Origin of the sequence: Collinsella sp. TF06-26, from assembly GCF_002232035.1 — a bacterium.
Lineage (GTDB): Bacteria > Actinomycetota > Coriobacteriia > Coriobacteriales > Coriobacteriaceae > Collinsella.
The window spans coordinates 296,804-354,474 of record NZ_NKXR01000001.1 but is presented as its reverse complement, the minus strand read 5'-3'; the positions used below and the strand labels follow the sequence as shown (position 1 = coordinate 354,474).

General features: G+C 54.6%; 46 protein-coding genes and 4 tRNA genes (2 of these 50 running past the window's edge). 11 read left to right on the top strand and 39 right to left on the bottom strand.

Annotated features, from left to right (window positions below):
• A tRNA-Ile gene (locus tag CHY22_RS01525) sits at positions 1–16 on the top strand; it begins 60 nt to the left of the window's first position.
• 209 nt (positions 17–225) lie between these two features.
• Here CHY22_RS01525 and CHY22_RS01520 read toward each other — a convergent pair.
• The 10 genes from CHY22_RS01520 to CHY22_RS01470 form a co-directional block, all read right to left on the bottom strand.
• Positions 226–298: transfer RNA gene (locus CHY22_RS01520), tRNA-Ala, on the bottom strand.
• 335 nt (positions 299–633) lie between these two features.
• A complete protein-coding gene (locus CHY22_RS01515; RefSeq protein WP_143759194.1) occupies positions 634–1,791 on the bottom strand; it encodes a hypothetical protein in 1,158 nt (385 codons plus the stop codon).
• A gap of 371 nt (positions 1,792–2,162) precedes the next feature.
• Positions 2,163–2,237: transfer RNA gene (locus tag CHY22_RS01510), tRNA-Val, on the bottom strand.
• A 320-nt stretch (positions 2,238–2,557) separates the two neighbouring features.
• On the bottom strand, positions 2,558–3,487 hold the full coding sequence (locus CHY22_RS01505; protein ID WP_089571899.1) for an FRG domain-containing protein: 930 nt from the start codon (positions 3,485–3,487) through the stop codon (positions 2,558–2,560).
• Positions 3,488–3,739: 252 nt separating this feature from the next.
• Positions 3,740–4,162, bottom strand: a complete 423-nt coding sequence (locus CHY22_RS09910; protein ID WP_143759193.1) for a hypothetical protein — start codon at positions 4,160–4,162, stop codon at positions 3,740–3,742.
• A gap of 51 nt (positions 4,163–4,213) precedes the next feature.
• Positions 4,214–4,834: a hypothetical protein gene (locus tag CHY22_RS01500; RefSeq protein ID WP_089571896.1), complete on the bottom strand. Its 621-nt coding sequence runs from the start codon at positions 4,832–4,834 to the stop codon at positions 4,214–4,216.
• Positions 4,835–5,474: 640 nt separating this feature from the next.
• Positions 5,475–5,714 carry a hypothetical protein gene (locus CHY22_RS01495; RefSeq protein ID WP_089571894.1) on the bottom strand — a complete coding sequence of 80 codons (240 nt, stop codon included), beginning with the start codon at positions 5,712–5,714 and terminating at the stop codon, positions 5,475–5,477.
• Between the two features lie 395 nt (positions 5,715–6,109).
• Positions 6,110–6,430, bottom strand: coding sequence for a hypothetical protein (locus tag CHY22_RS01485; protein ID WP_089571891.1), 321 nt, complete (start codon positions 6,428–6,430; stop codon positions 6,110–6,112).
• 627 nt (positions 6,431–7,057) lie between these two features.
• Positions 7,058–7,594 (bottom strand): hypothetical protein, encoded by a 537-nt coding sequence (locus tag CHY22_RS01475; RefSeq protein ID WP_089571889.1) that lies wholly within the window; start codon positions 7,592–7,594, stop codon positions 7,058–7,060.
• A 10-nt stretch (positions 7,595–7,604) separates the two neighbouring features.
• The gene (locus CHY22_RS01470; RefSeq protein ID WP_089571886.1) at positions 7,605–8,912 is read right to left on the bottom strand and encodes a nucleotidyltransferase; all 1,308 of its coding nucleotides are present in this window, start codon (positions 8,910–8,912) and stop codon (positions 7,605–7,607) included.
• A 628-nt stretch (positions 8,913–9,540) separates the two neighbouring features.
• Between CHY22_RS01470 and CHY22_RS10035 the strand changes: the two genes are divergently transcribed.
• Positions 9,541–9,678, top strand: a complete 138-nt coding sequence (locus CHY22_RS10035) for a hypothetical protein (RefSeq protein WP_158551191.1) — start codon at positions 9,541–9,543, stop codon at positions 9,676–9,678.
• 102 nt (positions 9,679–9,780) lie between these two features.
• Here the strand turns inward: CHY22_RS10035 and CHY22_RS01465 are convergent, their stop codons facing one another.
• Positions 9,781–11,481, bottom strand: coding sequence for an AIPR family protein (locus CHY22_RS01465; RefSeq protein ID WP_089571884.1), 1,701 nt, complete (start codon positions 11,479–11,481; stop codon positions 9,781–9,783).
• Between the two features lie 327 nt (positions 11,482–11,808).
• Between CHY22_RS01465 and CHY22_RS01460 the strand changes: the two genes are divergently transcribed.
• The gene (locus CHY22_RS01460) at positions 11,809–12,042 is read left to right on the top strand and encodes a hypothetical protein (protein WP_089571882.1); all 234 of its coding nucleotides are present in this window, start codon (positions 11,809–11,811) and stop codon (positions 12,040–12,042) included.
• Positions 12,043–13,242: 1,200 nt separating this feature from the next.
• On the opposite strand, the gene CHY22_RS01450 is transcribed toward CHY22_RS01460, so the two are convergent.
• Together CHY22_RS01450 and CHY22_RS01445 are read right to left on the bottom strand one after the other, a co-directional pair.
• Positions 13,243–15,459 carry a hypothetical protein gene (locus CHY22_RS01450; protein WP_089571877.1) on the bottom strand — a complete coding sequence of 739 codons (2,217 nt, stop codon included), beginning with the start codon at positions 15,457–15,459 and terminating at the stop codon, positions 13,243–13,245.
• 209 nt (positions 15,460–15,668) lie between these two features.
• Positions 15,669–16,082: a UDP binding domain-containing protein gene (locus CHY22_RS01445; RefSeq protein ID WP_199408769.1), complete on the bottom strand. Its 414-nt coding sequence runs from the start codon at positions 16,080–16,082 to the stop codon at positions 15,669–15,671.
• 221 nt (positions 16,083–16,303) lie between these two features.
• Here CHY22_RS01445 and CHY22_RS10115 point away from each other — a divergent pair, with 221 nt between their 5' ends.
• Positions 16,304–16,492 carry an ATP-binding protein gene (locus CHY22_RS10115; protein WP_199408770.1) on the top strand — a complete coding sequence of 63 codons (189 nt, stop codon included), beginning with the start codon at positions 16,304–16,306 and terminating at the stop codon, positions 16,490–16,492.
• Positions 16,493–16,653: 161 nt separating this feature from the next.
• Here the strand turns inward: CHY22_RS10115 and CHY22_RS01435 are convergent, their stop codons facing one another.
• The 21 genes from CHY22_RS01435 to CHY22_RS01320 form a co-directional block, all read right to left on the bottom strand.
• The gene (locus CHY22_RS01435) at positions 16,654–17,529 is read right to left on the bottom strand and encodes a hypothetical protein (RefSeq protein ID WP_143759192.1); all 876 of its coding nucleotides are present in this window, start codon (positions 17,527–17,529) and stop codon (positions 16,654–16,656) included.
• Between the two features lie 146 nt (positions 17,530–17,675).
• On the bottom strand, positions 17,676–18,647 hold the full coding sequence (locus CHY22_RS01430; protein WP_281491810.1) for a UDP-N-acetylglucosamine 2-epimerase: 972 nt from the start codon (positions 18,645–18,647) through the stop codon (positions 17,676–17,678).
• A gap of 699 nt (positions 18,648–19,346) precedes the next feature.
• Positions 19,347–20,729 carry a Gfo/Idh/MocA family oxidoreductase gene (locus CHY22_RS01420; protein WP_089571873.1) on the bottom strand — a complete coding sequence of 461 codons (1,383 nt, stop codon included), beginning with the start codon at positions 20,727–20,729 and terminating at the stop codon, positions 19,347–19,349.
• Positions 20,730–20,731: 2 nt separating this feature from the next.
• Entirely contained in the window at positions 20,732–21,793 is a 1,062-nt protein-coding gene (locus CHY22_RS01415; RefSeq protein ID WP_089571871.1) for a histidinol-phosphate transaminase, read from the bottom strand.
• A gap of 129 nt (positions 21,794–21,922) precedes the next feature.
• Complete coding sequence (locus tag CHY22_RS01410; RefSeq protein WP_158551192.1) at positions 21,923–22,990, bottom strand: Coenzyme F420 hydrogenase/dehydrogenase, beta subunit C-terminal domain; 1,068 nt, start codon at positions 22,988–22,990, stop codon at positions 21,923–21,925.
• 1 nt (position 22,991) lies between these two features.
• Complete coding sequence (locus tag CHY22_RS01405) at positions 22,992–24,554, bottom strand: oligosaccharide flippase family protein (protein WP_089571867.1); 1,563 nt, start codon at positions 24,552–24,554, stop codon at positions 22,992–22,994.
• Positions 24,554–25,690, bottom strand: coding sequence for a polysaccharide pyruvyl transferase family protein (locus tag CHY22_RS01400; protein ID WP_158551193.1), 1,137 nt, complete (start codon positions 25,688–25,690; stop codon positions 24,554–24,556). Before CHY22_RS01400 ends, CHY22_RS01405 begins: the two co-directional genes overlap by 1 nt.
• A 1-nt stretch (position 25,691) precedes the next feature.
• The gene (locus tag CHY22_RS01395) at positions 25,692–26,855 is read right to left on the bottom strand and encodes an O-antigen ligase family protein (RefSeq protein ID WP_089571863.1); all 1,164 of its coding nucleotides are present in this window, start codon (positions 26,853–26,855) and stop codon (positions 25,692–25,694) included.
• The gene (locus CHY22_RS01390; protein WP_089571862.1) at positions 26,848–27,849 is read right to left on the bottom strand and encodes a glycosyltransferase family 2 protein; all 1,002 of its coding nucleotides are present in this window, start codon (positions 27,847–27,849) and stop codon (positions 26,848–26,850) included. The genes CHY22_RS01395 and CHY22_RS01390 overlap by 8 nt, the downstream gene beginning before the upstream one ends.
• A 2-nt stretch (positions 27,850–27,851) precedes the next feature.
• Positions 27,852–28,562 carry an acyltransferase gene (locus CHY22_RS01385; RefSeq protein ID WP_199408771.1) on the bottom strand — a complete coding sequence of 237 codons (711 nt, stop codon included), beginning with the start codon at positions 28,560–28,562 and terminating at the stop codon, positions 27,852–27,854.
• Between the two features lie 439 nt (positions 28,563–29,001).
• Positions 29,002–29,697, bottom strand: coding sequence for an acyltransferase (locus CHY22_RS01380; RefSeq protein ID WP_089571860.1), 696 nt, complete (start codon positions 29,695–29,697; stop codon positions 29,002–29,004).
• 15 nt (positions 29,698–29,712) lie between these two features.
• A complete protein-coding gene (locus tag CHY22_RS01375) occupies positions 29,713–30,750 on the bottom strand; it encodes a glycosyltransferase family 2 protein (RefSeq protein ID WP_089571858.1) in 1,038 nt (345 codons plus the stop codon).
• Between the two features lie 487 nt (positions 30,751–31,237).
• The gene (locus CHY22_RS01365; protein ID WP_089571855.1) at positions 31,238–32,113 is read right to left on the bottom strand and encodes a LicD family protein; all 876 of its coding nucleotides are present in this window, start codon (positions 32,111–32,113) and stop codon (positions 31,238–31,240) included.
• Between the two features lies 1 nt (position 32,114).
• Positions 32,115–33,152 carry a glycosyltransferase gene (locus CHY22_RS01360; RefSeq protein WP_158551194.1) on the bottom strand — a complete coding sequence of 346 codons (1,038 nt, stop codon included), beginning with the start codon at positions 33,150–33,152 and terminating at the stop codon, positions 32,115–32,117.
• A gap of 68 nt (positions 33,153–33,220) precedes the next feature.
• Positions 33,221–34,330: a UDP-N-acetylglucosamine 2-epimerase (non-hydrolyzing) gene (wecB, locus tag CHY22_RS01355; RefSeq protein ID WP_199408772.1), complete on the bottom strand. Its 1,110-nt coding sequence runs from the start codon at positions 34,328–34,330 to the stop codon at positions 33,221–33,223.
• On the bottom strand, positions 34,323–35,129 hold the full coding sequence (locus CHY22_RS01350) for a WecB/TagA/CpsF family glycosyltransferase (protein ID WP_089571850.1): 807 nt from the start codon (positions 35,127–35,129) through the stop codon (positions 34,323–34,325). The genes wecB and CHY22_RS01350 overlap by 8 nt, the downstream gene beginning before the upstream one ends.
• Positions 35,116–35,865, bottom strand: coding sequence for a sugar transferase (locus tag CHY22_RS01345; protein WP_246824565.1), 750 nt, complete (start codon positions 35,863–35,865; stop codon positions 35,116–35,118). Before CHY22_RS01345 ends, CHY22_RS01350 begins: the two co-directional genes overlap by 14 nt.
• A 67-nt stretch (positions 35,866–35,932) precedes the next feature.
• On the bottom strand, positions 35,933–36,478 hold the full coding sequence (gene loaP / locus CHY22_RS01340) for an antiterminator LoaP (RefSeq protein WP_233502851.1): 546 nt from the start codon (positions 36,476–36,478) through the stop codon (positions 35,933–35,935).
• A gap of 786 nt (positions 36,479–37,264) precedes the next feature.
• Positions 37,265–37,340 (bottom strand) — tRNA-Ala (locus CHY22_RS01330).
• 71 nt (positions 37,341–37,411) lie between these two features.
• Entirely contained in the window at positions 37,412–38,053 is a 642-nt protein-coding gene (locus CHY22_RS01325) for a thiamine diphosphokinase (protein WP_089571845.1), read from the bottom strand.
• Between the two features lie 9 nt (positions 38,054–38,062).
• A complete protein-coding gene (locus CHY22_RS01320; protein ID WP_089571961.1) occupies positions 38,063–38,752 on the bottom strand; it encodes an HAD family phosphatase in 690 nt (229 codons plus the stop codon).
• A 331-nt stretch (positions 38,753–39,083) separates the two neighbouring features.
• Here CHY22_RS01320 and glgB point away from each other — a divergent pair, with 331 nt between their 5' ends.
• From glgB to CHY22_RS01285, 7 genes are all read left to right on the top strand, one after another.
• Positions 39,084–41,333, top strand: a complete 2,250-nt coding sequence (glgB, locus tag CHY22_RS01315) for a 1,4-alpha-glucan branching protein GlgB (RefSeq protein WP_089571843.1) — start codon at positions 39,084–39,086, stop codon at positions 41,331–41,333.
• 94 nt (positions 41,334–41,427) lie between these two features.
• On the top strand, positions 41,428–43,854 hold the full coding sequence (locus tag CHY22_RS01310; RefSeq protein WP_089571841.1) for a glycogen/starch/alpha-glucan phosphorylase: 2,427 nt from the start codon (positions 41,428–41,430) through the stop codon (positions 43,852–43,854).
• A 106-nt stretch (positions 43,855–43,960) separates the two neighbouring features.
• Complete coding sequence (locus CHY22_RS01305) at positions 43,961–45,109, top strand: glucose-1-phosphate adenylyltransferase (RefSeq protein ID WP_089571840.1); 1,149 nt, start codon at positions 43,961–43,963, stop codon at positions 45,107–45,109.
• 4 nt (positions 45,110–45,113) lie between these two features.
• The gene (gene glgD, locus CHY22_RS01300) at positions 45,114–46,241 is read left to right on the top strand and encodes a glucose-1-phosphate adenylyltransferase subunit GlgD (protein WP_089571838.1); all 1,128 of its coding nucleotides are present in this window, start codon (positions 45,114–45,116) and stop codon (positions 46,239–46,241) included.
• 90 nt (positions 46,242–46,331) lie between these two features.
• Positions 46,332–48,629: a glycogen synthase GlgA gene (gene glgA / locus CHY22_RS01295; protein WP_168170408.1), complete on the top strand. Its 2,298-nt coding sequence runs from the start codon at positions 46,332–46,334 to the stop codon at positions 48,627–48,629.
• Between the two features lie 217 nt (positions 48,630–48,846).
• Positions 48,847–52,143, top strand: a complete 3,297-nt coding sequence (locus CHY22_RS01290) for a 4-alpha-glucanotransferase (protein WP_089571836.1) — start codon at positions 48,847–48,849, stop codon at positions 52,141–52,143.
• An 88-nt stretch (positions 52,144–52,231) separates the two neighbouring features.
• Positions 52,232–52,468: an FmdB family zinc ribbon protein gene (locus tag CHY22_RS01285; protein WP_089571835.1), complete on the top strand. Its 237-nt coding sequence runs from the start codon at positions 52,232–52,234 to the stop codon at positions 52,466–52,468.
• An 88-nt stretch (positions 52,469–52,556) separates the two neighbouring features.
• Here CHY22_RS01285 and CHY22_RS09895 read toward each other — a convergent pair whose 3' ends face one another.
• The 5 genes from CHY22_RS09895 to priA form a co-directional block, all read right to left on the bottom strand.
• Positions 52,557–53,486 carry a hypothetical protein gene (locus CHY22_RS09895; protein WP_143759190.1) on the bottom strand — a complete coding sequence of 310 codons (930 nt, stop codon included), beginning with the start codon at positions 53,484–53,486 and terminating at the stop codon, positions 52,557–52,559.
• Positions 53,487–53,669: 183 nt separating this feature from the next.
• The gene (locus tag CHY22_RS01275; RefSeq protein ID WP_089571830.1) at positions 53,670–55,070 is read right to left on the bottom strand and encodes a transcription antitermination factor NusB; all 1,401 of its coding nucleotides are present in this window, start codon (positions 55,068–55,070) and stop codon (positions 53,670–53,672) included.
• Positions 55,067–55,987 (bottom strand): methionyl-tRNA formyltransferase, encoded by a 921-nt coding sequence (fmt, locus tag CHY22_RS01270; protein WP_089571829.1) that lies wholly within the window; start codon positions 55,985–55,987, stop codon positions 55,067–55,069. Before fmt ends, CHY22_RS01275 begins: the two co-directional genes overlap by 4 nt.
• Positions 55,988–56,308: 321 nt before the next feature.
• Positions 56,309–56,845: a peptide deformylase gene (gene def, locus CHY22_RS01265; protein ID WP_089571827.1), complete on the bottom strand. Its 537-nt coding sequence runs from the start codon at positions 56,843–56,845 to the stop codon at positions 56,309–56,311.
• Between the two features lie 18 nt (positions 56,846–56,863).
• Positions 56,864–57,671, bottom strand: partial view of a primosomal protein N' gene (priA, locus tag CHY22_RS01260; RefSeq protein ID WP_089571825.1) — the final stretch only. It continues 1,646 nt past the right edge of the window; only the last 808 of its 2,454 coding nucleotides appear in the window; its start codon lies beyond the right edge, outside the window; its stop codon occupies positions 56,864–56,866.

The window sequence follows — 57,671 nt, the reverse complement described above, 5'->3', positions numbered from 1 at the left end:
CCCGGAGGGCCCACCAGAGAGTTTTAAGGCCGGGCGTTACGCCTGGCCTCTTTGTTATTGGTGCTGCGGACTAGCTTTGCCATCCACAGACGTAAAGTTATTAACATTCATATTCATGATTAACAATGGATATGTAGCCAAGATGCTGCCCAGCCAACAGATGTGTAAATCGATTAATATGAAAATAGGCCCCAACTTGCGTTGGAGCCTAGTTCAATGCTCGGGTGGAGACGAGGGGGATCGAACCCCTGACCTCTTGACTGCCAGTCAAGCGCTCTCCCAGCTGAGCTACGCCCCCGTGCGAAGAAGTACTATACGGGAACTCGGACCACGATGCAAGGACAATTTTGAACAATTTTGCGGCGCGTGGAACGGGTGTGGGGCCGAAAGGACCCACGATGCCCGATCCATCTGGTCGCTTAATAAACAGATCGGTTTACTACGCTGATTCCCGGATTTCCGACCTCACGCTTACTTTCGCATAACGGGCAGGCGATCTACCTGCGGTTTTACGAGCGGCGAATTCGGTGTGCTCAGCCACACTCAATCCAACGTAGTAAACCGGCATGGTTTTAAAATGGCACTTAATTACTAACAGCATATAAAGTATTAAAATTGCTCACATTGAAATTATTACTTACCAATACCAAGCCAATTGCACAGAACGTTGGCCCGCAATCTGGTCTCAGCGCATCTCATCGCCTCGGTTTTTGGTTTGTAGCACAACTCCAATCGCTCACACACACTGTGAATGATGGCATCAAGCTGATCGTGATCATTGAGCATGTCATGGGTTACAAGAAATACGTCGTATCCCATGCTTTGCAATGCTGTCATTCGGGTGGCATCGTGGTCAAGCACAGCGCCCGATCCATGAATAACCTCACCTTGAAGTTCGATAATCACGGCCTTCATTGTTATTGGGTTTACGATGACGATATCGCCGTAACAGATTTTCTGACCTGCGATTTTCCGAGCTGAATTCGACAGCGGTGTTAGGTCGTTGACGAATATGTTTTTAAACTCCGCTCCGCCGGCACGCCTCGGATGACTCAGCAAAATGATTCCAGCAACTTCTAGCGGGGATGCAGCAATACCCATTACCTGCTGTGCGGCTTCGCAGAATTGTTTTCCCCACATCTCGCCCTTAACCTTCGCCGCAAATCTATGTAATTCTTCTATTTCAATAAGAGGCTTTCTCATCCAAAGCGATGTGCCCTTTCCGTTAGTTTTATTTCCGAATCCGTCATCCCGCTGCCCACTTTGATCATGCTCGCTGTCCTTCTGGTGCACCCGAGCATAGACTCGCTTCCATGGGGCCTCGTCTTGGTTTTCGTCTAGTTCAAACAGACTTTCTGTGGTGTACTGCTCTTCTTCTTCTGATTTTGCCCGCTCAAGTGCCATGTCAACCGCGGGCGATGGTTTAAAAACCGAGAACCATCCGCAAAATTCGTACATAGCCAGAACCAGATCGCATGAAGAAACGCTTCGAGTCATGGTGAATAGCGTATTAAGAGGGTCTGTGACGCTAAAGCCCATGCCCGTGTCGATGGAAACCTTCTCCGTATAGGCGTTGTTCCATCGGATGGTCCGTCTTGTCTTGGAATGCAGGTTGCTTCGTGTTGATGCTGCTGTGATGACTGGTGTCTTGAGAACTTCGGTTACAAAAGGGGCTTGGGATAGAGCTCGCCAGCCATCTTCGGAGCTAGGTAAGCGCGGGTAGAGGTCGCGCACCTGCGGTGGGCAGCGCCAATAGCGGAATGCAGTATTTGCGCAGACGATTTCGTCCATTTGCGCCTCCCCTGGTTTACGGCCTCGGGCCGTGCGGATTGCGGGTAAGGTCGATTATCTACTGGCACATCATGCGGGTAAGTACGGGAAGCTGACCAAACACTGACCAAAAGCTTGACGCAATCCGTTGAAAAGCCGCCATAGGCATGAACGCGCTGGTACAAGCTGTGAGCCAGTGGTCTCTGTCTCCACAATTGCACATAGATTACGCAGGGAATTCAATGAATGAACACAGACGCATTTTGCAAAACGCGCAATGACGACACCTAAGGTGAATTGCGTAACATATAACGCCTTAAGTGACTTCGCTTCGATTTTAGTGTCAAAAAGAAAAAGGCCAGAAGCTTAACACCTCTGACCTGCGGTTTTGATGGTGGGCGATACAAGATTCGAACTTGTGACCCCATCCGTGTGAAGGATATGCTCTACCCCTGAGCCAATCGCCCGTCGCCTTTCGGCAAAAGAGATACTAACATAGCCGCGCGAGGTTTTCCAAGAACTTTTTGCCCCCGATTTTAAATTCGTGCGCGTCAGCCGCGCCATGGCAAACGCCGTAACCACTAAAACCGCAGCTCAACGCTGCTTTACAGCTTGAACCACGACGTCTCGGGGTGGCAGCTGCGTCGATCAAGGCGATGCTGTTCAGATCATCGGGTAAAGTACGGGGTGCTTTCGGCACGATAGGGTCGGTTGCGTCTGCTGTACAGTTGTCAAAAGTCATAATTATTGATGCATGCTTCTCTTCACTGCTTTTAAGAGCAATCCTTCAGTGACGGTGTCTTTTAATCTCACTCACTATGCCGGCACATCTCTTCTCAATGCTGTCGGGAAAGAGCGAAGCTTCGGTAATGCCAATTTTACTCAACTCGTTCAGTATTGATACTTTCCTATCAGATGGCACTATGCAACGACCGGCTATTACGGGACTGTCTTTGGGCAGTGGACTTATCAAGTCATCAAATGACAAACATGGATCTTTCTCACGAATGTCATTTGGGAAAAGGATATATTGGCCAGACTGAGCGGCCTGTCTATCAAGATATCTAGTTCCGTAGACAAATAATGTGTCTTCGCAGCACTCCTTAAACCATTTTGCCTGATCAGTTGGTTCAGGGAAACTTGAAAGCACTAGATCACGTTGATAGTCAAAGTATGGTCTTGATATTGCAAGTGAGGCAAAACGGGACAGAAACTTTGAGTTCATAAACAGATGCCACGAGTCTGCGATTGCCTGGCAGATGGGATATTCCCGCTTATCTCCTCCTGGTCGCCTAAAGATGAATACTTCGCCCTCGTCAGCCACATTGCCACAGGCGAAATAGAGGGCAGCAAGCGCGTTTGAAGTGACATCTAATAGTCTGGTGGGAACTCCGTAGTGTTGGAGACAGGCTAAAAGATCAATCGGAAGCAATTCTCGTTTAAAAACATTTGGCAATATGCGGCAAGCAGTTTCAATGAAATCAGCCTCGTGCTCAAGGCTGCCTGGTATAGGGGAAATGGTGTTCGATCCCGGTTTACGCCAATAGCTGTCTCTTCCGATTGACGGAACGAGATCGTACTTAGTAGAACCTTGTCCTCGAAAAACAAATGTAGATTCATATGTTCTGGCGTCACCATCTATTGTTGGTGAAAGCTCGTTGATGTATTTGATATACGAGGCTACATCTTCAACCTCAACTTTAGTTTCATTAGACATATATCAATCCTTTAGTGGAGCAAGAGGCTTTATAAACGGCAGCATTTTGATTGTAATTATCTTATCGCTCTGGCAGATGGGGTTTAAGACTCAACATCGGTAACAGATTGTGAAGCTGTAGAGCAAAACTAAATAGTGCCGTCTCAGCGGAGGCTGGTATGGCACCAATCTCTAAGAAAATGAATTTGAAAAAGGCTTAAGGCTTCTGAAATAGCTGCTTTACCTCTCCCCTGGTCTCGCTTAAACGGGGTCTCAGCAGCGACATGCTGCACCTAACAGCACTGTCCCCAGTAGGAAAAGCGCCACAGAGGCGACGATCCAGTTGTTGTCGCCGGTCTTGGGGAGCGCCGAAGTGGCCGCGGTGTCGGGTTTGGACTTGGACGGCGTGGACACCGTGGTCTTGGTTGCTGTCGTTGTTGTCTTGGTTGTCGTGGCCGCGGGTTTCAGCGAGGGATTTGCCGTGGGCCCCGTGGTGGGCTCTCCAGCAGCGGAGCTTACATTAGCGGGAGACTTGTCCGTGCTATCGCCCAGCACGTCGCGTCCATCGGTCTCCCCCGCCGGAGGCGTGGCCACATCGGGCTCAACCACCACACGCGGTGCCGCCGCACCGGAGGCGTCCACCACGCCGCTAGCACCAAAAGCCCCACCAGCAGGCGTCACAAACCGCGCAGACACAAGTGACCCGCCCGTGCTCGCAAGGCCGCCGTCGGCACCGGTCGCATCGAGCTACGAGGCGTCGACGGAAAGCCGACAGCCGGCCGCACCGTCGCCAAGGCCCGCATCCTGCAGACACACGCCGTAGGCGCGCACGCCCGCTCCGGACCCGGCGCCCGCGGCGACGAAGCGCCCGCCGCCGCGCACGGCCATATCGCCTGCGATCACGCCGGCGACCGCCTCGTCCGTAATATCGGCCCCATCCGCCCGCGCATCGACGGTGCATCCGTCCACCACGAGCGCCTGCGAGACGTGGATCCCGCACTGTGAGCCCGTCGCCGTCAGGGTCCCGGTACCGCGAAGCGTCAGGTTGCCCCACACCTCCATGCCGCACAGCGTGATGTCCGCATCGGGCGCATGCGACTCCGTCACGGAGTTTTGCCCGGCAAGCGTCAGCACCAGGTCGCCTTCGGCGCCGATGGCCTCGCCCGCGTAGCCGATAAGCTCAAGGTGGTCGGCATCGGTCCAGGCCCAGCCGGGGCCCGATACGCCCGGCTCGCAGTACGTCGCGCCCGCGATGATGAGGCTCTCCGCGCCCGCGGCATAAGAAGGCCCGCCCAGCAAAACGCATAGGCAGGCCATGGCAACAATCGCAATGTAATGACGGCTGGTGTAGGACTCGGCAGCAAACATACCCGCTCCGATCTTCGCAGGAGCCAATAGAATGTGCACCAGAAAATGCCCTGGTAGCAGCAGCTATTAGTTTAGCGAGATCAATGCAGGAGCAAAGAGAAATCGCGTAAGCGATGTCCACAATTAGGTGTAAATCGTTTTGTCAGTCGGTGAAAGGAAGGATAAAATTACGAATGCGAGCGCCACGTCCTCCACAAGTTCTAGAATTTCAGAGACAAAGTCGAAGGGACATGTTAAGGTGCAGTCAGTAAACCTGCCCGGCCTCTGCTTATCATGCACACTGCGGGTCTTTTTTCAAGTTCTAGGAGCCGAGATAAGTTGGCGGCGGAACGCTTGTTAATCGGCTTCTCCGGATGCTTGCCGATTCGATCGCTCAGGAAGTAGCTCTTAGGGATCCCCGGGTCGTGCGGTCCGTTGCCAAGGTCGCAGTTGATGACTATGCCCAAAGAGGGACACGAGCACGTCGGTCAGAATGCGTTCGGTGGCCAACTTGGCGAAACCCGTCTACGGGCATGGAAACAAAACAAGCGACGCTGCTAATTAGTAGCGCCGCTTGTATCAAACGTCATTGCTCCGGTGAGCTTGGTGGATACTCATAGGTAAGCGAGTCGAGGCGTCCAAGTCTTATGAAAATGACAGTCTAACTCTTGGCCAAGCCAGAGACATATCCCAACGCGTCGGGAAACGACGAGCTCACGGCATCCAGCAGCACGAAGAGCTTGATGCAAGTCTTGCGTCGGACCGGCTTGTACATCATACCGTGCTGGAGGAAGTTTCGGTTAAGCTCGCCCTCTCGCTCGCGGTTGAAGTCATCTCCCGACCTAAAGAAGTAGTCCACGGCATCGCATATGTTGGCAAAGTCGATTAACGAAATGGCCATTGCGGGGAGCTCACCGTTACTTCCATCCGAAAGCGAACGGTTCAGTTTTTCATCTCGCGAGACCAAGACCTTTGTTTATGATTGTCCCTCTCATCTCGCCTAGGCCCACAGCATACGCGAAACAGCTCTCGGTCAATAAGCGAGCAAAGCATCATGGCACAGGGCTTATAGTGCCTCTCGCGGAAGAGCGCGACGGCCTCGAGAAAGTCAACTTTCTTGGTAACACTGCTCTCAAGGCCAGCAATAAGGGCGTCAACATCGAGGAATGAGAGGTAGACGGCATCGGCTTCCCCCAGCGTCGAGGGGCAGTGCGGCGGGGAGTTGTAGGTGAACTGGTTGTTCGTGATTGCCCAGCCATACGAGCCCCAACGCCTCGAATCCTCAAGGATGGCCTCTCAGTCGAGCGAAGCGCCTATCTCCGCTAACTGCTTCATCAAGGAGGCTAGGTTCGAGCAGATGGACTCTCGTAACTCGTCAAGAACACCGAACCAGGAGCTCAGTTGCAAGCTAAGCTGGTCGGCAAAGCTAAAGAGGCCTTCGAGGTTCTTGGTGAATTGCTCGGTCATGGCGCGCACGGAGTCCTGGATCTGTGCAAGGCCTTTGAGGTGCGTGGCGCACGCGGCACAGATGGCGTCCGAAGTGCTAGGAGGAAGCTTTACGATGGCGCCAGAGCCGGCGGCGGTATCGGCAAGCTTTATTCGCTTGACTCTGAGCAAACACCGCCCTGCTGTTCATTAGACAAAGTTAGCTCCTAACACGCGATATCCGAACGAGCCAAACTCGGAAAAACAAAGGGGCTCCGAAGATGATACTCCGGAGCCCCGAATGCTTGTGCTACGCGATTGTTCAAAGGACTTGAGAAACCTCTAACATGCCACTTCTTGCGCAAGGGCAAGAGCTGAGCCTATTGCAAGCCGTATTGTTTGAGAGACGAGTTCGTAGCACCTTCAGCCGTCGCCGTAATGAATGCGAAAGAAATCGTCCTAACGGTCTTTGCAACGAGAGGTTGCCCCCTGTCCCTGGCCGCCTTCTTAATCTTGCCCCACCTCGAATCGTCCTGAATCCTGTCGAGGAAGTCATGGCCTTTCCAGCTCAGCGAGCCGACGCTGAAAGTCCAAATTTCGTCATCCGCGTATTGAACGCTGTAGTGACCAAGGCAAAACTGCTTCGAAAGCGAGTTTGCTGGTATAAGCTATAGCTTCGGCAGAATATCCATCTATCTTGAGATTGATGGGGGCCGAACAGTCATAGTCGTCTAATTTCATGCCAGGATATTGGGGTTTCGTGGCATAAAGATACGGAAAGTGCAGTTTTCGGGGTTCCAAAAACCCTGCAACATCAGCCTATTCCAGGTCGCTCTTTTTGAATGAAGTAGATAGCATCATGAGCAGAACGTCGTTCACTAACCTGCCTCGGAAATTGCAAAGCGCGGTAAATGCGGTTTTGCTAAGGAGCCCCATCTCATCATCGTCGATTCGGCCCTTTTCCGGCGGGCAGTGAACGATAAGGCCGCATCGAGAGCTCTTGCTGTTGATAATCTCTCTAAAGTCATCTTTGTTTAAATATCCGTAAACCACAATCAGCAGGAGCGCATCCTTTACCTTGGATATATGTTTATCCGAAACGCGTTGTATGTTCTTCCTCTTGATCAGACCAGAGTCGGAAAGATCCTCTTCGAGATCGTGGTAGTCCTCGTCATTCGCAACAATCATTATCTTCTTGCCGTACAGCGCAAAGCCAAAGCGCCACGCCGCTTTACCGAGACGCGTGAAGGCTCCGATAACCATTGCGATGACCGACAGGAATCCGATGAATTCGAGCACGAGAGATATGGTTCCTTCAACAGAAAGAATGCCAGAGATTACGTTGTTGATATCCATCGATTAACACCTACTCAACATTGATGAAGAACGGGTTGCTCCAACGGACGCAATAGCCCCTTCGAATTACAAAACATTGAACATAGTGTTTTCCCGTATACGCCGTCTCCTCGCGACGGGAAGTCTTTTCTATGTTTGGGAGCTCGAAACCACCCCTAGGGCAAACCTTCATAGCTTCATCGCCGGTATTCGTGACCTGCCACTTTACCTTGCCATCTTTTACCGGCCCACAGTTCACTCTGTACATGATAGTGGAGCCCTTCGGTATGGGCGCGCCATCGTTTTCGAGTACTCGTATTTCTCCTGAAGGCAATTTGACCGTTGCCGTAATTGTTGCATTTGGCTTACGAGCCTGCATGGGGAAGCCTAACGGTTGCCTGTGCTGAACAGACAATGCGTACTGTTGATTTTTTGACTTAGCTGATGACGTGGTTCCGCACGAAGGGCCTCCCGATGGGAAGTTGTTTCCAAGTATTTGCTTCCAGACACTGTTGCCGGTTCCCTCATCCGCAAGATGCGAGAGGTGCTCGTTGAGTTTGTACACGAACTGGGCGAAATCGTTATAGCAGTACTTTCCGGCAAGGTTGTTTCCCTCTATGGCTGGATCCTCAATGAAGGGAACCTGGTACGAGTCGAGTTCATCAGCGTATGCAACCGCAAGGTTTGCCATTACCTGCATAACGCAATCCTCGATTGACAACCCTGCTTCAGGGAGGTTGTCGGCGATCATCTTCTCAAGGGTGATGCCCTTAGGGAACTTCACCAAACTTGGGCAGTTCTCCCTTCTCCACCACTTCATTATCTTCACTAGAGGCTTGTAATCCCCGTTGAACTCTTTGTTAACCTCAGTCGACCAAGTGAGATGCTCTTTTGGATTCGTCTGCCTCCATTCGCTATCGTCTTTCGAACCGATGTAGAGAAGGCCGTCTTCATCATTGACCAAAGGGACAACATCGAGATGGAAGTTTGCCATGTCAATGCCGATGGAATGCGTTTGCACTCTGACGTTCTTGTAGCACTCGCGCTCACGTATCGCATCCTCGAGCTCGAGCAAGACGCAAAACGGGGAATCGTTGATGGAGTGGTTTGTCTCAACGATGACGTCAATATCGCAGCTGTCAGAATCTTTCTTCGGTCGTATGAAGGTCTGCTTGGCGTATGAACCCGAGAGGTATGTGTCCTTGCATATAGCCCCATAGGTCTCACTTGCCTTAAGATGGTCCCTGAGATTTCGGTGAAGTCGACTCGCTTCATCAATGGTGCTCTTGCTGGGATTGATGTCCTTCAAGAATGATTCAAAGTCTGCGCTATTTGTCATATAACCGCCTTTCCAAACAGATGTTCTAGTGTCTGACATTATAACAACCGTGCTTTAAAAATGTGGTTTTTAGAGCCATTGCTAGGCACAAGATGTTGCGGTCTCATTCCATCCGTACGATTCAGGAGCTGTCTGGCAAGCAGGAGGACAGAATGGAGCCTCAAAGCCTCCTTGAAGTCATTGAGATTCTTGTCGATTTTCGAAACATTTGCGCGCGACGATCGGCTTTGCTGTGCAAGGCCGCGCGGGCGCGATTTAAGCAATATGCTCCACTCGCTCGAGAGGGTTTTGCCCACAAGCGAGATGCCGGAACTCGTCAATGAGCTCGACTCTGTACTACTGAAGCATCCTACATGTCTACAGCAGAATCACGCTGGAAATCGCAAAAACAATGGTGGCTTTTTTAAGGCCGCTATGAGCCAAAGCTGCCAAAGAGCAACAAACTAACTACAAACCATTGGCCTGCAAAAGCCCCGTGCATTGCAGCCAGCAGCGGTCTGCAATGCACGGGCCTGCCGTTGTGCTATGTACGTGAGATTCATACAGTGGTCTACTGCCCCTGTGCCCTGTACATGCCCTCGGTTGCCTCATGGGTGCCGCCCGGACGGGTCCGCCCCCGAGAAGCCGCATGAAGGCGAAGAGGAAGGCGAGCAGAATGGCCTTCCTGCTGCACCTGATTGGAATGGGCATGGGACTGTGCACGCTCGTCGTCTACGCTTGCATCAAGGTTGGGGCTGAAAGCGAAGCGGCTGACTATGCGGGCTGATCAGTGAGCGTCAAACTGTTCGGAACCGAATGGAAAAAGAGAGGCCCTTTGCAAAAAGGACCTCTCTGCTGAAAGCATTCTAGAGAGCAGCCTTGGATTACCTTAAGGTAACTGTAGCGAAATCTTTTCCTTGACTTTGGTTGCCATGGCGTAGGACTTAGCGGTTTTGGATGTTCCGCCAAGGGCCAGATAAACATCCAAAACCATGTCCGCAACTTCTTGAATAATTTCATCCGACAGCTTGTCAAGGTCGAGTTTCTCTATGTCACCGAACGTCAGGTTATCTTTTTTGGACAAGATGGAAGCAACGCCCATTATCACGTAAAATCGTATGTCGCTTATTTGGGACCCTTCTAAGTCTCTCTTAATTTGCGGAAACCTCAAGCAAACCTGTTTTCCAAGGCTAGCGGCTCTGTAGTAAGCCTCAAGGTTGCCATCCTGCCCAAATATTTTCTTATACTGAGCCTCGTCAGACAAAAGCGTCGACGGTCTTGCTCTTGCCTGATCCGGTCTGCCGAGAAGTATCGACATCATGCATTGCGCAAGAAAGGAGAGGGTTACGATCTCCTCCCTCTTCCTCCCCTGGTTTTTGTAATAGTTCTTCCGCCTTTCGTAATACAACCCATTTCTTTTCATGTAGAGTTCGATTTGAATATGGATTTGGTCAGTAGCGCGAAGCGATGTCTTTTTCACCTGAGTTTGGTTGTTCGTCGCCAGTATCACTCTGTTTCTGGTCTCATCGCTTCCGGGCACAAGGATTTTTACCATCACATTTCTGGAATCTTCGGCGTCTTCCGTACGAGACTCCATAAATTTGTATATTTCATATGACGTTTGAAGTCCATTAACGATGCGAGGCTCTTCCATTTTCACTTCTGCTCCTGCTATTTGATAGGCTTCAGAAGCCAGTATCGTTACTCCGTTGTTGAGCCACCAGAAATCGTCTTCGCTAGGATGCTCCAACGTTTCCCTGATTCCTTTGTTGACTGAAACATTTCCCTCGTAATCTCTGACGTTCGCCTCGAAAAGATAGCTACGGAGCTGCCCCTGGTCGTCAGTGAGGAAGCGGTAGTAATCCGACAAAGACACCAGGCCAAAGACGTCCGTTCTCTGAGGAACCGACGCATAGGACCCCGAAAAACGCATAACAAGCCCGCTCTCTGCGGGAGGCGACCAGATGCGCATCAATTCGTCTGCTCCAACTAAAACGCACGAAGAGCTAAATCGGCTTACGCCGACGATTTCGTCAATGGCGGCCGGAAGCTGCTCTTTCTGAATCTTAACGCCGTCCGATGGTGAATCCGCATTCGCGATGTACACGAACTTCATTCGGATTTCGTTTCCGGCCATCGCTGCTGCTTGAATCGCTTCTCTTATTCTTCTAAAAGTATCGATAACACGTTCGGAATATTTATCATTGAATTCATTTAAATTTATACCGAATGTTAGAAGGTCATTACAGGTGTCCTTCCACTTCAAGAACACGTCTTCTTTGAATGATTTTGAAACCTTGGTCTGAAGAATAACTATTTCAACCCTTGATCCACGATTGATGTAGTCTTTAATCTGGACGTCCTCACTCAAGAAATTATTGTTGGCAAAGATGTAGATCGCATCGCAGCCCCCGTCTCGCGACCCTCCAATGAGCCCTTCCGCTATCTCATCGTCGTCAAGGTCGTATGGAGCCATGTATCGAGAAGAGGCCAACAGTTCAAAGTAGTCCCCTTTAGAACTATACTCAGCCTGCTTAGAGAATTCGTCCGAAATGAATCCATCTATCAGAATCTGGCTGTTAGTTGGCATTCTTCCTCCATCCAAAGATGAATAAACTAATGAAATGATATGACTTTTATGATTTTAGTGTAAACACCAAAACAGCCGCGTCTTAACACCCTGATAAGCTTTGGGCAAAACTATCGCAACGCCTTATTCAACAGGAGGTTGCGATGACGCGGGCAAACATAGAACACAGGAACATGTGGGCAGATCACATCGAACGCTGCCTCTCGTCCAGTATGTGTGTGGGACTGGTGTAGGCTCAACCACGTAAGCAGGCCCTGCCTTTACAGGTGGCTGGCCAAGTTCAGGGATGAGGGGCCCGGGCGCTTCCCATGCAGGAATGCCGCCACGATGGATTGGCTCGAGATCGCCAGTTACGGCCTGGCGGATGCAAAGGGCATCGTGCCAGTGGTGAGCAGCGCTTCGGATAGCGCGGTAGCCTCGGCTGCCAAGTGCGGCGATGTCGTTGTGAACTCGTTCACCACCCCCGACCGTGTGCTCATGTCACGACATTCCACCGACATGCGTGCCAGCATTCAGCGCCTTGCTGTCTGTGGTAGCGGAAAACTGAACACTTCGGCTTGACCATTTAGGGCACAAAGGCAGGCACGCCAACCATCACAATCGACTACCTTGGTTGCTGCCTAGAAATATCAACCAGGGAGGTCGGAAAGGTGTGATCAGCATGTCCACGGTTCATTCTATACGGCAGATGAGGAAGCGGGTCGACTCGATATCCGAGAATGCCTGAAAAACGGGCGTGTCGCGTAACACGGTGTACACCAAGCTGAAGAGCCCGACCTCACGCCACCCATCCTGGTGCGCAGGCGGGGCGACAGGTTGCTCAACGCCTACCGGGGTGTGTTTTGCGCACGGCTAGACGAGGGCTCGAGGCAGTGGCGTAAGCATCGCCACACCGCGCGCAGGATATGGCTCGCCTCTGCCCTCGAGGTGGACCGCATGAGCGCGAGCCAAGTGTCGAGGATCTGCGAGTTGTCCGACGCGATCGTTGAGGACATGCAGACCAGGGGCCTCTCTGATACGGCCTTTCCCTACGTCTGGCACGATGCGATCCGCATTAAATGCAGAGATCCGGGCCACGCCTCCTCGTGCGCGATCGTCACCGCCATCGGCGCCTGCTTAGATGGCGGTGACGATCGCTCGGGCTCGATGCCGTTGACACGGAGTCCTATGCCGGATGGTTGACGTTTCTGCGCTCGTTGCGCGAGCGGGGTGTTGAAGGAGTCGTCTGCGTAACCTCCATATCACTCCTTCTCGCACACAGCGCAGATTACCAGGGTGCGCTCATCAACCCAGCTGGAGAGCACCTTGCGGCTCGGGTATCCCATGGCCCCTATCGTGCGCGCCAGACTTTTCCCGTGCCCCGAGTAGTGATCGACCGCATTCCGCTTCTCCTCATCGGAATACCTCGGCCTGCGATGCTCCCCTTCCAGGAACTCATCGCCGCCGAGCTGGTATTCCTTCCGCCGGTTGTGGGGTGTGACACGGCTGGGTTAGCCGAGCTCTGCTATGGTGTCGGCCGTGCTGCATCCGAAACCGGCGAACGTCTCGTTGGCTTTCGCCTTTTGTTCTGCGCTGTAAATCCGTATGATCCTGCCGGTCCTCTTTTGGTCCAGGATTTCCTCCGCAGTTCCAAGGGGCTAGATGGATAAATCAGGCAGGGCCATTACAGCGCTACGTGTTGAAAACTAGGCCAGCGAAGAGAACTTTGTGAAACGTTTTGTGAAGCGCGGCAGGACGAAGCTACCCCTCGGCAGAGGCGTCTCAACCGCCGGCGGGAACGTCGACACAGCTTTCAAGGTAGCTCTTCATGATGTCTTCCAATGTGGGCACGCGCCCTTCGGCCAATATGCCCAAGGCATCCAGCACATCGAATACGGCGGTTGCGTCATCGGCCCCGAGAAGGTCTTTGTTGCACTGGTTCAACCTCGCATCGAGCACAGTATGCCCGCGCCGCGCGGCCACCCTTGCAAGGGCATCGCCATCGGCAATCAGTGGGTGCCTTTGGATTTCGAAAACCAGCCCATACTCTTCGCCGGGCTTTCTGGAATCGAGATCAAACGCGAGTCCGATCTCTTGGACAACGAGCCATGTTTCGGCATATAGCTTCCCCGCCTCATCCAAGAATAGCCTCGTCATAGCGGGCACGAAATCCCCATACCCAAGAAATTTCCCGCAAAGAAGCGTTTTCGACAGGGAAGAGACCTTCGGATAGTGAGACAGCCACGCCCTGCCCTCTCGAGTTTTAAGCAAGGGGCAAACCTCTTCGGGATTTCCAAGCATTTCCGTAAGTATGTAGAACCTGGCACAGAAGGCGGCGGCGGTCCTGTTAATCCGAATGCCGGGCGCGTAATGGCCCATCGGAGTCTCGAAGCCGGCGGCCCTTTCATATGCGGCCCTGCACTCCGCACGCATACCAAGCAAGGCGTAGCACAGGCTCATCTCGAAATAGGGATATCCGAGGGACGGTTGCTTATTGAGCGCGGCGAGGCGCTCTTCGGCAATCGAGAGCTGCAATTTCGCCACCTCGGGTTTGTCGTACAGTGTCAGCCGGGCAAGCTGCCATCGACACTCGAGCGCCGCCATAACCTGCAGGCTTCTCTCAAGGAGGCCTATAGCCTCATCAGTGTACGACACGGCGCGCTCAACGCTCTCTCCAACCATTAAGGCTAGGGCAGCGCGTTCTCGCAGCACTTGGGAGCGCCGCAGAATCGCCTCGGGAGGAAGGCCATCCTCCATCACATCCAAGTCATGCTCCGCGTCCCCATCCTTGAAATACCGCATTACGCTCTCAGCCAAAGTATTTGGGAAGCGGTCATTCACCGCCAAGCCCGAAAGCATCGCACTCAGGTTCTTATGGGCATAGTAGCGTGCATCGGGGTCGCTTACGCACAAAAACCGATCGCATCGAGCGAAGAAATTGAGCACGGGTGCGGGATCGAGCCCGTCGGACCACGCGATTCTGCCCAGGCTCGCCATAGCGACGACGCGCTGTTGCTCGGAAAGGGAGGCATTGCTGAGGGTGTTTTTGACCTCGACCAAATACAGCTTGTTCCTGTCCTCGATACTTGTCCCTATCTGCCTCATGAAAAGAAGCCGCAGATTGAAGAGCTGCCCAAAATCGTTGGGGCCAATCGGAGCAAGCGCCTTTTCGCATTCCTCAATCAACCCCCACCCTTCTTTAACGCCGCCATCAGGCAAGCCGATTTTCGTTTTATTCAATGCTGCGTTCTCAAACAGCAGCAAGAGGAACGACTTATTCCGAACGCCCAGACGCTTAGCTTCGCGATACGTCTTCTTGAACTCGTCGTCGGCGACTTTGAACTGACCGTTCACGACATAGCTAATCGCGCGGTTGTGCCAAAGCTGGACCGTGATGAAAGGGTCTGTCTTGTCGGTTTTCTCGGCCAAGGCGCTTTCGAGCTCCGCTTGCGACCCAGCACGATCGCAAGCGGCGTCCGCGATAATATGGAGGGCGAAATGCCTGAAAGCCGGCTCTAAGTTTTCGTTCTCAAGCATTCTTTTCGCAACGCCGTTGTTTCCCAAGTAGATGTTGCAGAAAATCCTATCCTTGTCGAGGCAGGTGAGCTGCATTCTGGACAGTCGATCACGGTCAACCGAGTTCATCAGCCTGAAGGCAGCTACATAGTCGCATTCGGGAAGAGAGGGATCCGCCTTGTCCACTATGTCATCGAGCTGCTGCGCACACCAAAAATAGTTGACGAGAAGAGCGAACAGACTCAACGCGAGAAAGGGCGATGCCACACCCGCCAACCATAAAAGGCTAAGCTTTACCGATGCAAACAATGCATCGGACGCCAGTGCTGCAACATAGATACCGGCCTTGTAAAACCGCGCCAAAGCCTGCTTACGCAACCACAGCAAAAACAGCCCGACGACAATCGAAAACGCCAGGATAGAATGGGCCGGGTCAGGCCCCGTGACGATATCAATCGCAGCAAGGATATCTTGGAACGCCATAATCCTCCGCTAGACTCGAGTCCAATACTCGTTTGCTATTGTAGCTTGCATTCTGCATTGATCTTCCTTCATGTAGTTTCAAATCGAACACATGTTTTGTTTTTAGGAACAGAGTTACATCAAAGGAGGCCGTATCAGCCAACGCTGATACGGCCTCCCTCTAGATTCGATTTTTGTATATCACCAGATCCTGGGAGTACACCTCTCCCCTAGTCCCTCTTAAACAGATCCCTCGTGTACACCTTGTCCGCAACGTCCGCGAGCTCGTCGCTCCAGCGGTTGGCCACGATCACGTCGCAGCCGGCCTTGAAGGCCTCCAGGTCGTGGGTCACCTCGGAGCCGAAGAACTCCGGCGCGTCCAGCGTGGGCTCGTAGACCACCACGGGCACGCCCTTGGCCTTCACGCGTTTCATGACGCCCTGGATGGAGCTAGCGCGGAAGTTGTCGGAGTTGGACTTCGTCGTCAGGCGGTTGACGTCCGCGACTGGCTTCGGCTTGCCGGCATGCTTGAGATTATTAGTGAGTCCCAGGCCCTTTCGACACCACCTATATTGCGCATCGGCACCGCCGTCCACCCAGCCGAATATTGCCGTTCGGCACCGCCAATAAACGTCCCCGGCCATCCCCGTTACGCTCGGGCTGCCATGCAGTCCAGAGAACGAGGAGGTTCCAAATGGCGAGAAGGATAGGACCAGGGAGGTCCTGAGGCTGAGGTCGGTGAACGGTCTGCCGCAGAACGCGATCGCCCGCACCGCCCGCGTCTCGAAGCACAGTGTCCAGAACGTACTGGTGGCCACGAGGGGGCGAGTGGCTGCTGGACAAGCCGGACACATAGTTCAGGTCGATGCTGCTGGAGCTGATGGAGCTGAGGTACGGCACCGCCTCGACCGTCTTCTGCACGCAGCTCAAGAAGAAGGACTGGCACCCGAGGCTCGGTGGCGGGGTGCATGCCGACGCCATCATGGACAGGATCGTGCACAACGCGGTCTGGGTCGACATGGGCGAGACCAACATGCGGCAGCGCCGCGGATAGGCCGATAGCAATAAAAAGGCACCGGGGGCAGTGTCGGCCCCGGTGCCCAGGCGCGATATCGGCGGTGCCGTTTCGCGATATTCAGCAGTGCTCAAGCGAGCAAATACTCATATTAGAGTTAAATATAGCCTTGCTCTCAACTAGCTATTCGAGTTGTGCGGCTATACCGATGGATGCGATTCTTGGTAAAGCGCAACAACTTCAAGTTGATAAACAGGCTTGCCACTAATCTCCATTATCGCCACTGAATCACATTTAAGTGGTCCAGAATTTAAGGCTGCCACTGACTTTATAAGCGCCTCTTTGCTGGCGGTGTCCATAATTTTGGTAAATACAGTATTTTTCATTAATTGGGTTCCGTCTGGAAACACTCGTTTGATTTGTGCCAAACAGGTCAGATCAATATCTATAATATCCTGCCGAATAGCTTGATATAGATTTTGGTCGGTTATCGTACCAATTACGGCATAAGCTTCGTTTTCCGAAACTATCTCTTCTGCGGAAAATAACTCTTTGGTGACAGCTCCGATTTTTTTCAATGAAGCTGAATTAGCATTGTTTGATCCCTTGAGCTTAGTCCCGCCTACCTCTTGCATTTTTTGGCTGAGCTCAGTTATTTCAATCGCTTCATCAACGAGACCTTTAATGGAATTGATCTTAAGATTGACCGGAATGCAGACAAAGTCTCCAGGTTGAGACATCAAAATCTCTTTTAAGAACTTATGTTGGGACAGCTGCTCGACCACCATGCTCAACATTGAAGTTGTGGTCTGGACCAACTTTGATTCCTTAGAACTCGAATTTCCAGAATTCTTATTAAGCTCCGCTTCGGCTGTTATCCCAAGTTTAAAAATCTTAAAACCAACTCCAGCGCCCCCTCTTTTTGAGGAAGATTTTCCTGAAGACGATTCTTCTTTAATCTCTTCGTATTCAGAAAAGCCCCTATTTAGAATTGCGTAAATATCCAACAGTCTATTTTGGTTTACATAGTATGGGAAAAATACCGAATCTGTTACAGGTAAAGGTTTCTCGTCCATATTCCAAATCCCTTCCGGACGATAATCAAATTGACCTCTTGTAGAACAGAAAGACTACAAGAGGTCAATTAAACAATTATATATAGCTTGTTAACACTGGAAGAAAACCAGGCAGGTTACATATGCCGCACCAAATGTCGGCTGTTCTATAAGCTTTTCCTCCACACCATCTTGTCCACAACGCCGGTGTAGCTCTGGATGATCTTGACCACCTTGGTGGACACGGTCTCGTCGGCGTAGTCGGGAACGGGCGCCTCGGGGAGCGACCCCTCCGCGTCGAGCTCGACGGCCGTATGGACAGCTTGCAGAAGGCCCCTCTCGGAGATGCCTGCAAGCGTGAAGCACGCCTTGTCCAGCGCCTCCGGGCGCTCGGTGGAGGTACGGATGCACACCGCCGGGAACGGGCGGCCGACGCTCGCGAAGAAGCTGGACTCCTCGGGCAGGGTGCAGGAGTCGGAGACCACCGCGAAGGCGTTCATCTGCAGGCAGTTGTAGTCGTGGAACCCCATGGGCTCGTGCATGCGCACGCGCGGGTCCAGCTGGAAGCCGGTGGCCTCTAGGCGCTTGCGGGAGCGCGGGTGGCAGGAGTACAGGATCGGCATGTCGTATTTCTCGGCCAGCGCGTTGACCGCGGTGAACAGGCTCGTGAAGTTCGCCTCGGTGTCGATGTCCTCCTCGCGGTGTGCCGACAGCAACATGTAGCGCCTGGGCTCCAGTCCGAGCTCGGAGAGGATATCGGACGCCTCGATCTTATCAAGGTTGGCGCGCAACACCTCAGCCATGGGCGAGCCCGTGACGTAGGTGCGCTCGGGTGCGCAGCCGGTGTCCTTGAGGTAGCGGCGTGCGTGCTCGGAGTAGGCAAGGTCGACGTCGGAGATCACGTCGACGATGCGTCGGTTGGTCTCCTCGGGCAGGCACTCGTCCTTGCAGCGGTTGCCCGCCTCCATGTGGAAGATGGGGATGTGGAGCCTCTTGGCCGCGATGGCGGAAAGGCAGCTGTTGGTGTCGCCCAGGATGAGAAGCGCGTCGGGCTTTACCTCAACCATGAGCTTATAGCTCGCGGCGATGATGTTGCCCACGGTCTCGCCCAGGTCGGCGCCCACGGCGTCCAGCGACAAGTCGCGGAAGAAGATGCCGTTGAGCGTGTAGTCGTAGTTCTACCCGGTGTGCGCCAGCAGGCAGTCGAAGTGGCGGCGGCACTTCTTGATGACCTCGGACAGGCGGATGACCTCGGGGCGGGTGCCCACGACGATCAGCAGCTTCAGGCGGCCATCATTTTTGAAATGAATATTCTTTTCAATTATCTCCTTTCAGCTAATCGCGTTTAAATAAGTCCCTTGTATAAACCATTTCTGAAACATCTGCGAGCTCGTCGCTCCTGCGGTTGGCGACGATCGCATTGCAGCCGGCCTTGAAGGACTCAAGGCCGTGGTCACCTCGGAGCCGAAGAACTCCGGCGCGCCCAGCGTGGGCCCGTAGACCACCACGGGCACGCCCTTGGCCTTCACACACTTCATGGCGCCCTAGATGGAGCTCGCGTGAGGAATAATGTGGTTTGATTAATCGTAAGACAGTAGGCACTCGCGACCGAGAATTAATCAGAAGCGTCTTAGCTTATGGAGTGGCTGCAAATTGCTTTATATAGAGGAAGGAGCGCATTACATTTAACCAGCGCACTCATTCCTGGTGATTATTTTAATAGCTAGAATTGAGTTTTCGCCAAAGATTCAGAACGCTCTCGCCAGACATCATTGAATGTCCCAAGGGAATACATAGCACTCAACGATATTTTGCCAGCTGAAAAGCTGAAACCATGATTACCTTATAAACTCTAAGTACTTTACGCTCTCGCCGCGTTCGAATTCACCTATAACTTCACAGGTGGCTTTGGTGATATCGCGATCAATGCCGCCTTCGCGGCGAAGTGCCTCTTCACCTGTGGTGCCCTTTTCGACATCGGCGATCATTCTTAGGAAAGAAACCCATTCAAAGCGAATACCTTCACCGTCTAGCTGATAGAAATAGCGTCTGTTATCGGCTGGGTCCTCGTAGCGGATTTCGAAATAATCAGTCTTCCACCAGGGCGCAGGAACATATATGTAGCCCTTTGTGCCCGATACAACTAGACTGCCCTCAGACTTAGCGCCTGAGCCAACCTTTGCTGTTGCCACGGCGTTTGGAAACTCAACGTCAAGCCTCGAGAACTCATCAAAAGTCTTGTCGTTTTTTTCGCACAAGGACGAAATGCGTACCGAGTTAGGTTTAGTACCTAGTATCTGGAAGATTGGCAATAATGCCGTCGGGCCCCATGCCGTCATGCTGCTCCAAGCAGTGTCGCGACGCGTATCAAAAGGAGCACGATTGGTCTTAAGATTGGTTATAGTAGCATCGACTGAAACGACCTCGCCAATACGTCCACCGGTAACCAACAACAGCATGCGTGCGTAGGCGGTTGAATATGCCGTGCGCAGCGAGTCCATCAACACAAGGCCTCGCTCGTCGGCTAATGCGAAAAGCTCGCTGCATTCCTTAGCGCTCTTTGCGATAGGCGCTTCGCACATCACATGCTTGCCGGCATTTAAGGCTCGTTTCACCTGTTCATAATGCCGATCAGGATGCGAGTGAATATACACAATGTCGACCGCATTCAGTAACTTACCGTAATCATCCGTTACAAGCTTGGCTCCAAGTGGACCCTCATCTAGCAAGCTGCGATCTTCAACACAAATACCGACAACCTCGAGACCATTTACCAAACCGCATTCAGCAAAAACGCGATTCATATAGTCGGTATATCCAACTAAACCGCAGCGAAGTTTAACCGAACTTCGGATTTCCGTAGAAGATACACCACTGGTTCGCTCGAGGTACACAACCTTGCAGTACTCATTCAGATAATCGAATTGGCCCTCCCAATCCGATCCCACAGTAAAGATATCGACCCCATAGCGCTTGATGTCGTCGATTTTCTGGCCTTCGTACTCTTCGACAACAATCTTGTTCGCAAGCCCGGTTGAACGCACTGCTGCGATGCGTTCTTCAAGCGATTGTTGAACGTTAATCTTGCCGCGTTGTTTGTCAAAGTCATCCGACGTAACGCCAACGATTAGATAGTCGCCTAAGGCCTTGGCGCGCTCCAACAGGCGGACATGCCCGCGATGGAGATGGTCGTAGGTGCCGTAGGTTATGACCTTAGTCATGTTTAGGCCTTATCCAGCTCAATCAGCGCTTCCATGAATCGCTCCATCGAAAGCTTAGGGCCAGTGGTAACCCTCAGGCAGCTGCCGAAAGTGCCAATACCGTCATACTCTTTAATGAGGATGCCCTTCTCGGCCTTCATGCGGCGAACGATTTCAGAAGCGTCGCTAAACGGCTTAATGAACATGAAATTGCCTTCGCTGCTTCGATATTCATAGCCATTACGGTCAAGTTGCTCAACGAGCCACTGTTTGCCGGCAAGCTGATTCTCGATCATGGAATCGAGCATGCCTTCGGTTTCCATGATTTTCTTTGCAAAGAGCATGGCAAACATATTTACATTGTGGGGAGTATTCAGCTTCTGTACGAGAGCAACTCCCTCAGGCCATCCTGCTACATAGCCTAAACGAGCTCCAGCAAGCGAGAATAGCTTGGAAAAGGTGCGGGTTACAAATACGTGATCATGAGTGAGGGCGTATCCGATGGAAGTCTCGGGGCAGAAATAATGGTATGCCTCATCAACGAGGACGGTAATCTGACGGCGTTCCGCTTCCTCGAAAAAGCGCGTCATCTCGGTCTCGCTCCAGGCATTGCCCATGGGGTTATTCGGATTAACAAGAATTAACAGCTGCGTGTCATCGCTGATTTTGGAGATCACATCATCCACCGTGATAGTTAGGTCATCCCTATAAGGGACCGGCACAAAATTGCGCCCATACATCTTCGAGTAGACCTCGAACATCGCGTAAGATGGTGATACACAAACGATCTCGCCGCTGGGCGCAGTGAAGGCCTCAATGATGTTACGAATGCCCTCGGAAGACCCGTTAACAAGCGAAAGGTGCTCGATGTCCGTACCAAGTCTTTCAGCGAGGAATTCGGTAAACTCAAGTGTCTCCGGGTACTGGGCTACCATTTCGGGTGTCACACCCGAAAGAACTCCGTCGATGAACTCTTGAGATAGCCCCTCGGGGTTCTCGTTCAGGTCAAGTCTGAGGTAACCCTCGCGCTTGTTCTGGTCAAAAATGCGGTGGAGGTTAACTAGCCTCTCGTTGATGTAATACATGAATAAATACCTTTCGCCTTCGATTAAAAATTGTTAAGGACAGTAACGAATGAGCTGCCTGTCGATATTTCCACTTAGGGTTAGTTGTATGAGTGGGCTTTGCACTACAAGCGTCTAAATGAAAAGCAGTTACCGTCCATGCCCGCAAACCAAACGAACAAGCTTCCAGGGAAGCATTCGCCTAATTCTTGCCATCAAGCTAATCTTTGGAGCCAGCAGCCTTTCGAATGCCAGCTTGTGGTCACCAGTAGAAATCGCTCTTTCGACCTCATCGGCCAGCCTCTCATCATCAGCAGAACGAGAGGCTGGCTTGACGAGATTTGAGTTATTGGCAGCAATGCTTTCAACGGTTGATTTAATCCACTTACATTCATCGGCACAGCACTCATTAAAGAAGCGCTCGCCATTACTAGTGTTTATCAGGACCGCGGAAACGCCTCTTCCGTCAGAAAAACCGGGATGAACGGAGTCGATGCCCCAATAATCTCCTATCGTGATGTCTCCAACGCGTTCAAGTCTTGCAAAGGGACATTTGTAACAACACCTCCGATAGATGACCCCTTTCGTAAAGGCTGCGAAATATGGGTCATCACGGGCGGGCCCCAGCACCTCGTGTTTTCTACCTCGACGATAGAAGTAGTAATAATAATTTAGTCCCCACCCCATCTTTTTGCTTCTAAAAGAATAGCCATGGATGCCGTCATCGGTTTTGCTCTTCGTGGCAAGCCATTCAAGATATGCAGCAAAAATCTCCTGCTTAGGTGTTCCGTGACAGATGAGATCGACGCAAAGCAAGTTATTTGCAATGACTTGCTTTGGAACTGTTTTTTCAAGATATTTTCGAAGTCCCGCTATCTGGCATGGCGTACCGGAATATAGCACTACGGTATTCTTGCAAAGAAGGTGGGCACACTCTTCATATGTATCTGCAACGTTGCTCTTAACGTATTTAGATCCTTGCAGTTTATACAAGTCATCGATCCGCTTTATGCAAATATGACGGACAGTGCCGTTGTCGATAAGGGAAGCTCCAAAAACGGCACCACCAACACGAAGAACAGAGCGAGCAAACAAAGCAAAAGCGCCACCAGAAGCGGAAAGCTCAAGGCTTTTCGAATCAGAGTCCTGAAGTGCCACAGCACAACGTGCTTTTGCGAACAGCGCGTCGAAAGAGTTCGATGGAAGTTCGTCTTGCAACCTAACGCCTCCTAACCAATAACATTCCAAAAGCCTTACGTCGCTCTTCCCTATCGAGTAGAAGGAGGGATAGCTCCGTATAACCGATTGCTGCAGAAATAAGACAAGAAATCAGAAAGCACGCCCAGGAAGAAAACGGCAACGCTTTCGAAAGAATTGCAAATGTTGCGAGAACAACGAAAAGCCCTACAGCTTCTTTACCAAGTGGTTTATAGAAACTCGATCCACGCAGACCCAACACATGAGCAGCATAAACGGGCTGTACAAAACAATGTCTAAACGTCATGACAACGGAACTGACGGAAGCGATTACAAAGAGGCCTTCAAGCTCTGTAAATAGCAGAAGGGACAATTCAATTGCGAAGACGAGTAAGCTGAAGCCTAAAGTAATAAGAACCGACCCCTTTATCTTATTAGTAAGGGTATTGGCATAGTAAAGAGGCTCAACGAGCGCGCTCGCGAGTAACGAGACAACAGTCAGAACAGATAGTCTTTGAATCAGAAGGAGCTCTGACACGTCTCGTCCAGGAAGCCATAGTTCATAAAAATGAAGACCATATGCAACAAAGCCCGCGAGCGGCACAATCATGACCGCGGCTGTGAATCTCATTGCAAAGCCAAACTGTTTAACAAGCTCGTCAGTTTTCTTTTTGGCATAAAGCTCGGCACATTTGGGATAGAAAAGGCTGGAAAGACTATTTGAAACGGATAACAAGGCATTGGGGATCGTCTTAGCAACTGATAAAATCCCCATCTGGTAGGCACCGACAAAGAGATTCGAAATCCACAAATCAAGACCGGTAAGCAAAAGCTTGTTTATTGACTCGATGCTGACCCATAAGCCGCTTTTGAGAATTTCAAGCACTCTTTGAATTGAAAAGCAGGTCGCTTTCACCCGGTATTCTGGAGCAATACGTCTCGTAGTCCAAATCTGCAATGCAAGGAATGCAACCGATGCGACAACTGCAGCGGCGCTGTAATACCACATATGTGGAGCTACAGTCAAAAAAAGAATACACAGCAACATTGCCCTTATGACGGAGGACACAAGCTGGGCAATGGAGTTGAGGTATAGCTGGTTCTTGATAAATGCGGCAATTCCAAAAACAACAACGACAAGACTAAGCGCACAATTGAAAAACGCCAACAAAATCATAAGCTGGAGATCTTCAACTAGCCCAGGCGAAACCGACACGACCGATTCGATATTTGCTGCAAGCAGAACGGATCCAGCCAACACGGCGACGGCCATTACGCAGTTTGCGAAAAACACGGAGGAATAATAGGACTCCGCACTCTCTTGGTCCCCGCTATGGTGCGCAATCGTGATATAACGACCTGCTAGCGAATTTAAGGCAGTAGTAATTACAGCCACATAGCTTACAAAGTTGTTAACAAGACCAACAAAGCCATAGGCTTCTGCCCCCATTTTATCTAGGACAATTGGGGTCAAAAATAAGCTGATGACCATCTGGGCAACAATGACAGACACTTGCGAGATAAGGTTTATCGCAAAAGCGGTCTTGCCCTGTAATATTGGAAGCGGTTTGATCTGCCTATTCATCACTCGGCAACGCCTCCATTTGAGAGATATGATCTCAGGTAGTTGAGCGAGCGTAGCGACTCAGAGCTTCGAATCTTGTCTGAAGATTCGAAATCTGGTTTGATTTCGAGAACCTTGCCCAATTTATCAATTGAGCTAAGTCGCCGATCAGAAAGGTTGAGTCCGTCCAGAAGCGACGTTAGTTTCTGGACATTGCCTCCTTGGCCGTTTCGGTCTCCACGGGGAATCGTCACAAAAGGCGTATGGGTAACGATAGAAAATATGCTTCCATGAAAGGTATCGGTTAACACATAATCAGCTGCTCGAAAATATGGTAAAACCTGGTCAGGGCGGCATCGAATATGGCGATCGCGCACGGGCTGGTCCTCACCTAATGCGATGAGTTCAAGTCCGTGGGAATGAGCAAATTCGAGAGCCTCTCTGCATTCATCCTCGGTAAATCGGAAGCTGTAGCCGTAAAGAATCATGAATCCACTCTCGTTGCAGGGAGACCAGTCTTCGTTCTCCACTCCACCGACGAGTACAGGATCAAGATGCATGATTGGGGCTTTTCCCGTAAGCCTACTTACAGTGTCAACGGAATTCGTGTCACGAACTGAAACCCCCTCGAAACAATTAAGGCAATCCCCTATTTCCCTAGCCACCCCATAGTGGTCAAGTTTTTCATACGTCGTATTGCCGAACGAAGCGGCATAGCTTATTACTTTACCTGCATTGGCGCGCCTCCCAAACAATTCAAGGGAGTAACCAATATTGGAACCAAGCTGGAGGCAATTAAACACTTCATCGCTGCCTATGACCAGGACGTCGCATTTCGTGTTGTAGTGTCGTCTATCTGTGATTCCTAGCATATCATCGCAACTAAACATTACGGAACGCGATGAGACAGCATCCCCCTTGAGTGCCTTTTTTATTGAATGACCCAATGATGAGGATTTAAACCACTGTCCAACTTGTCTCATCTCGCATCGAAGGGTTTCCTTTATGTCCCCTTTATGCAAGATATCGGGCTCAATGTGATAGTCGACGAAAACCACCTGATGACCCAAGGATTCAATCATTCTTTTTAGTGAATAGGCTTGCAAGAAAGACCCGTAATTGGGAACTCGGTGCATTGTCATAATTCCAACGAGCATATTATTTCTCCGTAGCATCAAAACCGTGCAAAGCTCCGCAAACCAAAGCAATGCCAAAAGCGAATTGGAAGGAAAGGTTAATCTCCACAGATGAACCGAGAACCATGCAAAGCAAAAAGGCGTAAATGCCGAAAAGGCTTTTGTTCTGAACCGGTTTTCCGAGAAGAGATGTAAACAAACCTGCGAAATAGACCGTAGTGCCCAAGATTCCACACTGGGTTATAAGGTGAAACAATCCGTTTTGCGCGTTACCGTAGCCAAAAGTGATTCGGTAAATATCGGTAAGGTATCCCCACCCGAAAACAGGCTTCATTGCAACCAGATCAAAAGTGACGGCGTATAGCTGCTCACGTCCAGTCATATTTGGATTCTTATGCAAAACATTGACTACAAAATTCTGAAACTCAGGCATTTGGAATAGATTTGCTTGTCCCCAAATGAGAATATTCAAAACAGCAACAGAGGCTGCAAGAAACAAAGGGTTCGCGATAACAAATCGAGTTTTAGCGGGAACAAACGTCAAAGCAAACATAGCGACCATCATCATGGCACCTGTGCTTGAGCCAGAAAAATACGACATAAAGGCGCCTATGATCACGATCATGCGATTTAAAGTAATCTTATCTCTGTAGCAAACGAGCATAAGACCAGAAAGAAGACAATGCGCGTAGGATACTATGAACTTATTTCCGATTAGGTACACCGTACTGGAATCAGAGCGATTGTAGGGCAAGACAACCATCATTAAATCGTTGAGTAAGATCGCAACAATAAAGATGACGAGCACGCGTTTCAGAACAATCTCGGTGGAAAGGCGACAGCACGCATCAACATAGACGAGAATGACGGCAACGATTCCCATTCCAAACATGAATCCGGAAAAGGACCAAGTCGGACTATGGGTATTAATCCAGGTCGAGTACGCCATAAGCGCAGAGAATGCGCTAAGAAGTATCATGACAATTGGAATGCTCTTACAACAAAGAATGTTCTTTAAGACAAGATACGCAATTAAGCCATAGCGAACCAACGAGTACGCTCCGCCGCCACTGCCATCCGTAGGAGCGAAAAAGAGTAAGGTCGCTAACACGATGTCTATGTCCTTGATGGTGACATCAGCAAGAGTTTTTCGCTTAATGGAAACGGTTGCAGCATCATTACACATAGCGCTTAACCCCGTTTCTAACCTGACGGGCTAGCCAGAATAGGCGGTAAAGATGCATACGCGTGGCAAAGACGCGCGCAATTTCAACTTTTTTGTGCCCACCAAGCGTAACGTAGCTTTGGAAACAATGACGGAATAGGCCCCAATAGGCGCTGTAATCCTCGCCCCATTCTTTTCTCGCTCCCGGGGAGCAAATCATGCACTCAATCATTCCTGCCATTTGTGCGCAGCAATACGAGTTGATGTCCATAGAAAAATCAGGCTTGTTTTTCTCTACCCAAGCTGTCATCTCCCGACAGTTATACATAACATCAAATTGTTTATGGCTGTAGGTTGACTTGCTAATGCTTCCGGTGCGAAACACGTAGTGGTAGAGACACTTCCCTACATGAACGACATCGCTACAGCGGTCGAGCAGTTGCAAAATAATGGCTGCATCCTCGCTTATGCGTCCATAGGGATAGCGGATTTCATCAAACAGCTCACGACGATAAAGCTTATCCCACGCAGACACATCAATGATGTTGCCGAGTAAAGCCTCCTTCATAGCGTCTGCGGAAGTAAGCCTCATCACTACGGGTGTAGAAAATTCATTTCTAACAGTGTCTCCCATATGAACATACCTACCACAAGTGACCATAGACACTTCACCATCGACCATTCCGGCCAAAAGTGTTTCGTACATATCGGGCTCGATAAAATCGTCGCTATCAACAAAACCAAGGTATTCACCCTCAGCGATATCGATTCCGGCATTTCTGGCAGAGGACAATCCGCCATTCTGCTTATGTATAACGCAGATGCGGGAATCTCTGTCTGCCCAGGCATCACAAAGCTCACCACTCAAGTCTGTTGATCCATCATCAACAAGAATTATTTGAAGATCGCTGAACGTTTGTCCCACAAGGCTCTCAACGCACCTATTTAGCTCCGCTTCGACGTTATAGACGGGAACAACAACTGTTACAACGGGGCCATTATTGTTTTTATTCATAGTTACTCAACTTCGGCATTGTCGCAGTAGGCAAGAAACTGCTCAAAGCTATTAAATTGTCTCGGGGTTGCCAAAATCGCTTCGCTTTTATCGTAAGTCCCCATGAGGCTCATTTGAAAAACATAGCTGTCGTTAAGTCGATCAGGAGTGGCCCACAAAAAGAAATACTCCCTCATTTCGTCTGCACGAGGATCGCGCCCGAAACGGCGACGAAAACGGACTACGTAGTCTTTCGCCTCTTCCAGCTGAGCTGACGCGCGCTTCTCACGGTAGCACTCTAATGAGCAAACCTTCTTTGCTGGAACGCCTGCATAAACAGAGTCGTGTTCAAGCCTTCCACTTACGACGGAGTGTGCACCGACGATCACGTTGTCCTCGATTGTCGTACCGCACAAGATTGTGGCACCCCAACCAATGAAAATGTTGTTACCTATGGTCACATGTTTTTGGTTGCCTAAAACCTCCCCAGTTTTTCCTTTAATTACTCCCCAAGAATAATCATGCGTCAGGATTGTAGATGGGCCCGTAATCTTTACATGGTCACCGATAGTGATCAGATGTGGATTTTGAATATCAACCGTCATTTCTTTGGGGCAGTAAAAAGTCACATCGTCCCCAATGGCAACACCCAATTTTCTCAAGCGGCTAATCAGTAAATCGTTATTGAGGAAAATAGAATTGTATAAATACTTAAGTCCATTAATTAAAGCCATGTTCACGCCTCCAATCTAGAAAACACCATATGAAGCGGCCAAATATAGAACACTCACGGTCCGCCGCCTCAGCAGTTCCACAAAAGCTCTTTGTGTTATGCCGAGTCTCTCGCATGGGTAGCCGCTAATTACCTTCAACATGCAATCATCGCTCGCCATTCTTCGAATGGCATCGCAGGCATCTCGTCGGCTTTTGTCACTAACGCGAGGAACTTCCTGCGAGACGCACGTCTTCATATTGATAAATAGGGGCTTTTCTAATCTCAAAACGCATTCTGTTTCCGAGGGCGAGCCCGTCACGAGTCGAAGAGCGTAGTTGTTGAAGAAAAGACTGGCGTCAAAGCGATCCGGCCTGTACGAGGTGGTGAGAGACGAGGGGCTGGTGCGATACGAATACCCCACACAGCCATCCTTTCTGAAAGTCAAGGACGAGCACCCTTTATTTGCAGTCATCGATGAAGGCGATGAAATCCTCGTATTGCTTAGCGCCCTTCATCCACTTCAAACTCTCCTCACACGTCCCCATCAGCCTCGTCTGCGACTCATGCACGCCGCAGAGATTCTCGGGGTCTGCGAATAGCGGAAAGTACTCGCGAATCTCCTCGGGCTTGGGATCGCGGCCCCTCCTCGCACGGAAGAGCTGCACGTACTCCTTGGCCTCTTCGACCTGAGCTGAGGCTCGCTTTTCCCGGTAGTGTTCCAATGAACAGATTCGCCGAGCGGGCACCCCTCCCCAGACAGAATCACCTTCTATATGACCGCTCACCACGGCATGGGCACCGATAATCACATTGTTCTCGATGGTCGTGCCGCAAAGGATAGTGGCGCCCCACCCGACGAAAACGTTGTTGCCAATGGTGACTGGCTTCTCATTGCCCAGGATCTCACCCGTTTTGCCCTTGACTACGGACCAGCCGTAGTCATGAGTCAGGATAGTAATGGGCCCCGTGAGGTTAACGTGGTCGCCGATTGTCAGAAGGTGCGGGTCGGTGATGTCGACGTGCGTGTCGCCGGGGCAATGGAACGTGACGTCCTCACCAATAGTGACACCGCGTGAACGCAGGTACTTCAAGTACCCCTCGTTGTTCACGAGGAGCTTGTTGTAAACCTTCCTCACCACGTCTCTCAAAGCCATGTTCGCGTCTCCAATCTAGATGACCCCCTTAACCGCAGCCATGTAGAGAACGTTTGCGGCCTGGTGCCTCAGCAACTGCACGAAGACCTTCTGCTTAAAGCGGAGTCTCTCGCATGGGTAGTCATTAATCACTTTCATCAGGCGTTCGTCGCCCGCCATATTGTGAATGGCGCGGCAGGCGTCGCGGCGGCTCTTACCGCTTACGCGAGGCACTTCCTGCGAGATGCACATCTTCATATTGATAAATAAGGTCTTTTTTAATCTCAAAACGCATTCCGATTCCGAGGGCGAGTCCGCCACGAGTCGAAGAGCGTAGTCGTAGAAAAAAAGACTGGCGTCGAAGCGATCTGGTCTATACGAAGTGGTAAGTGACGAAAGGTTCGTGCGGTACGAATACCCCACGTTGCTCGTCGTCACTACCTTGTTGCTAGTCCTGAGGTACTTGTATTTAAAGACGAAGTCTTCGCTAATTACCTCGCGCTCCGAGGGAAAGCGCAGGATATGTTCGTTTATGTTCCTTGTTGCGAAAATAGACGAACATACCGACATTGGAATCGAATCGGACATCTCGGGGGAGCTGCCGCATACGCGGGGTATAAACCTCTTTGCTAGCTCGTCGCCCTCCCACACGGCATCCTCGAGTTTGAACTCAAACTGGGGACTTCCTTTATCATCTCGCTTGGTGAAACCGCCCAGAACACAATCCGCCCCGGTGTCCTCAATGGCTCGGGCTAACGTCTCAACCATGTCGGATTCGAGCCAGTCATCCGAGTCCACGAACATTACGTGCGTTGACTCAGGGCACAAGTTGTCAAGCCCCGTGTTACGCGCGAAACCCAACCCCGCGTTCTCCTTATGCACTGTCCGCACGCAATCGTTCTCAGAGGAGAGTCGATCACACAGCTCGCCCGACCCGTCGGTCGACCCGTCGTCGACGAGCAACACCTCGAAAACTGAATACGACTGTTCAAGAATTGAGCGGACGCACTGCTCGAGGTAGCGCCTAACGTTGTACACGGGCACGATAAGGGTTATGTTCAGCTTTTGATCCACGTTTAAGAAGGCTTCCTAGTCGTATCTCTATACCAATCGAGCGGGCGCACCGGCGTACAGCGCGCCCGACTCGGTAAGGTCGCACGTGACAACAGGGTTCTCCGAGACGAGAGGGCGGCACGCAATCGAGGAACCGCGCTTAACGACTGCATTAGCGCAAAGGCAACAATGCTGACCAATCGAAACCGGCGCGTAGGTTAACTTTGAGCTAACCCCTCTGCAGTCGAATTCGTGGTTGTGGTCGTAAATCTGGACATTAGGACCAAAGATCGTGTTTGCACCGATGAGGGCGGATTGGACTGCCGTCACGCGGCAGCCCTCGTTCATGTAAACGCCGCCTTCCAGTACTAGAGTTGCGCCTTCGCCCAATATCACTCGTGCACCCTTGCCCAGGTACAATGGTTTGCCTGAGGCGATCTTGAGCCAATTTCCGGCCACAACGCACATCTTGGCAACCCGTAGGGCGGAAGCGCCCCATTTAAGCGCCTTAGCAATTTTGTTCATCGGTGCTTCCGCTACTTGTAGAGTCGAAGTCGCTGGAAACGCTGACGCGCCAGGCCTTCAACTCATGCGCAATACGCTTGTCGGCAGGCGGAAGTGACATATAGTCCCCGTACATTATCGAGAGATAGCGGTCCGCATCCCCAAAGCCAAAGAACTGTTCGTTTTCGAATTCGTATTCAACCAAGTTGTTAAACAGGCTCGCGGGGAAAACCTCCAGCGACTGGCTGACCGCCCAAGCCAGATTGGCAGCAGTGCCGATAGTCGAAAAGCAACCGTTATCCGTCATCGTTCTTAGCTTACCGAGAGCCCACTGTTGCAGAGGGGTGTGCTTGGCAATCGTGCCGAAGACGGTTTTGAAGCAGCCAGTAACTCCTGGCTGCCCCGAGCTCCATCTTGATGCTTGGAAAAGGTACTTATAACGAACTGCTGCATCCCAGGCTTTGCTGGCTTCGGCTTCACTTTCGAAAGAAACAATCGGAAAGATATCGATCCACACATATTCGCGGATTCCCTCTGCAATGAATGCAGACTTTACCTCAATGCTGGTATCCACCAGTTTTTCAAAAGGAATTGCAGCTGAACCTTTAAGGTTCAGCTGACTGGCAAGCCCAACATGGGATTGCTCCGCACCAGCACGGGAGACGAAGGCAGCCAGAAACTTCCTGTAGTCCTCAACGGGCATGACGACATCGATATCATCATCCCAGGGAATGAACCCCTTGTGCCTAACCGCACCGAGAAGAGTGCCGGAACCCAGCGAATATCGCAGATTGTTCTCTCGACAATAGCAGTCGAAAATGCGAAGGAGGCGCAGCTCGGCAGCTTTCACCTCTTGCATGGATAAATACTCGGTCGTCATATTACGCCCCTTTAGTCATATTCCTATAGCGATCAGAGAGCTGCTCGTAGAGCGACCTCGTGGTGTAACCCGCTTTATCGAGAAACGGAACATAGTCCGTCTCGGCAGTGAGTTCCCTTTTGCCGGCGCAGGTTACCAGCAAATCAGCCCACTCCTTGTCGGAAAGCGAAAGTGCTGCGCGCTTGAGAAGGCCCGTCAGATCGGCCTCTTGGGTAACCGCGTCAGAGCTGAGGATGGGCAGTCCATTTGCCTGGGCTTCAATGAAGGCAATCGGTAGCCCCTCATGGAAAGAGGGGGCAAGCAGCGCATCCATGGCGCTGTAGTACCTCCAGATATCGTCAACGGTACCGATGAAAACCGCCGATTCGCCCAGCCCCAATTTATCCGCCTTCTCCTTCGCAAGGGGAAGTTCCTCGGCTTGGCCGAAGAGCAGAAGGCGGGAATCGGCCTCACTGGAGCGCAGCTGATTGAAGATATCGAGGGCACGCAGGGTGTTTTTCGCAGGAATGCCCGCCCCAACAAACCCAATGACGGTGGCATAGCACGGGATCCCAAGCCGATGTCTAACGGCAGCCCGGTCAGAGGACGAGAATCGGAATTTATCGGAATCGACCCCGTTGTGCACCAAGGCATAGCCAGCGCCCTGAAAGAGATATTCACCTGCGACCTCGCTGCATGCCCAACGCTCACTCGCCGACGGGAGAAACCTCTCTATCATTGCCACGTTGACCATATTCTTCAAACGCGAGGTGCTGCCAAGCGCGCTGTTATGGCAGTGCACGATGCGCGAGGGAACTCCGGCCTTTTTGGCCTCAGAGGCGAAGACGAAGCCGAGCGCATTGTTCGTGTGAATCTGAACGATATCGAAACGGTGCTTCGATAGAAAAGCGCCAAGGCGCTTCGCCCCAAGAGTGCCAACCAGTAGAGGGCTGTAGCTATCGATTAAAGGACCGAAGAATCGCTCTCCGAACCTATCCCCTTCGACTCTTCCCACCGATAGCACGCTCTGCTCGATATCGGGAGCCGGGCAATCGAGCATCGTGGAGACGAAGGTCCTCACCCCGCCCCTTCCGGGCCCTAGCTGTTGAATGATGTGCAGGACCCGAATCATCGCGACCGGCCTGCCAGCACGTCCGCAATCCGCTCGCTCGCATGCCCGTCTCCGTAGGGGTTGGAGGCGTGGCTCATGGCCTCGTACTCAAACTCGTCAGAGAGCAGGCGGCTGAACTCACGGTAAATGACGTCCTCCTCGGTGCCCACGAGCTTCAGTGTGCCGGCCGCCACACCCTCGGGACGTTCGGTGGTATCGCGCATGACGAGCACCGGCTTGCCCAGGCTCGGCGCCTCCTCCTGGATGCCGCCCGAGTCGGTGAGGATGAGGTGGCTCGCAGCCATGAAGTTGTGGAAGTCGAGAACCTCGAGCGGGTCGATGATGTGCAGGCGGTCGAAGCCGTCGAGCTCCTCGTGCGCCGCCTTGCGGACGAGTGGGTTCATGTGGATGGGGTAGATTGCCTTGGTGTCGGGGTGCTCCTCCATCACGCGGCGGATGGCGCGGAACATGCGGTGCATGGGCTCGCCCAGGTTCTCGCGGCGGTGCGCCGTGATGAGGATAAGACGGGAGCCCTCCGCCCAGTCGAGCTCGGGGTTGGTATAGCCCTCGCGCACGGTGGTGCGCAGGGCGTCGATGCCGGTGTTCCCGGTGACCCAGATCTTTGACACCGGCTTGCCCTCGTCGAGCAGGTTCTGCTCGCTCGCCTCCGTGGGGGCGAAGTAGTACTCGCTCACGATGTCGACCGCCTGGCGGTTGAACTCCTCCGGCCAGGGGCTGTAGATGTCGTGCGTGCGCAGGCCGGCCTCGACGTGGCCCACGGGAATCTGAAGGTAAAAGCACGCGAGCGCCGCGGCGAAGCTGGTCGTGGTGTCTCCGTGGACCAGGACGACATCGGGCCTCTCGCCCTCGAGGACGGCCCTGAGCTTGAGCAGCACGTCGCACGTCACGTCGAACAGCGTCTGGCCCGGCTTCATGATCGCAAGGTCGTGGTCGGGAGTCACGTCGAAGACGCGCAGCACCTGGTCGAGCATCTCGCGGTGCTGGCCGGTCACGGTCACCACAGTCTCGAACTCATCCGTGCGCGCCTTCAGCTCGTTGACGAGCGGGCACATCTTGATTGCCTCCGGGCGGGTGCCGAAGACGAGCATTACTTTCTTCTTAGTCATTGGCCTTGCTCCTCTTTGACTCCTTGCGGAGAAGCATGTAGAAACGGGTGTTGCCGACCACGTAGCGCTTCACCAGGCGCTTGGGCTCCTGCATCATGCGGAAGAGCCACTCCAGGTTCGCGCGCTGCATCCACATCGGGGCGCGCGGGATGTTGCCGGAGACCACGTCGAACGAACCCCCCACGCCCACGAAAGCGCCCTTGGCGCCCAGCTCGCGGAAACGCTCGATCAGGCGTTCCTTCTTGGGCGAGGTGATGCCCACGAACACGATGTCGGGCTCGGCCTGTTCAACCTCGGCGACCACGGCATCGAACTCGTCTTCGCCGAAGTAGCCGTCACGGTAGCCCGCAAGGACCATATTGGGATACCTCTCGGACAGTACCTCGGCGGTCTTTGCGACCACTTCGGCTTTGGCGCCCAGCAGGTAGACGCTGTGCCCCTCACGCTCGGCCAGCCCACACAGCTCCCACATGAGGTCGATGCCGGCCACGCGCCCGGGCAAGTCCACGCCCAGCTTCTTGGCGGCCATGACCATGGAGGCGCCATCGGCGTTCACGATTTCGCAGCGGCGCACGCACGCATCCATCTCGGGATCGTCACGCATCTGAAGCAACTTGTCGGCGTTCACGCCGATCAAATGAGCGAAGCGCCCCTCCTTGATGAGGGCATCGGTCGCCTCGACGGTCTGCTCCATCGTCCAGGGGTCGACGGGGGCGCCCAGGACTTCGACTCGTCCGGGAAGATCAACCGTTGAACCGGTGCCTTCGTAATTCCCTATAGTCTCTTTAGCAAGCGCCATTTCCGCTAACAACCTCAATCACTGTGAGTAGGATTATTTTGAAATCGAAGAAAATGCCTCGTTTGGCTATATATTCCAGATCGCGTCGGACCATCCCGTCGAATCCAGTCGAGTTACGCTCAGTGACTTGCCACCAGCCGGTGATGCCAGGCTTCACGGCAAGACGCTGCAAGTCGTATTCCGTGTACTCCGACACCTCGTTCGGCAGCGGCGGGCGCGGGCCGACGACGGACATCTGGCCCAGGAACACGTTCAGGAACTGCGGGAACTCGTCGATGGAGTGCTTGCGGATGAACCTGCCGATCTTGGTGACGCGGGGGTCCTCCCTCATCTTGAACATGGCCCCAGCGATCTCGTTCTGCCCCTTGAACTCGGCGAGACGCTCGTCGGCGTCCTTGTACATGGAACGGAACTTCCACATGCGGAAGGTGGTCAGGCTACCGTCGGGGCGGGTCTGTCCCACGCGGATCTGGCTGTAGAAGGGGCTGCCCTCGCTCTCCAGGCGGATGAGTGCCGCGAGCACCAGGCTGGGAATCGCGATGACCACGAGCACAACACCGCTGAACACGATGTCGAACGCGCGCTTAACGGTGCGGTAGGCTAGGCGCGAGCGATCCCAGTCCATGATGGATTGCATGGCCCTGTAGCGGCCGGTGCCCTCACGTCGGTCCATGGCCTGAGCAATCAGCGCCGCACCCGCTGGCGCATCCGTTTCATATTCTGTTTTATCCGACACGTTCTCTTCCAACACTTCGTCCCCGGGTCGGGGGATCCTCCCTGTTCTGTGTGGCGACCGTCTGCAGCTAGGCGATCGCCTTATTAAGGTTTCGCATTACGCGCTGCTCGGCCGATAACACGGCAAGGCCGACGCGCGTAGTTACGCGTCGGCCGCACAGATCGAGCTCCAAATAAGCAGTGCTCTTGCGTCTGTTAATGGTTTTGATAAGGCCCTCGTGGCCCAGCAGCGGACCTGCCGTCACTACGACCTGGTCGCCGTCTTTTAGGGCTTCGCTCATGGGCACTACGCGGTCTCCCCTATGCGTAAAGCCGCCAATAAGCTGGACCTCTTCTTTTGCCAGCGGCACAAACTGACCGTCTTGCGAAAGCATCCGGGCAAAGTCGTCCATGCGCAGCAGATGCTGTTGCACAGTACGGGGATCTGCCGTATCGCAGATAAGATAACCGGGAAAGAGCGGCTTGGTCGTATTGACCCATTCGCCGTGTACTTTGATCTCGGTTTGAAATTGGGGATAAAAGAGCTCCTGCATGGCGCCAGCCGGCACCATGCGCTCAATGCGCTCGCGCATTACGTCTTCGCGACCGTTAATGACCTGGATCACATACCACACGAGCACCACCCCCTTGCTGTCTTACGTGTGGCTCATGGGGTTTGGGTATGGCTTCGCCAGGGCGCTTGTGCGCGAAGGCGCTCCATATTCAAACCCTGAGCCCAGTCAGACAAGCACGTGGCTCTGCCCCACCGTGAACGGTATGTACAAAAGCAGCACTGAGGTCACAGGCACGTATCGCAAGAATGCCTGCAACCTCAGCTGGCTGCGTGCGATCCGGTCAAGTGATTTCAAAACTGGATCGCACGCAGCCAGCTGAAGGACTGCTGTGGTTTGCCTTAACAACTTATTGGCACCTTCTAATGCGAACTTATAAATAGCCGCAAAAGCAAGTACAAAACGTGCATGGCAATCGATATTGGAGCTCATGGTTTTTCTAACACCGCCGTTACGGCCGGATGCTGATCGACCCTGCGCTTTGTGGCTTACTGAAGCCGTGAGCACAGTTGAACTCATGTAACGTTAGGTATCCTAGCACAAGCTGTTAGTGAAACTGATTTGGGTTGCGTTGGACTACATTTCGTTCATTTGACGTGCTTAAGGGGGTTGTTTTGGGATGTTGTTCACGTTGGCGCAGGTTATTGTGGTGCTGGCAATAATTGGGAGCGTTCCTGAAGCCCAACTGAAGCAGCGAGCTGCACTGGTAATTGCGTTTGGATAACAAACTATGTACAGACATGGGAAATAAATTGTGCAACTTTTTGTTGATGTGGGTATGGGTTTGTGGCGCGAGGTATTTTGGCATGAAAAAAGCCTTCGGAATTCCGAAGGCCTTTTAATTCACGATGGTGGAGACGAGGGGGATCGAACCCCTGACCTCTTGACTGCCAGTCAAGCGCTCTCCCAGCTGAGCTACGCCCCCGTGACGTGGAGATACTATAGGGGAAGTTGGCGTGACGTGCAAGGACTTTTTTTGGGTCAGATTCTAAATGCCTATTGATATAGGTAAGCGATGGCGGTGCCAGTGTGGACTTGGGTCGTGGCTGTTGACCTGACGACGTTGCTGATACCCGTGTCGGCCAACAGGCCCAGGGGGCTGTGATCTAGCTCCCACTCTAGACCGCGTTCGCTTACCTCGGTGTTGGGAGCAACGGCGATGATGGAGAATGTCTTGCCCTCGGCGCCCTCGATGGTCCACGACTCACCTGCGTGAAGGATGCGGGCGACTACTTTGTCCTCAGCAATCCAGACTGGGGCGTCATCATAGTCTGCAAGCAAGCCCAGCACGGATAGGGCCATGTCCGGACGGCCGCCGGTGGCGCAGGTTGCTACCACTTCGGCACCTGGCCAGCGACGGCGGACGGAATCGAGCGCCAGCGCCAGATCGGTATAGTCCTTGTAGGGGTCGTGGCGCTCTACCTCAAAGGCTTCGGCGGCATCGACCAACGCACGGCCTGCGTCGCTCACCGTATCGGCATCTCCCACATACACGTCGCAGCCCAGGCCGGCGCCCAGCAGCGCGTCGAGCCCGCGGTCCACGGCGACAACGTGGTCGCACTCCACTGCTAGCCTACGCAACAGATCCGTGCTCGCCACTACGGGCGAGCCGCAGACCACTAATACCTTGCAAGCCACAGCCCTCGCCTATCCCTCAAACGAAAGCACGCGGGCCAGATCCAGCTCCTCGTAGCTGTCGATAAAGATATCGCAGCTGGCGCGTACGTCGTCGCGCTTCATGCGGCCGTGCGGGTCATAGATGCCCACACGCTTAAAGCCGGCGGCGCCGGAGCTCTTAAGGCCAAAGACCGCATCCTCAAACACCCATGCGCGCTCAAACTGATGCCCATGGTGCTCCTCCAGACGGCGCAGCGCCAGCTCGTATACGTCGGGGAACTGTTTGGAGCGTCCTGCCTCACCCGTCGTGGTAACAAACTCCGTGTACGCGTCGAGCCCGGCTCCCGCTAGCGCAGACTTAACCAGCTCGGCCGGCGTGGACGTAGCAACGCACATGGCAATACCGGCCTCCTCCGCCTGCTTCAAAAACGCAAGCAGGCCCTCGCGCGGCGGCACCTTGGAGTACCCATCAATCAAAATGTCGCTCAGCTCGCGATACAGCTCCTCGCCATTCGCGCCAATGCCCCACGTGTCGTGGTAGGCCTGGCACTCGTCCTCGAGCGACAAATGCTCAAACTGGGCAAAATCGTCGACCGTCACGTCAATACCGTGGCGGTGCAATAACTCGGGCTGGGCATAGGCCCAAACGGGGGTGCTATTAACCAGTGTGCCGTCGCAATCGAAAATAAAAGCGACATTGTGAGCGGCGGTCTGGGACATAAACATACCTTTCGATGTCAAATGGTAAACAACCTGCTAAAAACGTTTTACCAAACGTTTATCTACTAGTCTAGAAACCCTATTTGGTAAAACTGTCAAGAGTTTTACCATCGCAATTCTGCCAGTGGTATAAACATGGCGCTCGCCGATTAAACGCCGCCGCAAATCCACTTTTCTCCATAAAAGTAACGAACAGGTGTTATCGTATTTCGTGCCGAAAGTTCCACCGAGCACGCGAGGTGGAACGAATCATAGAACTATCGCCGTCCCTTCGATTCGTGCAGCCTTGGACCTTTCGCATCTAGTCACCAAGGCAACACGCTGCCGCGTCATGATGGGATCAAACGTGAGCGATACAAAGCTAAAGCCAGCAACCAAAAAGCCTGCTACCCGTAAAGCCGCCCCGCACGCACCGGAGCTCTCTAAGGACGATGTCTACCTGTTTGGCATCGGTATGTGGGAGCGCAGCTGGGAAAAGATGGGCGCGCATCCCGACACGCAGAACCGTACGCGCGGCTGGCGTTTTTGCGTTTGGGCGCCCGATGTAAAGAGCGTCCACGTCATTGGCGAATTTAACGACTGGAATGAGGAAGCCAACCCGCTGGTGCCCGTGCATACGAGCGCTATTTGGGAAGGCTTTATTCCTGGCGCCGAGCAGGGCCAGCTCTATAAGTATCTCATCGAGACCAACGAGGGCGAGAAGCTCTACAAGGCCGATCCGTATGCCTTTAAGGCCGAGTGCCCTCCGGGTACGGCGAGCGTGCTGTGGACCCTTGACGGCTATAAGTGGAACGACGCCGCATGGCTCCAGCGCCGCGCCAGCCATAACCACATGTCGCAGCCCCTTAACATCTACGAGGTGCATATTGGCTCGTGGAAGCGCCACGGCGACGCGCCGCAGGGCGATCCAGACGAGTTTGGCAACTATCCCGGCCCCATGGATCCCTTCCCCGCGCAGCGCGGCGAGTTCTACACTTACGACGACCTGTCGGTGGAGCTCGTGGACTACGTGCGCGACATGGGATATACGCATATCGAGGTCATGCCGCTTATGGAGCACCCCTTCGATGGCTCCTGGGGCTATCAGACGACCGGTTACTACGCCGCCACGTCACGCTACGGCAACCCGCAGCAGCTCATGCACTTTATCGATGCATGCCACGAGGCGGGTATTGGAGTGATCATGGACTGGGTGCCCGGCGGTTTTTGCGCCGACTCCCACGGCCTTGCCACCTTTAACGGCCATATGCTGTTTGAACACGAGATTCACCCCAACTGGGGCACGCACAAGTTCGATTTCGCCCGTGGCGAGGTCCGCTCCTTCCTGGTCTCCAACGTGCTGTACTGGCTCGAGAACTTCCACGTGGACGGCATTCGCATGGACGGCGTGTCCAGCATGCTGTACCTCAACTTTGGCATTGACGATCCGGGTCAAAAGAAGTTCAACAAGTACGGTACCGAGGAGGACCTGGACGCCAGCGCGTTTATCCGCCAGGTCAACTGCGCCGTGGAGGCACACTACCCCGACGTGATAATGATGGCCGAGGAGTCCACCGCGTGGCCGCTCGTGACCTATCCGCCGCAGGACGGCGGCCTGGGCTTCCACTACAAGTGGGACATGGGCTGGATGAACGACACCCTGCACTACATGCAGACCGATTTTCCGTGGCGCCCCGGCAACCACGGGCTGCTCACGTTCTCCATTATGTACGCCTTTACCGAGAACTTTATCTGCCCGCTAAGCCACGACGAGGTCGTGCACGGCAAGTGCTCGCTCATTGGCCGCATGCCGGGCGACTGGTGGCGCCAGTTTGCCGGCCTGCGCACGCTGGCCTTCTACCAGATGACGCACCCCGGTGCCAAGCTCAACTTTATGGGCAACGAGATCGGCCAGTTTATTGAGTGGCGCTACTACGAGTCCATCCAGTGGTTCCTGACCGAGGAGTACGAGACCCACCGTCATCATCAGGCGTTTATCAAGGCGCTCAACCACCTGTACACCGCCGAGCCCGCCCTGTACGAGCGCGGCTACACCGACGACGGCTTTACCTGGATCGATGCGGACAACTCCAAGCAGTCCATCGTGAGCTTTGTGCGCCAGGGCGAGGACATCGACGACGACCTGGTGATTCTGATCAACTTTGACCCGGCGAGCTACGAGAGCTTCCGCGTGGGCGTGCCGCGCGAGGGTGACTGGGAGGTCATCTTTGACTCCGACCGTCCCGAGTTTGGCGGCAGCGGATATGCCGGCGAGGAGCCTTACACCTGCTCGAGCGAGCCCTATCCCTGGAACGGGCAGATGGACTCCATTGAGATTAAGGTGCCCGGCCTGGCAGGCGTGGTGCTTAAGCGCCGCGGTCCCAGCAGCTACAAGCCGCCGGTGGTGGAGGCTCCCAAGGCTGCGCCCAAGAAGCGCACGTCCTCGGTGAAGCCCAAGCCCGCGACAGCCAAGAAGGCTCCGGCCAAGACTAAGGCTACTGCCAAGCCCGCCGCCAAGACCACGGCCAAGAAGTCAGCCGCCAAAAAGGCTGCCTCCAAGGCCAAAACAGGCACTGTTAAGTCGTCTACCAAGGATGCGTAACAAAGCCGTTACAGCTGTAATTACCCGCCCCGACGTGGCGTAGGATATAAGTCATAACCGTTCCGGGAGAAACATCCCCGGGGGAAAGGAACGTATGAATAAGATCTTCGACAACAAGCAGGAGTTTACCGAGCTCTATCGCGATGCCGTCATGAGCATCAGTGGCAAGAGCGTCGAGGCCGCCAGCGACCTGGACCGCTTTAACGCCCTGGCCAAGCTCGTGGCCGAGAAGGCACGCACCGTTGCCACCAAGAGTGACGCCCGTGTGACCGCCGAGGGCAAGAAGCGCGTGTACTACTTCTCGATCGAGTTTTTGATCGGCCGCCTGCTCGACAACTACCTGCTCAACTTTGGCGTGCGCGACATGGTCGCCGAGGCGCTCGACGACATGGGCTTCGACCTGTCCGTCATCGAGAACCAGGAGCCCGATCCGGCGCTGGGCAACGGTGGCCTGGGCCGTCTGGCCGCATGCTTCCTGGATTCCATGGCAGCCGAGGGCATTGCCGGCTACGGCAACGGCATGCGCTACCGCTACGGCCTGTTTAAGCAGGAGATCGTCAACGGCAGCCAGGTCGAGGCCACCGACGAGTGGCTCACCCACGGCTATCCTTGGGAGGTCCGCCGTCAGGACAAGGCCGTGACCATCAAGTTTGGTGGCCATGTTGAGGGCTTTGAGGAGAACGGCCGCACGTTCTACCGCACGGTGGACACGCAGGACATCCTGGCCGTCCCTTATGACATCCCCGTGGTGGGCTATGCCGGCGAGACCGTCAACAAGCTGCGCGTCTGGGCTGCCGAGCCGGTCGAGGAGCACTTCGATCTGGAGGCCTTCAACCGCGGCGACTACGCCCTGGCCGACGCCGAGCGCGCCGAAGCCGAGGCCATCAGCGCCATCCTCTACCCCAACGACGCCGGCGAGCACGGCCGCCTGCTGCGCCTGAAGCAGGAGTACCTGTTTGTATCGGCCGGCATCTACAGCCTGCTCGACACCTTTGAGAAGGAGCACGGCGAGAACTGGGAGCTGCTGCCGCAGTTTGTGGCCATCCACACCAACGACACGCACCCCGCCATGTGCGGCCCCGAGCTCATGCGCATCCTTATCGACGAGAAGAAGCTCGAGTGGGACGACGCCTGGAACATCGTGACGCAGGTCGTGAGCTACACCAACCACACCATCCTGCCCGAGGCTCTGGAGAAGTGGCCCATCGGCACGTTCTCCAAGCTCCTCCCCCGCGTGTACCAGATCATCGACGAGATCAGCCGTCGTTGGCACGAGTCGTTCGACACCACGCAGGAGGGCTGGCAGGAGCGTCTGCGCCAGACCGCCATCCTGTGGGACGGCGAGATTCGCATGGCCAACCTGTCTGTGATCTGCAGCCATAGCGTCAACGGCGTGGCCAAGATCCACTCCGACATCATCAAGAACATCGTGCTCAAGGACTTCTACGCCCTGACGCCCGAGAAGTTCAACAACAAGACCAACGGCATCTCGCACCGTCGCTTCTTTGCCGAGGCCAACCCCACCTACGCCAAGCTCGTGACCGAGGCCATTGGCGATGGCTGGCTGAAGGACGCCTTTGAGCTGGAGAAACTCAAGGAGTTTAAGGACGACACCGAGTTCTTGAAGGCCGTGGGTGCCTCCAAGCGCGCCAACAAGGAGCGTCTGGCCGCCTATGTTAAGGCCGAGACCGGTCTGGTTATTGACCCCAACACCGTCTTCGATGTCCAGGTAAAGCGCTTCCATGCCTACAAGCGCCAGCTCATGAACATCATGAAGGTGATGGACATCTACAACCGTCGCATCGCTGATCCTAACTTCCACGTGACGCCGACGACCTTCATCTTTAGCGGTAAGGCCGCTTCGAGCTACACCTTTGCCAAGGAGACCATCCGTCTGATCAACTCGGTGGCCGAGGTTATCAACAACGACCCGCGCGTCAACGAAGTCATGAAGGTCTGCTTTATCCCCAACTTCCGCGTGAGCAACGCCCAGCTCATCTACCCCGCCGCCGAGATCTCGGAGCAGATCTCCACGGCCGGCAAGGAGGCCTCGGGCACGTCCAATATGAAGCTCATGATGAACGGCGCCATTACGCTGGGCACCCTCGACGGCGCCAATATCGAGATCGCCGATCTGGCCGGCCGCGAGAACGAGGCCATCTTTGGCCTGACCGCCCCCGAGGTCGAGCAGCTCTGGGCATCCAACAGCTACTTTGCGTGGGATACCCTCAACGGCGACCGCGAGCGTCTGGGCCGCGTGATGGACGAGCTCAAGGACAACACGTTTGCGGGTCTTTCGGGCAACTTCGAGAGCATCTACAACGAGCTCATGAACAACAACGACCCCGACCTGGTCATGGCTGACTTCCGTAGCTACGTGGATGCATGGGAGAACCTCACGGGCAGCTACGGCGACCAGGAGACCTGGAACCGCAAGGCCCTGCTCAACACCGCCTCGAGTGGCTGGTTCTCGTCCGACCGCACCATTCGCGAGTATCGCGACGAGATCTGGCACGCATAAGGCGCGCGAGCTCCTCATGCCAGCACGGCATTACTCGACGGGCGCGACCGAGCGCCGCGCCCGTCGCTTATGGGTTTAGGAACATCGATGACAGAAGGAGAAATCGATGAGTAAGAAAGAATGCATCGCGATGCTCCTCGCAGGAGGACAGGGCAGCCGATTGGGGGCACTCACCCAAAAGATCGCCAAGCCGGCGGTTAGCTTTGGTGGCAAGTTCCGCATTATCGACTTTTCGCTCTCCAACTGCTCCAACTCGGGCATCGACACGGTGGGCGTTCTGACGCAGTATCGTCCCTACCTGCTGCACGCCTATGTGGGCTCCGGCGAGGCTTGGGATCTGGACAGCCGCGACGGCGGCGTGTCGATCCTGCCGCCGTACGAGACGCAGACCGGCGGCGCCTGGTATGCGGGCACGGCCGACGCCATTACGCAGAACCTCGACTACATCAAGGCCAACGACCCCAAGTACGTCCTGATTCTTTCCGGCGACCACCTGTATCGCATGGACTACCGCAAAATGCTCAAGACGCACATCGAGAACAACGCCGACCTCACGGTGAGCGTTATGCCCGTGCCGTGGGAGGAGGCCAGCCGCTTTGGCATCCTGACCACCGACCCAGAGGACGGCCGCATCACCAAGTTTACCGAGAAGCCCGAGAAGCCCGATTCGAACCTCGCCTCCATGGGCATCTACATCTTCTCGGCCGACGTACTGATCAAGGCGCTCGAGGAGGACGCCCTGGACCAGCGCTCGAGCCACGACTTTGGCAAGGACATCATCCCCAAGCTGCTCGGCGAGGGCAAGCGTCTGTACAGCTACGAGTTCAACGGCTTTTGGAAGGACGTCGGCACCATCGCCAGCTTCCACGAGACCTCGATGGACCTGCTGGGCAACAACCCCGAGTTCGACCTCTTTGACAAGAACTTCCCCATCATGTCCAACATCACCACGCGTCCGCCGCACTACATTGGCCCTGACGGCCGCCTGGACGACTGCCTGGTCTCCAACGGCTGCAAGATCTACGGCACCGCTCGCCACTCGATCCTTTCGACCGATGTCATCATCGAGGAACGCGCCGTGGTCGAGGACTCCGTGCTGCTGCCGGGTGCGCACGTTAAGAGCGGCGCGCACATCTGCCGCGCTATTTTGGGCGAGAACTCCACGGTCGAAGAGGGCGTGAAGCTCGGCTCTGTCGATACCACCAAGGATACGGCCGTCGTTGGAAATGACGTCGTTATCGGGAAGGGGGAATGATCCGATGATCAATCGCAAGGCCATCGGTTACATCACCGCTAACTACTCTTCGACCTACGGCAGCGTCCTGCTCAAGGACCGCCCCATCGCGTCCGTTCCGTTTTTGGGCCGCTACCGCCTGATCGACTTTCCGCTGTCCAACATGATGAATGCCGGCATCAAGACCGTCGGCGTCGTCATGCCGGGTAACTACCGCTCGCTGATCGACCACGTGGGCTCGGGCAAAGACTGGGGCCTGGACCGCAAGAAGGGCGGCCTGTTCATGGTGCCCGGCAACGCGTATGGCACCACCAAGGGCGGCATGCGCTTCCTGCTGCGCGACATCATCTCCAACAAGACGCTGTTCCAGCGCTCGGAGAAGCCCTATGTCGTGATGATGGGCACCAACATCATCTTTAACATGGACCTCAACACCATCATCGAGGCGCACGAGAACTCCGGTGCCCAGATGACCGTGGTGTACTGCAAGGCCACGCGCAACGTCGAAGACGAGACCAAGCTCGAGATTAACGAGAACGGCCGCCTGACGGGCGTGAGCGCCGGCGTCGTGTACGGCGACAACGCCTCCATGGACTGCTGCATCGTCAACCGCGAGACGCTACTCGAGATCATCGACCACTACCAGGCCGCCGACTATCTGGATCTGCTCGAGGCACTCCAGGGCGACTTTGGCAACATCGACGTGTGCAGCTACGAGTACAAGGGCGAGGTCGTGGGCGTGTTTAGCGAGAAGTCGCTGTATCGCCGCAGCATGGACCTGCTCGACCAGACCGTGGCCGACCAGCTCTTCGATCCCGAGCGCCCGATCCTGACCAAGGCCCACGACGTGCCGCCTTCGCGCTATGCGACCGGCAGCCACGCGTGCAACTCGATCATCTCGGCCGGCTGCATCATCAAGGGCACCGTGCGCAATTCGATCCTGTCGCGCGGCGTCGTGGTCGAGGAGGGCGCATCGGTGACCAACTCGATCATCAACCAGAGCTGCATCATCAAGAGCGGTGCCCGCGTCGAGAATGCCATTCTGGACAAGAACAACGTGGTTCCCACCAACACCGAGCTTCGCGGTACGCCCGAGAACATCCTGGTGCTGGGCAAGGCTCCGTTAACTTCCGACACCACCATCGTACGTTAACGTTGGCACCGCAACATCGCTCGTAACATGTAGAATAGCCGCCCGGTTTGTGCCAGGCGGCTATTCTCGAATTGCAACATGGGAGACAATATGGCTGATTCCAGCAAAAAGATGCAGATCGTGTTTGCCTCGGCCGAGTGCGCACCGTTTGTGAAAACCGGTGGCCTGGGCGACGTGGCGGGCTCGCTGCCTGCGGCGCTCGTGCGCGCCGGCGCCGAGGTTATCGTGATGGTGCCCAAGTACGCCACCATCAAGGACGAGTACAAGGCACAGATGGAGCACTTCTCCGATTTTTACGTGAGCCTGGGCTGGCGCAATGAGTACTGCGGACTCGAGAAGCTCGAGCACGACGGCGTCACCTATATGTTCATCGACAACGAGCGCTACTTTGCGCGCGACTATCCGTATGGCTTCTTTGACGACGGCGAGCGTTTTGCGTTCTTCTCCAAGGCCATCACCGAGAGCCTGCAGCACCTGCCGGCCGGCTTTGAGTGCGACATTCTGCACTGCAACGACTGGCAGACCGCACTGGCGCCCGTGTTCTTGCGCGAGTTCTACCAGGGCCTGCCGCTGTACGACCGCGTCAAGACCGTGTTCTCGATCCACAACGTGGCGTTCCAGGGCCAGTTTAGCGACACCGTGATGGAGGACATCCTGGGTGTGGCGCACATTCCGGCGGCCGCCTCGCAGCTGCGTTGCGACGCCTGCAGCATCAACTACATGCTGGGCGCCCTGCGCTATGCCGACGCCATCACCACGGTGAGCCCCACCTATGCCAACGAGATCCAGACGCCCGAGTTTGGCGAGGGCCTGGATGGCGTGCTGCGCGAGCGTTCGTACGCGCTGCAGGGCATCCTTAATGGCATTGATGTGGCAGGCTTTGACCCGGCGACCGACAAACGCATTGCCGCCAACTACACGGTTGAAGACCGCTCCGGCAAGGCCGTGTGCAAGGCCAAGCTGCAGGAAGAGCTGGGGCTCGAGGTTCGCGACGACCGTCCGCTCATGGTGATGGTCACGCGCCTGACGCGCCAGAAGGGCATGGACCTGGTCATGTACGCGCTCGACCGCATTTTGGCCGGCGGCGTGCAGGTGGCGGTGCTTGGCACTGGCGACCGCGACTACGAGGACGGACTGCGCTACTTCCAGGACAAGTACCCCGGCACCATGGCCGCACGCATCGAGTTCGATCCTGCGCTGTCGCAGCGTATGTATGCCGCCGCCGACATGTTCCTAATGCCTTCGAAGTTTGAGCCCTGCGGACTGTCGCAGATCATCGCCATGCGCTACGGCACCCTACCCATCGTGCGCGAGACCGGTGGCCTGAAGGACACTGTGATCCCGTACAACGAGTTTACCGGCGAGGGCACGGGCTTCTCGTTTAGCAACTTTAACGGCGACGAGATGGGCGACGCCGTGTTCCGCGCGGCACGCCTGTTCTGGGACAACCGCGACGCCTGGAACCAGCTGGTCACGCAGGCCATGAGCCAGGACTTTAGCTGGACGCGCTCGGCCGACAAGTATCTGGACCTGTACTTCTTTATGCATCCGGAGATTGAGAGGCCGGCGGCTGTTGTCGACGAGCCTGAGGCTGTTGCTGGGCCGGTGGCCGCTGAGGAGCCCAAGGCCGAAGAGAAGCCGGTTGAGGCTGAGCCCGCAAAGGCCGAGCCTAAGGTGAAGGCTGAGGTTGCTCTTGAGGCAGAGGACGAGGTCAAGCCCGCTGCAAAGCCCGCAGCTAAGAAGACCACGACCCGTAAGACGACCGCTAAGAAGGTTACGACGGTCAAGGCCGCCGCGACTAAAACAACGGCTGCCAAGACAACGACCACGCGCAAGCGCACGACCGCCGCTGCCAAGAAGGCCGCCGAGGCCGAGGCTGCTCCCGAGGTAAAGGCCGAGGTCGCTGAGGACAAACCGGCCGCCAAGGCTCCGGCAAAGACCGCTGCCAAGAAGACAACCGCGACCGCCAAGAAGACTACAGCTACGAAGGCGACGGCTACCAAGGCCGCCGCGACCAAGGCAGCCGAAAAGCCGGCAGCCAAGGTCGAGGAGACGCCTGCAGAGTCCAAGGCGGAGGCAACCGTCGAGGCCAAGCCCGCCGCCAAGACCACCACGCGAAAGCGCACGACGACGGCCAAGAAGACCACGGCAAAGGCTGCCGCTCCTAAGGCAGAGGCTATGCCCGCCGCCGTCAAAGAGGAGACCAAGCCCGAGGCAAAGCCCAAGCCGGCACCGAAGGCCGCTAAGGTCAAGACCGCTCCGAAGGCTACGGCAAAGGTCGAACCCGCCAAGGAGGCCCCGGTCTCCCCCGCCGCTTCGACCGAGGAAAAGGCTCCGACCAAGAAGACCTCCGTCCGCAAGGCAACGGCCACCCGCAAGCGTCGCTAGCCCACAGACGATCCAAAACCTCATCAAACCCTAAGCAAGGGGCGCTCCAACCGGGCGCCCCTTCTCTGTAGGTAGTGGTAAAACGATTTTCTAGGACAACCGTTCGCCGATGGTAAACGGATGTTGTTTATACACCCTGTGTACTACAGATATACTTACATCTTAGGCGTAAAACCCATGGCCCGCAGGCCATGATTCTATTGAACTGGACCGTACTATGAGATTGATACACAACAGCCGTCTACCGCAGTTTCGCACTCCGTTTGGCGCTGTGACCACTGGAACTTCCGTTGCACTCTCGGTGATTTTGGAGGATGCCGATCCCAACCAGGCAACGCTTACTCTGCGCACCTGGGTAGATGAGATCGGTGAGTCTCTGTATCCCATGACGCACGAGGGCGACGGCATATTTACCGTAGAGCTTGAGTGCACCGAGCCCTGTCTTATCTGGTACAGCTTTATCTGCAATATCGAGGGCCAGCCCGAGGTTCGCCTGGGCGCGCCGCAAGGCCGCACCGGTGGCGAGGGCGTAACTTACGGCTACGCCGAGGTTCCGTCCTTCCAGATTACCGTCTATAAGCACCGCGAAGTGCGTCCCGAGTGGTACGAGCGTGGCATGGTCTACCAGATCTTCCCCGATCGCTACGCCCGTGACGAAAACTGGCGCGAGCGCACGCTGGCCGAGGTCGAAAAACCGCGCAACGGAATCCAGCGCCGTATGGTCGAGGACTGGAACGAGCCGCCCGTGTACGAGCGCGCCGAAGACGGCTCCATCAAAACCTGGGACTTCTACGGCGGGTCGCTCAAGGGCATCCAGGAAGACCTGCCCCGCATCGCCGAGTTGGGATTTACAGCTATCTACCTCAACCCCATTTTTGAAGCCGCGAGTAACCACCGCTACGACACCGCCGATTACACCAAGATCGATCCGATTCTGGGCACCGAGCAGGACTTTACCGAACTGTGTCAGGCTGCCGAGAAGCTGGGCATTTCCATCATCCTGGACGGCGTCTTTAACCATACGGGTGACGACTCCATCTATTTCAACCGCTATGGCAACTACCCCGGCGTGGGCGCGTGGCAGAGCGAGAATTCGCCGTGGCGCGATGCGTTTTATTTCCACGAGGACGGCTCGTACGACTGCTGGTGGGGCGTGGGTAACATGCCCGCTATCAATGAGAGCTCCGAGCTGGTACGCGAGCGGCTCCTGGGCAAGGACGGCGTGATCCGTAAATGGCTACGTGCCGGCGCTCATGGCTGGCGCCTAGACGTGGCCGACGAGCTTTCGGACGATTTCCTGACCGAGATCAAGAAGGCAGTACTTGCCGAAAAGCCTGACGCACTGTTGCTCGGCGAAGTCTGGGAAGACGCCTCCAACAAGATCAGCTACGGCCATCTGCGTCGCTACCTACAAGGCTCCGAGCTCGACTCGGCTATGGATTACCCCTTCCGCGACATGGTCATCGGCTTTTTGATGGGCTACAAAAACGCTTACCAAGCTGCTGAAGATATCGAGACCCTCCGAGAGAACTATCCGCGTGAGGCCCTGTCTTGCGCGCTTAATCTGCTTTCGAGCCACGACCGTCCGCGCATTATCTCGGTGCTCGGCGGCGGCCCCGACGAGTCGCAGCTGCCCGAGTGCGAGCGCAGCAAATGGCGCCTGGACGAGAACTCGATGGGCCTGGCCAAGAGCCGTTTTTGGCTCGCCACGCTCATGCAGATGACCTTCCCCGGCGTGCCTTCGATCTACTACGGCGACGAATACGGCCTGGAGGGTCTAACCGATCCGGGTAACCGCCGCACCCTGCCGACCAAGGACCAACTGCACGACTTCGACACGCTGGCTATTGTCAAAAACGCCTCCGCCGTACGCCGCGCACTGCCGTTTATGATCGACGGCGAGATCAAGGCCTTCGCGCTCAACGACGAGGTGCTGGCATACAACCGCACGGGCAAGGATGGCGAGTCCGCGACGGTTATCATCAACCGCAGCCTGCGCAATTCGCACCGCGTGACGATTCCGGCGCTCGACGAATGCGCGAGTGACGTGATCAGCGGTCACGAGTGCGAGATCCACAACGGCACGGTCACGCTCGATTTGTATCCGCTGGGCTCGTCGATCATCTATCACCATGCCGAGCAGCGCCTGCAGGAGCCGCTCGATTACGGCGCGGGCGTTGTGTGCCATATCACCTCGGTACCGACCGATGACGGCAAGCCCGGCACGATCGGCGCGCCCACGCGTCGCTTTCTCGACCATCTGTCCGCTATGGGCATGCGCTACTGGCAGGTCCTACCTGTCAACCCAACGGACTTCTTCCGCTCCCCTTACGCCGGGCCTTCGGCCTTTGCGGGCAATATTGACCTGCTGCCCGAGAGCCAAGAGGAGCTGGCGGCCGACTTTGAGACTTGGAAGGCCCGTGGCCGCGAAGATGCAGATCCGCTCTACACCGCGTTTAAACATCGCAACGCCGATTGGCTCGAGAAATACTGCGTCTACATGGCCGTTAAGAAGTACTTTGAGGGCGAGTCGCGCCACGATTGGCCGGCGGATGTCGCGCGCTACAACGAGCACCTGATCGACGACAAGCGTTTCCACGACGAGGCAGAGCTGCAGGCGTACATGCAGTACCGCTTTGACCTAGCCTGGTGCGAGCTCATGAACTACGCGCACAAGAAGGGCATCGAGGTCATCGGCGATATCCCGATGTATGTCTCGGACGATTCGGCCGATGCATGGAGCGAGCCCGAGAACTTCTGGCTGTCCGATACCGGTAAGGCGATTGAGATTTCTGGCGCGCCGCCCGACAACTTTGCGCCCGAGGGCCAGGTATGGGGCAACCCGACGTTCCGCTGGGACCACATGAAGCAGAACGGCTATAGCTGGTGGATGGATCGCCTGCGTCGTGCGTTTTCGCTCTACGACCGCGTGCGCCTGGATCACTTCCTGGGATTCCACAGCTATTTCAGCATTCCCGCGGGCAAGGCATGCGCCGACGGGCGTTGGCTGGCAGGACCGGGCAAGGACCTTTTCCAGACCGCCTATGACGAGCTGGGTCCGCTCAACTTTATCGCCGAGGACCTGGGCTACCTGACGCCCGGTGTTCGCGCCATGGCTTCGACTTGCGGCTTCCCCGGTATGGACGTACTGGAGTTTAGCGATTACGACGTTCGTTGCGGCGTGCACCCTACGCCCGGCAAGATCCTGTACACATCGACTCACGACACGTCGACGCTCGCGGGTTGGTGCACGCGCTCCTTTGCGGGCGGCGACGAGCCGAGCGGTGTTGAGCTGGCAGCCAAGCTGATGAGCGACGCGCTGACAAGCGACGCTCCCCTGGTGATGATGCCGCTGCAGGACGTGCTGGGGCTTGGCGACGACACGCGCATGAACGTACCGGGCGTGGCCACGGGCAACTGGACCTGGCAGGCTGACGAGGCCGACGTTGCGGCCGCTGAGGGCAAAACCGCACAGCTCCTGCGCAACACGCATAGATTCTGGGGCGAAGCGTGATAAAACGCCCGATATAGGGTACAGTTACAGACGTTTGAATTTTTGCGGGCAGAGTAATCTGCCCGCTTTGTGCTGAAAAGGAAGTATTATGGCGCGCTACGATTACAAGTGCTCGAGCTGCGGCAACGTGTTTGAGGTTGAGCATCCCATGTCCGAGACCCCCGAGGTCGTGTGCCCCAACTGCGGCGCTCCGGCCGCCAAGACGTTCTCGGCCAGCGGCATCAAGTTTGAGGGCAGCGGCTTCTACAACACCGACCAGCGCAGCGGTGGCTCAAGCACCAGCGCCACAAACGGCTGCTGCGCCAACTGCCCGCATAACCACTAGAAACCAATCAGCCCCGCGACCGACACCAATCGCGGGGCTATTTCTTTGCGCTATAGGTAGCTAATTAATTTTTAATAATTAGCATAATTTAAAATCCGCCCATACCGGCAGAATAGGGATCGTCACAGGTACCATCGCTATACCAATGAGTCGATCCAACATAGTTACCATTTTCGTCATAAACGTCCATGGTTTTAATGACTATTTTGCCGCCGCCGTTAGAGGAGCCATCAGAATAGCCGCTACCGCCAGAATAATTACTACCAGAATTACTGGAATAATTATTTTGCTGAGAAGCCTGCTGCTGAGCCTTAGTTGCTTCTTCTTGAGCCTTAGCCTCATCTTCAGCCTTGGCCTTATTTACATCATCAATACGAGTTTGATAACGACTGATCTGTTCATTGATTTGATCAATGAACTTCTTAGAATCCTTTTTGGCATCTTCAAAAATAAGCTTCTGGTTGTCTTTATTAGAAATATCATTAAGAAGGCCATTAAGGCTATTTATATGCTGTTGGAGAGAGTCGGTATCTTTAGTAGAATTTACATCAAAATTAACATGGTCAGCTAGAGAAGTATTCCACTCATTATTTTGAGCATTACGGCAGTCTTTAATTATGGAATCGTATTCATTAAGCAACTTCGTCCAATCAGGGGAAGTGCCATCAGCATACTTATAACTGTCATCAGAGATTTCTTTATTCAATATCTCTTTATTATTTTGAGCATTTTTAATGGCATCAAGACGTTGCTCAAAAGTTAGCAGCCTAGGATCAGCTTTAAAGGCAGCAACACTATCGCTAGCCTTTGAATACAAAACTTCAACCTGCTGATTATGTTCACTACATGCTTGTTTGTAATTGTAACCAGCATAACCACCGACACAACAAGCAATAAGCAGAGCAACAATACCGGCACCAATAATTACTCGCTTTTTATTCGAAGAATTCTCAACCTCTTCATTTTCCTGAGTTTTATCTTCAGGATTGTCAATCTTGTCATTGTTAAGATCGATCATTTTAACCCCTCAATATTAAATCTGCGAGCAGTTCATGTAACCAGAAACTTACCGAATCCAACCGCCCACTTTAATGCCCGATTTATTAATCCCCGTCCCAGAAAAATCCTGAGTTGCGGTGAAATAAGGACTGTTTAGCGGGTAGAAGCGTCTTTCAATCCCTATTTCAACGCAGCTTAGTTGTTACATGTGAGCCAGGCGGGCGCAGAAGTGGCCGTCGTAGGAGTCGGCGTTTACGGGGACGCTTTGGAAAAGTCCGCGGTCGTTTTGGCGTACGGAGACGAGCTTCTTGGCTTGTTCGAACTCGGGTAACTGCAGAATCTGCGCCTCGGAGAGGGGTGCCAAGCTAAAACCTGCGCCCTCGGGAGAAGCCAAAAACGCATCCACGACTTGCGTGTTCTCTTCATCAAAGACCGAGCAGGTGGCATAGATAAGCTCGCCGCCGGCAGCCACGCGGGCAGCAGCCTCCTTGAGCATCGTAAGCTGCAGTTTGGGCAGCTCAACCGTCACATCTTTTTCGGTCAGGCGCCAAGGGATCTCGGGATGACGACGCATGGTACCGGTGCCAGAGCACGGCGCATCGATAAAGACCGTGTCGAACTTAACCGGCTTGCCAAGCATGGCATCAAACGACGTCAGTACTTCATCAAGCTCGCAGGCATCACCCGAAACCGTACGAACGCCCTGAATACCGGCCTTATGCAGGCGAGCGAGATTCAGATCGCACTTGCGATCATGCAAATCGAGCGCCGTATGCTGACGCTCATAGCCCGCACGCTTGGCCTGGCACATCATCACATAGGTCTTGGTGCCACGACCGGCACCAATCTCAAGGCAGCTTCCAGGGCGCGTGGCAGCTGTGGCGATGAGCTGGGCGTTAAGATCCGAGGCCACGGCAGCAGCGCGCTCAAATACGCCCGACGAAACGGTAACCTGGGCATCAACCGGGGCATGGCAACCCGGGAACACGGGTGCCACAAGCTGCGAGATATACGGATCGGGCTTGGACGCAAAGGCGTTCTCATGCAGGGCCAGCGGCGCGGGGGCCAGATTGCCGGCAAAGTTAAGCGCACCCTCTGGCGTGTCAAACGACGCCATAATGCGAGCGCACAGCCAGCGAGGAAGACCCATCAGACGCGACAGACGAACCAAGCGTCGCTCAGACTCATCCACATCGGACGCAGTAGCAAAGTCCTCAACATTGTCTGAAACCTTATGGAGTACAGCATTGGCCAAGCCAGCGGCGGACTTAGCACCACAGCGAACCAGCTCAACTCCCTGACTTACGGCAACGCGGCCAGGCGTATGCAGGTAGAGCATCTCGAAGGCCGAGATACGAAGCGCCATGCGAACACGCGGCGCAACCTTTTTAGGCTTATCGAGAAACTGATCGAGCAGTTCGTCCAAAATACCTTGCGTGGCGGCCACACCCAGCGCCAAGCGGGCAGCAAAAGCGGAATCGCGCTGGTCAATAGCCTTGGCCGATGCGCGAGAGGACAGCACGTCGCGCGCATACATGCCGCGGCGATCGGCCTCCATCAACACATCGAGCGCAAGCTTGCGCGCGGGAGACAGCTTGCTCATGACAAAACACCCCAGATAAGATCGGCACCCTGCAGGCCAGCAGCCCAAGCAGAAGCGGCCATAGCACGCTTGCCATCAGGCTTAACCTCGAGCAACTCAACCGAGCCATCGGAAAGGCCAAGGTAAACACGCTTAGCCTGAACGAGAACCTGACCCTCGCCAAGCGACACATCAGCCGCCGCAGCATCGAGCACACGCACGGTCTTGCCGGCAATCACGCAACGGGCAGGCGCGGTATCGGACGAAGCGAGCACATGGCGCACGCAATCGAGCGCCGCCATCTGCGGATCTAGGCGCATCTCCTGCTTAGAAATCTTGGCAGCATGAGTGACGAGCGACTCATCCTGTTCAGTCCACACGGCAGTGCCATCGGCAAGAGAAGGAAGCGTATCAGCCAGCAGTTTGCCGCCAAGCTCACCAAGCTCCATGGTCAAAGCCTCGGCATGCTTGCCGGCAACCGACGTGGAAGCCTGAGCACAATAAGCACCAGTATCCACGCCGTGCCCGATGCGCATGATAGAAACGCCAGCAACCTCATCACCAGCGAGAATCGCACGCTGAATAGGAGCAGCCCCACGCCACCGCGGCAGCAGCGAAGCATGAACATTCACAATACCAAGCGGCGCCATATGCAGCACCTCATCGGGCAAAATGCAACCATAAGCAGCCACACAGAAAATATCGGCCTGGGCAGCCCGGAGCGCCTCAATAACCTCCGGCGTCATACGATTAGCCTCAATAACCGGCAGCCCCAGCTCAAGCGCCTTAGCCTTAACAGGAGACGGCTCCAGCTTCTTACCACGCCCACGAACAGCATCGGGACGAGTAATTACGAGCGCAATATCATTCCCAGCCTCAACAAGCGAAGTCAAAGAAGGCACAGCAAAATCAGGCGTACCCATAAACACAATACGCATAAAGAACGTCTCCTCTCAACCAAAGCCGAGACGGCTACAAAGAACAGCGGAAAGCCAAGTCACCAGCCCATCCGCAATAACATTTCAACAAGAACAAATATACCCAAAACCAAAGAAAGAGCCGCAATAAAAGCAGCTCCCTCTCAACAAAGACTATCAGCGAAGACGCCCATCCCTGGCCCGACGGCATCTGGGCGAGACAAGCAGCGTCAACGTAGTCCCCGGGGCGCCCGCCTATATCGTCCCGCGCGCAGTTTCGCAGCGCAGCGAGAATGTTTGAGCACGGGATGATATGGGCGGGCGCCCCGGGGACGGACAAACCTACTCCGTCTCGCCCGGTCGAGCGCCGCGGGCCAGGGCGTCCTGGTACTCCTTAACTGCCTTGATCCTCTGCATCGGCTTCAGTCGCTCGAACATGGTGTTGCCGTGCAGGTGATCGATCTCGTGCTGCAGGCACACGCAGAACAGGTCGCCCGTAGCTTCGTAGCGAATCAGGTTGGCGTCCAAGTCGTACGCCTCGACGACGACATGGTCGGGACGCTCGATCTCGCAGCTAATGCCGGGGATAGACAGGCAGCCCTCGCTAAACGGCACGAGATGGTCGCTCTGCTCCACAATCACGGGATTGATGAGCACGTACGGATCGTAGTCGTTCTTGTCGCTGTAGTCGCAGTCGATGGTGACGAGCTGAATAAGCTCGCCGATCTGCGGAGCAGCCAGGCCGCAGCCGCCGTTCTCGAACATCATCTTCTTCATCTTCTCGGCAAGCGCCTCGATCGCCGGGGTGATTTCCTCGATGACGGCACACTCCTGGCGCAGACGAGGATCAGGGGACAGTACGATTCCGTTGGCTTCCATGGCCATCCTTTCGGTTTGTTACATCAAATCATAGGCGTCGACGTCAACGCTCACGCTCACGCCGCGCACGGAGCCCACCTCTTTGAGACAGGCGTCGATATCATCAGAGACATGGTACCCTACCGGCGACTTCACAAGCAGATGGAAGCGGTAACGGTCCTTGGCTCTCTCGATTACACACGAAGCCGGGCCCAGCATCTGCGGGACGGCGCTCCCCGCCCGCAAAAAGTCGGGCGCGGCGGCATGCCAGCGGCGCTTGAGGAGCTTTGCGATGCGCCCGATATAATCCTGCGCATCGTCGCGGCTTGCCGACCACACCAAGATATTGACCAGACGCACGAACGGCGGATACAGGGCGTCGCGGCGCTGGTCCAGGTCGTAGTCGGTAAAGATCGAGCGATCGTGCTCGGCGACGGCGCGGATGACCGGATCCTCGGGCAGATACGTCTGGATGATCACCTCACCGGGACGATCGCCGCGACCGGCACGGCCCGCCACCTGTTCCAGCAGATCGTAGGCGCGCTCCCCTGCGCGGAAATCGGGCAGCTTGAGGGCGAAGTCGGCATTGACCACGCCCACGAGCGTGACCTCGGGAAAATCGAGACCTTTAGCGATCATCTGGGTACCCAGCAACACGGCGCAATCCGCCACATCGAACTGCTCGAGCAGCTTTTTGTGCGCATCCTTGCCACGCGTGGAATCGGCATCCATGCGAATGATGGAAACGTCCTCGGGAAGCAACTGGTGCAGTGCGTCCTCGATCTGCTGCGTGCCCAGGCCCATTTTTGCCAGGTAGCGACTGCCACATTTGGGGCAACGGCTCGTG

Excerpts from the sequence above, each read along its gene's own strand:
- CHY22_RS01515 (WP_143759194.1), bottom strand. The coding sequence starts at position 1,791 with ATGGACGAAATCGTCTGCGCAAATACTGCATTCCGCTATTGGCGCTGC.
- CHY22_RS01505 (WP_089571899.1), bottom strand. The coding sequence starts at position 3,487 with ATGTCTAATGAAACTAAAGTTGAGGTTGAAGATGTAGCCTCGTATATC.
- CHY22_RS01500 (WP_089571896.1), bottom strand. The coding sequence starts at position 4,834 with ATGTTTGCTGCCGAGTCCTACACCAGCCGTCATTACATTGCGATTGTT.
- CHY22_RS01495 (WP_089571894.1), bottom strand. The coding sequence starts at position 5,714 with ATGGCCATTTCGTTAATCGACTTTGCCAACATATGCGATGCCGTGGAC.
- CHY22_RS01475 (WP_089571889.1), bottom strand. The coding sequence starts at position 7,594 with ATGGATATCAACAACGTAATCTCTGGCATTCTTTCTGTTGAAGGAACC.
- CHY22_RS01470 (WP_089571886.1), bottom strand. The coding sequence starts at position 8,912 with ATGACAAATAGCGCAGACTTTGAATCATTCTTGAAGGACATCAATCCC.
- CHY22_RS10035 (WP_158551191.1), top strand. The coding sequence starts at position 9,541 with ATGAAGGCGAAGAGGAAGGCGAGCAGAATGGCCTTCCTGCTGCACCTG.
- CHY22_RS01465 (WP_089571884.1), bottom strand. The coding sequence starts at position 11,481 with ATGCCAACTAACAGCCAGATTCTGATAGATGGATTCATTTCGGACGAA.
- CHY22_RS01460 (WP_089571882.1), top strand. The coding sequence starts at position 11,809 with ATGGATTGGCTCGAGATCGCCAGTTACGGCCTGGCGGATGCAAAGGGC.
- CHY22_RS01450 (WP_089571877.1), bottom strand. The coding sequence starts at position 15,459 with ATGGCGTTCCAAGATATCCTTGCTGCGATTGATATCGTCACGGGGCCT.
- CHY22_RS01445 (WP_199408769.1), bottom strand. The coding sequence starts at position 16,082 with ATGGCCGGGGACGTTTATTGGCGGTGCCGAACGGCAATATTCGGCTGG.
- CHY22_RS10115 (WP_199408770.1), top strand. The coding sequence starts at position 16,304 with ATGCTGCTGGAGCTGATGGAGCTGAGGTACGGCACCGCCTCGACCGTC.
- CHY22_RS01435 (WP_143759192.1), bottom strand. The coding sequence starts at position 17,529 with ATGGACGAGAAACCTTTACCTGTAACAGATTCGGTATTTTTCCCATAC.
- CHY22_RS01420 (WP_089571873.1), bottom strand. The coding sequence starts at position 20,729 with ATGACTAAGGTCATAACCTACGGCACCTACGACCATCTCCATCGCGGG.
- CHY22_RS01415 (WP_089571871.1), bottom strand. The coding sequence starts at position 21,793 with ATGTATTACATCAACGAGAGGCTAGTTAACCTCCACCGCATTTTTGAC.
- CHY22_RS01405 (WP_089571867.1), bottom strand. The coding sequence starts at position 24,554 with ATGAATAGGCAGATCAAACCGCTTCCAATATTACAGGGCAAGACCGCT.
- CHY22_RS01400 (WP_158551193.1), bottom strand. The coding sequence starts at position 25,690 with ATGCTCGTTGGAATTATGACAATGCACCGAGTTCCCAATTACGGGTCT.
- CHY22_RS01395 (WP_089571863.1), bottom strand. The coding sequence starts at position 26,855 with ATGTGTAATGATGCTGCAACCGTTTCCATTAAGCGAAAAACTCTTGCT.
- CHY22_RS01390 (WP_089571862.1), bottom strand. The coding sequence starts at position 27,849 with ATGAATAAAAACAATAATGGCCCCGTTGTAACAGTTGTTGTTCCCGTC.
- CHY22_RS01385 (WP_199408771.1), bottom strand. The coding sequence starts at position 28,562 with ATGGCTTTAATTAATGGACTTAAGTATTTATACAATTCTATTTTCCTC.
- CHY22_RS01380 (WP_089571860.1), bottom strand. The coding sequence starts at position 29,697 with ATGGCTTTGAGAGACGTGGTGAGGAAGGTTTACAACAAGCTCCTCGTG.
- CHY22_RS01365 (WP_089571855.1), bottom strand. The coding sequence starts at position 32,113 with ATGACGACCGAGTATTTATCCATGCAAGAGGTGAAAGCTGCCGAGCTG.
- CHY22_RS01360 (WP_158551194.1), bottom strand. The coding sequence starts at position 33,152 with ATGCTCGATTGCCCGGCTCCCGATATCGAGCAGAGCGTGCTATCGGTG.
- wecB (WP_199408772.1), bottom strand. The coding sequence starts at position 34,330 with ATGACTAAGAAGAAAGTAATGCTCGTCTTCGGCACCCGCCCGGAGGCA.
- CHY22_RS01350 (WP_089571850.1), bottom strand. The coding sequence starts at position 35,129 with ATGGCGCTTGCTAAAGAGACTATAGGGAATTACGAAGGCACCGGTTCA.
- CHY22_RS01320 (WP_089571961.1), bottom strand. The coding sequence starts at position 38,752 with ATGTCCCAGACCGCCGCTCACAATGTCGCTTTTATTTTCGATTGCGAC.
- glgB (WP_089571843.1), top strand. The coding sequence starts at position 39,084 with ATGATGGGATCAAACGTGAGCGATACAAAGCTAAAGCCAGCAACCAAA.
- CHY22_RS01310 (WP_089571841.1), top strand. The coding sequence starts at position 41,428 with ATGAATAAGATCTTCGACAACAAGCAGGAGTTTACCGAGCTCTATCGC.
- CHY22_RS01305 (WP_089571840.1), top strand. The coding sequence starts at position 43,961 with ATGAGTAAGAAAGAATGCATCGCGATGCTCCTCGCAGGAGGACAGGGC.
- glgD (WP_089571838.1), top strand. The coding sequence starts at position 45,114 with ATGATCAATCGCAAGGCCATCGGTTACATCACCGCTAACTACTCTTCG.
- glgA (WP_168170408.1), top strand. The coding sequence starts at position 46,332 with ATGGCTGATTCCAGCAAAAAGATGCAGATCGTGTTTGCCTCGGCCGAG.
- CHY22_RS01290 (WP_089571836.1), top strand. The coding sequence starts at position 48,847 with ATGAGATTGATACACAACAGCCGTCTACCGCAGTTTCGCACTCCGTTT.
- CHY22_RS01285 (WP_089571835.1), top strand. The coding sequence starts at position 52,232 with ATGGCGCGCTACGATTACAAGTGCTCGAGCTGCGGCAACGTGTTTGAG.
- CHY22_RS09895 (WP_143759190.1), bottom strand. The coding sequence starts at position 53,486 with ATGATCGATCTTAACAATGACAAGATTGACAATCCTGAAGATAAAACT.
- CHY22_RS01275 (WP_089571830.1), bottom strand. The coding sequence starts at position 55,070 with ATGAGCAAGCTGTCTCCCGCGCGCAAGCTTGCGCTCGATGTGTTGATG.
- fmt (WP_089571829.1), bottom strand. The coding sequence starts at position 55,987 with ATGCGTATTGTGTTTATGGGTACGCCTGATTTTGCTGTGCCTTCTTTG.
- def (WP_089571827.1), bottom strand. The coding sequence starts at position 56,845 with ATGGAAGCCAACGGAATCGTACTGTCCCCTGATCCTCGTCTGCGCCAG.